This window comes from Bacillus gaemokensis (assembly GCF_001590835.1).
GTDB lineage: Bacteria > Bacillota > Bacilli > Bacillales > Bacillaceae_G > Bacillus_A > Bacillus_A gaemokensis.
In genome coordinates this window covers 1-57671 of the sequence record NZ_LTAQ01000056.1, presented here as the reverse complement: position 1 = coordinate 57671, position 57671 = coordinate 1, and the positions used below count along the sequence as shown (strand labels likewise).

The 57671-nt window shown below is 35.2% G+C and carries 50 protein-coding genes and 1 pseudogene (1 of these 51 running past the window's edge); 12 read left to right on the top strand and 39 right to left on the bottom strand.

What is annotated here, in order from left to right; genetic code table 11:
- The 4 genes from AZF08_RS23395 to AZF08_RS23380 all read right to left on the bottom strand — a co-directional run.
- Positions 1 to 469: the 5' portion of a GNAT family N-acetyltransferase gene (locus AZF08_RS23395; protein WP_033677831.1), read on the bottom strand. The gene continues 368 nt to the left of window position 1, outside the view; only the first 469 of its 837 coding nucleotides appear in the window; it begins with the start codon at positions 467 to 469; the stop codon falls past the left edge of the window.
- Positions 470 to 535: 66 nt separating this feature from the next.
- On the bottom strand, positions 536 to 2044 hold the full coding sequence (gene argH / locus AZF08_RS23390) for an argininosuccinate lyase (protein ID WP_033677832.1): 1509 nt from the start codon (positions 2042 to 2044) through the stop codon (positions 536 to 538).
- A 99-nt stretch (positions 2045 to 2143) separates the two neighbouring features.
- Positions 2144 to 3253, bottom strand: a complete 1110-nt coding sequence (locus AZF08_RS23385; protein WP_033677833.1) for a serine hydrolase — start codon at positions 3251 to 3253, stop codon at positions 2144 to 2146.
- Between the two features lie 120 nt (positions 3254 to 3373).
- Positions 3374 to 4354: a nucleoside hydrolase gene (locus AZF08_RS23380; RefSeq protein ID WP_153019591.1), complete on the bottom strand. Its 981-nt coding sequence runs from the start codon at positions 4352 to 4354 to the stop codon at positions 3374 to 3376.
- A 294-nt stretch (positions 4355 to 4648) separates the two neighbouring features.
- On the opposite strand from AZF08_RS23380, the gene AZF08_RS23375 reads away from it, so the two are divergent.
- A complete protein-coding gene (locus tag AZF08_RS23375; protein ID WP_033677835.1) occupies positions 4649 to 5167 on the top strand; it encodes a DoxX family membrane protein in 519 nt (172 codons plus the stop codon).
- A gap of 80 nt (positions 5168 to 5247) precedes the next feature.
- On the opposite strand, the gene panF is transcribed toward AZF08_RS23375, so the two are convergent.
- Positions 5248 to 6681 carry a sodium/pantothenate symporter gene (panF, locus tag AZF08_RS23370; protein WP_033677836.1) on the bottom strand — a complete coding sequence of 478 codons (1434 nt, stop codon included), beginning with the start codon at positions 6679 to 6681 and terminating at the stop codon, positions 5248 to 5250.
- A gap of 3 nt (positions 6682 to 6684) precedes the next feature.
- Positions 6685 to 6963, bottom strand: a complete 279-nt coding sequence (locus AZF08_RS23365) for a YhdT family protein (RefSeq protein WP_033677837.1) — start codon at positions 6961 to 6963, stop codon at positions 6685 to 6687.
- Positions 6964 to 7237: 274 nt separating this feature from the next.
- On the opposite strand from AZF08_RS23365, the gene AZF08_RS23360 reads away from it, so the two are divergent.
- Positions 7238 to 8722: an aldehyde dehydrogenase family protein gene (locus AZF08_RS23360; protein ID WP_033677838.1), complete on the top strand. Its 1485-nt coding sequence runs from the start codon at positions 7238 to 7240 to the stop codon at positions 8720 to 8722.
- Positions 8723 to 8792: 70 nt separating this feature from the next.
- Here AZF08_RS23360 and fabG read toward each other — a convergent pair whose 3' ends face one another.
- A complete protein-coding gene (gene fabG / locus AZF08_RS23355) occupies positions 8793 to 9533 on the bottom strand; it encodes a 3-oxoacyl-ACP reductase FabG (RefSeq protein WP_033677839.1) in 741 nt (246 codons plus the stop codon).
- 132 nt (positions 9534 to 9665) lie between these two features.
- Here fabG and AZF08_RS23350 point away from each other — a divergent pair, with 132 nt between their 5' ends.
- Positions 9666 to 9818 (top strand): YfhD family protein, encoded by a 153-nt coding sequence (locus AZF08_RS23350; protein WP_033677840.1) that lies wholly within the window; start codon positions 9666 to 9668, stop codon positions 9816 to 9818.
- Positions 9819 to 9898: 80 nt separating this feature from the next.
- Here AZF08_RS23350 and AZF08_RS23345 read toward each other — a convergent pair whose 3' ends face one another.
- The 5 genes from AZF08_RS23345 to AZF08_RS23325 all read right to left on the bottom strand — a co-directional run bounded on the left by AZF08_RS23345 (position 9899) and on the right by AZF08_RS23325 (position 15288).
- A complete protein-coding gene (locus tag AZF08_RS23345) occupies positions 9899 to 11758 on the bottom strand; it encodes a terpene cyclase/mutase family protein (RefSeq protein WP_033677841.1) in 1860 nt (619 codons plus the stop codon).
- Positions 11759 to 11860: 102 nt separating this feature from the next.
- Entirely contained in the window at positions 11861 to 12286 is a 426-nt protein-coding gene (locus AZF08_RS23340) for a divergent PAP2 family protein (RefSeq protein WP_033677842.1), read from the bottom strand.
- A 78-nt stretch (positions 12287 to 12364) separates the two neighbouring features.
- Positions 12365 to 13306, bottom strand: coding sequence for an EamA family transporter RarD (gene rarD, locus AZF08_RS23335; protein WP_033677843.1), 942 nt, complete (start codon positions 13304 to 13306; stop codon positions 12365 to 12367).
- Positions 13307 to 13501: 195 nt separating this feature from the next.
- Positions 13502 to 13756, bottom strand: coding sequence for a DUF1294 domain-containing protein (locus AZF08_RS23330; RefSeq protein ID WP_033677844.1), 255 nt, complete (start codon positions 13754 to 13756; stop codon positions 13502 to 13504).
- 149 nt (positions 13757 to 13905) lie between these two features.
- On the bottom strand, positions 13906 to 15288 hold the full coding sequence (locus AZF08_RS23325) for an APC family permease (RefSeq protein ID WP_033677845.1): 1383 nt from the start codon (positions 15286 to 15288) through the stop codon (positions 13906 to 13908).
- Positions 15289 to 15997: 709 nt separating this feature from the next.
- On the opposite strand from AZF08_RS23325, the gene brnQ reads away from it, so the two are divergent.
- A complete protein-coding gene (brnQ, locus tag AZF08_RS23320; protein ID WP_033677846.1) occupies positions 15998 to 17344 on the top strand; it encodes a branched-chain amino acid transport system II carrier protein in 1347 nt (448 codons plus the stop codon).
- A gap of 16 nt (positions 17345 to 17360) precedes the next feature.
- Here brnQ and AZF08_RS23315 read toward each other — a convergent pair whose 3' ends face one another.
- The 4 genes from AZF08_RS23315 to AZF08_RS23300 form a co-directional block, all read right to left on the bottom strand.
- Entirely contained in the window at positions 17361 to 17519 is a 159-nt protein-coding gene (locus AZF08_RS23315; protein WP_033677847.1) for a hypothetical protein, read from the bottom strand.
- A 58-nt stretch (positions 17520 to 17577) separates the two neighbouring features.
- Positions 17578 to 20940 carry a tubulin-like doman-containing protein gene (locus tag AZF08_RS23310; protein WP_033677849.1) on the bottom strand — a complete coding sequence of 1121 codons (3363 nt, stop codon included), beginning with the start codon at positions 20938 to 20940 and terminating at the stop codon, positions 17578 to 17580.
- 176 nt (positions 20941 to 21116) lie between these two features.
- Positions 21117 to 23216, bottom strand: coding sequence for a vWA domain-containing protein (locus AZF08_RS23305; protein WP_033677851.1), 2100 nt, complete (start codon positions 23214 to 23216; stop codon positions 21117 to 21119).
- Positions 23217 to 23759: 543 nt separating this feature from the next.
- Positions 23760 to 24095 (bottom strand): hypothetical protein, encoded by a 336-nt coding sequence (locus AZF08_RS23300; RefSeq protein ID WP_033677853.1) that lies wholly within the window; start codon positions 24093 to 24095, stop codon positions 23760 to 23762.
- Positions 24096 to 24231: 136 nt separating this feature from the next.
- Here AZF08_RS23300 and AZF08_RS23295 point away from each other — a divergent pair, with 136 nt between their 5' ends.
- Positions 24232 to 24615, top strand: a complete 384-nt coding sequence (locus AZF08_RS23295; RefSeq protein ID WP_033677854.1) for a hypothetical protein — start codon at positions 24232 to 24234, stop codon at positions 24613 to 24615.
- Positions 24616 to 24705: 90 nt separating this feature from the next.
- Here the strand turns inward: AZF08_RS23295 and AZF08_RS23290 are convergent, their stop codons facing one another.
- The 9 genes from AZF08_RS23290 to AZF08_RS23250 all read right to left on the bottom strand — a co-directional run bounded on the left by AZF08_RS23290 (position 24706) and on the right by AZF08_RS23250 (position 36341).
- Complete coding sequence (locus AZF08_RS23290; protein ID WP_033677856.1) at positions 24706 to 25425, bottom strand: class I SAM-dependent methyltransferase; 720 nt, start codon at positions 25423 to 25425, stop codon at positions 24706 to 24708.
- Between the two features lie 152 nt (positions 25426 to 25577).
- A complete protein-coding gene (locus AZF08_RS23285; protein WP_033677857.1) occupies positions 25578 to 27290 on the bottom strand; it encodes a peptide ABC transporter substrate-binding protein in 1713 nt (570 codons plus the stop codon).
- Positions 27291 to 27662: 372 nt separating this feature from the next.
- Positions 27663 to 29375, bottom strand: a complete 1713-nt coding sequence (locus tag AZF08_RS23280) for a peptide ABC transporter substrate-binding protein (RefSeq protein ID WP_033677859.1) — start codon at positions 29373 to 29375, stop codon at positions 27663 to 27665.
- Positions 29376 to 29757: 382 nt separating this feature from the next.
- Positions 29758 to 31452, bottom strand: a complete 1695-nt coding sequence (locus AZF08_RS23275) for a peptide ABC transporter substrate-binding protein (RefSeq protein ID WP_082793737.1) — start codon at positions 31450 to 31452, stop codon at positions 29758 to 29760.
- Positions 31453 to 31836: 384 nt separating this feature from the next.
- Positions 31837 to 32889 (bottom strand): LCP family protein, encoded by a 1053-nt coding sequence (locus tag AZF08_RS23270; protein ID WP_033678450.1) that lies wholly within the window; start codon positions 32887 to 32889, stop codon positions 31837 to 31839.
- A 61-nt stretch (positions 32890 to 32950) separates the two neighbouring features.
- Positions 32951 to 33949 carry a hypothetical protein gene (locus AZF08_RS23265; RefSeq protein ID WP_033678438.1) on the bottom strand — a complete coding sequence of 333 codons (999 nt, stop codon included), beginning with the start codon at positions 33947 to 33949 and terminating at the stop codon, positions 32951 to 32953.
- A gap of 12 nt (positions 33950 to 33961) precedes the next feature.
- Entirely contained in the window at positions 33962 to 34495 is a 534-nt protein-coding gene (locus AZF08_RS23260; RefSeq protein WP_033678435.1) for an RNA polymerase sigma factor, read from the bottom strand.
- Between the two features lie 153 nt (positions 34496 to 34648).
- The gene (locus AZF08_RS23255) at positions 34649 to 35455 is read right to left on the bottom strand and encodes an ABC transporter permease subunit (RefSeq protein WP_033678432.1); all 807 of its coding nucleotides are present in this window, start codon (positions 35453 to 35455) and stop codon (positions 34649 to 34651) included.
- Positions 35448 to 36341, bottom strand: coding sequence for an ABC transporter ATP-binding protein (locus tag AZF08_RS23250; RefSeq protein WP_033678429.1), 894 nt, complete (start codon positions 36339 to 36341; stop codon positions 35448 to 35450). Before AZF08_RS23250 ends, AZF08_RS23255 begins: the two co-directional genes overlap by 8 nt.
- Before the next feature lie 138 nt (positions 36342 to 36479).
- Between AZF08_RS23250 and AZF08_RS23245 the strand changes: the two genes are divergently transcribed.
- Together AZF08_RS23245 and AZF08_RS31575 are read left to right on the top strand one after the other, a co-directional pair.
- Complete coding sequence (locus tag AZF08_RS23245; RefSeq protein ID WP_082246202.1) at positions 36480 to 37115, top strand: TetR/AcrR family transcriptional regulator; 636 nt, start codon at positions 36480 to 36482, stop codon at positions 37113 to 37115.
- Positions 37116 to 37146: 31 nt separating this feature from the next.
- Positions 37147 to 37329, top strand: coding sequence for a hypothetical protein (locus tag AZF08_RS31575; RefSeq protein ID WP_033678422.1), 183 nt, complete (start codon positions 37147 to 37149; stop codon positions 37327 to 37329).
- An 89-nt stretch (positions 37330 to 37418) separates the two neighbouring features.
- Here AZF08_RS31575 and AZF08_RS23235 read toward each other — a convergent pair whose 3' ends face one another.
- Positions 37419 to 38447 (bottom strand): oxidoreductase, encoded by a 1029-nt coding sequence (locus tag AZF08_RS23235; RefSeq protein WP_033678419.1) that lies wholly within the window; start codon positions 38445 to 38447, stop codon positions 37419 to 37421.
- A 443-nt stretch (positions 38448 to 38890) separates the two neighbouring features.
- On the opposite strand from AZF08_RS23235, the pseudogene AZF08_RS29250 reads away from it, so the two are divergent.
- Positions 38891 to 39332, top strand: a pseudogene (locus AZF08_RS29250) (disulfide oxidoreductase).
- A complete protein-coding gene (locus tag AZF08_RS23230) occupies positions 39329 to 39691 on the top strand; it encodes a thioredoxin domain-containing protein (protein ID WP_235190127.1) in 363 nt (120 codons plus the stop codon). Before AZF08_RS29250 ends, AZF08_RS23230 begins: the two are co-directional and overlap by 4 nt.
- 182 nt (positions 39692 to 39873) lie before the next feature.
- Here the strand turns inward: AZF08_RS23230 and parC are convergent, their stop codons facing one another.
- The 7 genes from parC to AZF08_RS23195 all read right to left on the bottom strand — a co-directional run bounded on the left by parC (position 39874) and on the right by AZF08_RS23195 (position 49567).
- Entirely contained in the window at positions 39874 to 42297 is a 2424-nt protein-coding gene (parC, locus tag AZF08_RS23225; protein ID WP_033678416.1) for a DNA topoisomerase IV subunit A, read from the bottom strand.
- Position 42298: 1 nt separating this feature from the next.
- Positions 42299 to 44263 carry a DNA topoisomerase IV subunit B gene (parE, locus tag AZF08_RS23220; RefSeq protein ID WP_033678413.1) on the bottom strand — a complete coding sequence of 655 codons (1965 nt, stop codon included), beginning with the start codon at positions 44261 to 44263 and terminating at the stop codon, positions 42299 to 42301.
- A 376-nt stretch (positions 44264 to 44639) separates the two neighbouring features.
- Positions 44640 to 45053 carry a CoA-binding protein gene (locus tag AZF08_RS23215; RefSeq protein ID WP_033678410.1) on the bottom strand — a complete coding sequence of 138 codons (414 nt, stop codon included), beginning with the start codon at positions 45051 to 45053 and terminating at the stop codon, positions 44640 to 44642.
- A gap of 72 nt (positions 45054 to 45125) precedes the next feature.
- The gene (locus AZF08_RS23210) at positions 45126 to 46367 is read right to left on the bottom strand and encodes a S1C family serine protease (RefSeq protein WP_033678406.1); all 1242 of its coding nucleotides are present in this window, start codon (positions 46365 to 46367) and stop codon (positions 45126 to 45128) included.
- A 202-nt stretch (positions 46368 to 46569) separates the two neighbouring features.
- The gene (locus AZF08_RS23205; protein ID WP_033678403.1) at positions 46570 to 47247 is read right to left on the bottom strand and encodes a response regulator transcription factor; all 678 of its coding nucleotides are present in this window, start codon (positions 47245 to 47247) and stop codon (positions 46570 to 46572) included.
- A gap of 17 nt (positions 47248 to 47264) precedes the next feature.
- A complete protein-coding gene (gene nrdG, locus AZF08_RS23200) occupies positions 47265 to 47717 on the bottom strand; it encodes an anaerobic ribonucleoside-triphosphate reductase activating protein (RefSeq protein ID WP_033678400.1) in 453 nt (150 codons plus the stop codon).
- The gene (locus AZF08_RS23195) at positions 47714 to 49567 is read right to left on the bottom strand and encodes an anaerobic ribonucleoside triphosphate reductase (protein ID WP_407639504.1); all 1854 of its coding nucleotides are present in this window, start codon (positions 49565 to 49567) and stop codon (positions 47714 to 47716) included. The genes nrdG and AZF08_RS23195 overlap by 4 nt, the downstream gene beginning before the upstream one ends.
- A gap of 228 nt (positions 49568 to 49795) precedes the next feature.
- Between AZF08_RS23195 and plsY the strand changes: the two genes are divergently transcribed.
- Both plsY and AZF08_RS23185 read left to right on the top strand, forming a co-directional pair.
- Positions 49796 to 50392 carry a glycerol-3-phosphate 1-O-acyltransferase PlsY gene (gene plsY, locus AZF08_RS23190; RefSeq protein ID WP_033678393.1) on the top strand — a complete coding sequence of 199 codons (597 nt, stop codon included), beginning with the start codon at positions 49796 to 49798 and terminating at the stop codon, positions 50390 to 50392.
- 479 nt (positions 50393 to 50871) lie between these two features.
- Positions 50872 to 51162: a HesB/YadR/YfhF family protein gene (locus AZF08_RS23185; protein WP_033678390.1), complete on the top strand. Its 291-nt coding sequence runs from the start codon at positions 50872 to 50874 to the stop codon at positions 51160 to 51162.
- Between the two features lie 29 nt (positions 51163 to 51191).
- Here AZF08_RS23185 and AZF08_RS23180 read toward each other — a convergent pair whose 3' ends face one another.
- Complete coding sequence (locus tag AZF08_RS23180; protein WP_033678387.1) at positions 51192 to 51611, bottom strand: acyl-CoA thioesterase; 420 nt, start codon at positions 51609 to 51611, stop codon at positions 51192 to 51194.
- 109 nt (positions 51612 to 51720) lie between these two features.
- Here AZF08_RS23180 and AZF08_RS23175 point away from each other — a divergent pair, with 109 nt between their 5' ends.
- On the top strand, positions 51721 to 53013 hold the full coding sequence (locus tag AZF08_RS23175; RefSeq protein WP_033678384.1) for a LysM peptidoglycan-binding domain-containing protein: 1293 nt from the start codon (positions 51721 to 51723) through the stop codon (positions 53011 to 53013).
- A gap of 27 nt (positions 53014 to 53040) precedes the next feature.
- Here the strand turns inward: AZF08_RS23175 and tlp are convergent, their stop codons facing one another.
- From tlp to AZF08_RS23150, 5 genes are all read right to left on the bottom strand, one after another.
- Positions 53041 to 53253 (bottom strand): small acid-soluble spore protein Tlp, encoded by a 213-nt coding sequence (gene tlp, locus AZF08_RS23170; RefSeq protein ID WP_033678380.1) that lies wholly within the window; start codon positions 53251 to 53253, stop codon positions 53041 to 53043.
- Positions 53254 to 53356: 103 nt separating this feature from the next.
- Positions 53357 to 53491, bottom strand: coding sequence for an acid-soluble spore protein SspN (gene sspN, locus AZF08_RS23165; protein WP_000527988.1), 135 nt, complete (start codon positions 53489 to 53491; stop codon positions 53357 to 53359).
- 43 nt (positions 53492 to 53534) lie between these two features.
- Positions 53535 to 53678 carry an FbpB family small basic protein gene (locus tag AZF08_RS23160; protein ID WP_063177396.1) on the bottom strand — a complete coding sequence of 48 codons (144 nt, stop codon included), beginning with the start codon at positions 53676 to 53678 and terminating at the stop codon, positions 53535 to 53537.
- 159 nt (positions 53679 to 53837) lie between these two features.
- The gene (locus tag AZF08_RS23155) at positions 53838 to 54785 is read right to left on the bottom strand and encodes a 3'-5' exonuclease (protein ID WP_033678377.1); all 948 of its coding nucleotides are present in this window, start codon (positions 54783 to 54785) and stop codon (positions 53838 to 53840) included.
- 806 nt (positions 54786 to 55591) lie between these two features.
- Positions 55592 to 57671: SDR family oxidoreductase (locus AZF08_RS23150; protein WP_153019582.1), on the bottom strand; the 2080-nt coding region annotated here is incomplete at its 5' end.

The following is a 57671-nucleotide window of genomic DNA, read 5'->3' as shown; positions in this document are numbered from 1 at the left end:
GATATACCCACTTTTCAATTAATGGTTGTTCCACACTCTTTACCTGACGAAAAACACCATAATCTTCCCATTTCCTCTTTACTTTTTTTAGTTCATAAACACCTTGATTCATGCGAATAAAAATCTTCTTTTTTTCGATTTTTGCTATTTCTTCTGATAATTGTTTAACTACTCGCTTTTCACCAATAAATCCAGATATATCTGGATACACGTTTGCTAATTGTTTTGCTATCTCTTTTATCGTTTCTTGTGAAGCATGAGATTTTGCTACAATTACTTGCTCCTGCTTTGTTTGCAGTAAAATGAGTTCAATTTTCCCATTTTGTTTTGCCGTAGCCATAAATATGAGCGTTTGCGTGGACTGTAATATCCCTAATAATAAATTATTTTCTTGTTCATATATTTCTAAAATAGGAACAACATCCCGCTTAAAAGTAGAAACATTCTCATATAGCTGTAATTCAATCATCGCCAATCTCTTCTTTCTATTTATATTTAAATAAGGTATTGGCGATTCATTCATTAAATCCTTCTTTTACAATTCAATGATATTTAAAACTATTGTTATTATTTCTTTTTCAACTTGAAAAATCCGTTGTTTTTCCTTTTTAAATTCCGTCTCTTCTGTTACAAGCCATTCTTTCCTTTTTTGAATCATTCGTTCTATTTCTTGTTTACTTGTTCCACCATAAACTGTTCTTTTTTGTACAAATGCTTCTGGCGATATAATATTCTTCCATTCTTTTTCTGTGAGCGCTATATTAAACTTTTCATGTAAATATTCGTTTAATTCTATGAGATCTAGTTCATACAACTCTTTTTTCTGTTCATGAGACATAGTTGCTATTTCACTTGCCGCATGATGAGCATGCCGAAATGGAATATTATATTCTTTTGTTAAGACATCTGCAAAATCTGTTATTGTAATCGCGTGTTTGAACGAACGATTTTTTAATATTGTTTTTTCTACTTTCATTGTCCGAATCACTGCATTCATAATACTAAAGACACGAATTGCCTTTTCTATTCCTTCATACAAGTATGGTTGCAAGTCATCTTCTGTATCCACGATGTCTCCAAACGGTGTATTATGAATCATTTGAAATACAGTGAAAGCTTCTCCAAGCGCTCCACTAGTAAGTGCACGAGCATGCTCAATAGAAACTGGATTCCGCTTTTGCGGCATAATACTACTGATTTGTACATATGGTTTTGCAACAGTAATCCCATTATATTCTTTTGTTGCTAATAGTAAGAAATTTTGAATCCACCTACTGGTATTTGCCATTGTCACCATCAGTGATGAACTCATTTCTAATAAATAATCTGCACCCGCAATTGCATCGTAAGAGTTTTCAATAACAGTTGAAAAACCAAGCAAATCTGCAACTCTCTGTCTGTTAATAGGAAAACTTGTCGTAGAAAGCGCTGCTGCTCCCATTGGCGAACAATTCACAAGATGATACGTCTTCCAAACTCGCTCTAAATCTCTTTGCATCGTATCATAAACTGCTAATATATAATGGCCAAACGTCGTTGGCTGAGCAGGCTGAGTATGTGTATAAGCAGGCATAATCGTTTCCATATGTTCATCAGCAAACTCTAATATACTGTCTTGCAAAAGAATGAACTGCTCCATAAAACGCAATAAGTAGCGTCGTAAACTCATACGATACATCGTCACTCCCATATCATTGCGACTCCTGCCAATATGCATATTACTTACAAAATCATAATTTGCTTCTTGGGCAATTAAATGTTCTATTAAAAAAAAGAGATCCTCATGCTTTTTTTCGTACAGCAGTTGATTCTTTGGAATTTGTGCAACTTTCTCAAGCGCTGTTAAAATCACTTCCGCCTCTTCTTTTTTCATTAAATTTTGCTCCGTAAGCATAATAACATGAGCTCGATGGACCATGAACATATCCTGTAACAAATAGTCTCGTTGAAATTCAAATACATGCTGTAAAATACAATTCACATAGGTTCTCCCAGGGAAATCAGCGCCTTCACCTTTTATAAATTCTTCTTTACTCCTTTTCATCACCCTGTCCCCTTTCGCCTAGTTATTACTAACCATCATACCCATCAGTTCTGAAAAGGTGCTTGTATGAAAATAAACCCGATGCTTTAGGCATCGGGTTTATTTAATAACAGTTGCATCATATTTATCACTTTGTAACACCTGAAAATGTAAATTCAACAAATGCTTACGTAGTTCAGCACTATCATCCTCATCTAAATGATTTGCTAAAAATACAATTTCTGTACAGTTTCCAAGCTTATCTGTAGCATACACTGCTTTCGCTAATGTCCATGGTGTATAACCATTTTTCTGGCCTGCATGTCGAAACGTCTTACGATATTTCTTTGCACTCATATCCGTTTCAACGAGATTTGCCCACTCTTTCTTTTCAAGCTTTGTAAAGCCATTTTTATGATTTGCCTTTTGAAGTAAAGCCATGTAATCATTTGCTGATGCAGCTGGCAACCTATCAGACCATATTTTTTCATATTTCCCATCAAAATATAGCGGAATTTCTTTCTGTAATAACGGGCCTTTTTCTTTTAATCGATCATGAATGATCATGGCATAACGACGATATTGTTCTGGCGACATTTCTTTTAACTTTTTCTCTAATTTATCTTTCGGGACATGTAATTCTTTATGCAAGTACCCTGGAATATACAAAGATGAAACGATCGGGAATAAGGGTTGGTGCAAAGGAAGTGATAAACTTTGTAAATTTTGATTAATATTGTCTAGTCCAAGGCGTTCCATTAAATATTCCGTATTCGTATTTGAACTAAACTTCATCATTCCTTTTGCAACTTCTTCTAAGGTAACTGCATTTTCATCTATTTTTCCCTTTCGTTGTAAATATCTTTGCCATCGATCTTGCACACCACCGTCTGCATTCGGGACATAATAACGATTCACATCATCAATGGAGACAAAACTAGCTGGATCAATTTTCCCTTCGGTAACTTGTTTCGCAAATTCAAATGCAACAATTAATTTCATCGTACTCGCAACCGGCAATACAATATCTGGATTCACAGAATAAACAACTTTATCATTTCGTTTTATTAATAGGGCACTATTTTTTTCGTCTTTATGTTCTTCAACATATGAAGCGATATACTGTGCATCATCATTATTCGAACTCCAAACTTTTCCCACTAAAAAGTTACCCGATATTAGCAATACAAAAATACCTAAAATCCCTGCACATACTATACCTTTTCTCAAGTGAATTTCCTCTCCTATTGTGTAACTTTTTATCTATTTTATCTCATTATAAACAAAATAATAGAGGTGATTATCTAAATAATCACCTCTATTATTTTAACTTGTAATCTCCTATTATGTCTATGTCATAATTCGCACGAAATCCTCAAGAAACTTCTTATAATGTAACGACCAACCAATTCGCACCCAATTTTTTAACGCTTTTGCATCCGGTTGCGGGCGAAAATCAGCAATACTTTCGCCTTTAGCAACCCCATCTGTGTCCACTTCAACGCGGCGATAAACATATTCTAAAAGAGATGGATTTGCAACTGCCATCATCGTCACAACATCATGCACAGGACTCCCAGAAATTTTAGGATTTAGTTTTTTATACGCCTTATAATAGTAACTAAAAATCGGTTCAATTAACTTTTTAAAACTTGTTTTTGAATGCTTTGTAATATACTTCACTGTCTCTGGTGTTATAATTGCTTCAGCAGTTACATTAAGAGGAATTAATGTAATATTCTTTGCATTTTGCATGACTAATTGAGATGCTAATGGATCACCATGAAAGTTTGCTTCTGCCACAGGCGTAACATTGCCTGGCATCAAAAAAGCTCCTCCCATTATATAATACTCTTTCACATATTTCATAAGTGGTTTTTCTAAAATAAATGCTGTCGCTAAAGTAGTTGACCTACCAGCATCCACAATAATAAGCCCTCCTTTATACCTTTCAAGAATACGAAAAAACTCACAGAAAGGTTTGACATTTGGCGAAATTGTTTTAGGTGGTCGAATTGGCCCTAGTCCTTCTGTCCCATGAATTTCTGGATAATACGTTGTGAATTCTCCAGATAAAGGGATTTTCGCTCCATTAATAACTGGTATATCTTCTCTTCCTGCTAATTTTAATAAATAAGCTGCATTACTTGTCGCTTTTTCTTGTGTTACATTCCCATATCCAGTCACAACTCCGACAATCTCAATTTCAGGATGTAACAAGCCATACATAATAGCTAATGAATCATCAATACCCGGATCCCCTAAAAACAGAACTTTCTTCATGATTCTCAACTCCATCCCATCAATTGTTATTACTCTATGAATGGACAAAAAATGTAGCATAAAAAACACAAAATTCATCCCACATTAACGGACAGTAGGAAGATAGATGGGGAAAATCGCCCGTCAAAACTCGATTCGTGAGGGCTAACCGTCAATGAGAGCTGTAGCCCTCATTAATAAAAATTCCATTTTATTACATCAACCTTTGTGAACAAAAGATGAATTATTAATAAGAATTTTCTATTTAATTTATTTGTTCAAATTTCGTCCATTGTGATTCGATTCACAAAAATACATAATAAACTTGTAAATACATTTTATTATGTAACGGAGGGATTTATTATGTTTATTGATTTTTTACGTAATGATAAAAAAGCATTATTTATTCTATTACCTCTACGCTTATATTTAGGATATACATGGTTATCTGCCGGCCTTGGGAAACTTTTCGGTCAATCATTTGAAGCAAGTGGATTTTTAAAAGGCGCAATTGTAAAAGCAAGCGGTGATCACCCTGCCGTTCAAGGCTGGTGGGCTGATTTCTTACAAAGGTTTGCTTTGCCATATGCCGATTTATTTAGCTTTCTCGTACAATGGGGAGAAATTTTAGTTGGACTCGGACTCCTTCTAGGAGGTCTTACAAAAACCGCTACATTTTTCGGTGTTATCATGAATACTGCTTTTTTATTAAGTGGGACAGTGAGTACAAACCCAAATATGATGCTATTATCCATTCTTATTTTAGTAGCTGGATCTAATGCCGGACGCATTGGTCTAGACGGAATTGTTTTCAAAAAATTCCCCCGCAGAAATCACGACAATCATTATCCAACTTATTCTGCCAAGAAATTTGTCTCATGAAATAACATAAACCTTATTCTAACAATAAAAAACGTAGCTCTTCTCACCTGTCGAAGAGCTACGTTTTTTTATACTTCCTTTTATAATTCTTTTTTCTCAGTCAATACACTACCAATTATATAAGCAATAAACGCGAAGCAAATCGGAAAGACGACCGTATGTATACCAAATGGATTTGGGAAACATAGATGGAACGTCATGTAGGAACCTACTCCTACAAGAATAGATGCAAGTGCACCAACTGCATTCCCTCTTTTCCAATATAACCCTAAAACAATTGGCCAAATAAAAGCAGCTTCTAAGCCACCAAAAGAAAATAAATTCAACCAAATTAAGAAATCCGGTGGGTTAATAGCTGCTACGTATACAACTAAACCAACGATACCAGTAATCCATAAGCTTCCTTTTTTCACAACTGTATCTGTAGCATTTTCATTCACGTAGTTCACATATATGTCTTTAATAATTGAAGAACTTACAAGTAGTAATAGTGAGTTTACCGTTGACATAATTGCTGCCATTGGTGCAGCCAAAAAGATTCCTGCAAGCCAAGGTGGTAATACTTCCATCGCCAGAAGCGGCATGACTTTATCAGGTACAGTTATACCCGGAAGTACTACGCGAGCAAATACACCTGTTAAATGCATACCAATCATAATTGTACCAACAACAATCGTTCCAATGATTAGAGCTTGATGCATTGCCTTTGAATTTTTATAAGACATCGCACGCACACTAATTTGTGGTAACCCAACAACCCCTACACCAATTAGAATCCAAAATGACGTGACATACGTTTTCGTTAAACTACCATCCGCTCCAAACGGCGTAATTAAATTTGGATTGATTTGGATAAGTTCATGCATGATCTTTTCAATTCCGCCACCTGCTATTACCGTAGCAATTAGAATAATTGTTGTACCCACTAGCATAATCATACCAAGTAATGTGTCAGATAAAGCAACCGCACGGAATCCACCAATTAAAACGTATACGAGTACAGAAAATGTAAAAAGAAATAAAGACGTTGTATACGAAAGCCCTGTTAACGATTCAATTAACCTTCCGCCACCAACCCACTGTGCAACTGTTGCGGAAAATAAAAATATAATAATGCATAATGCTGAAAGAATGACTACCGCTTTATGATTATATCTTCCTTTTAAATAATCAATAAGTGTAATAGCCTCCATCTTTCTTGCAATAATTGCAAACTTTTTACCAAGGACTGTCAAAACGATATAACCCGTTACAACTTGAATCGCTGACAGCAGTACCCAACCAAGCCCCATATTATATGCAATACCAGGACCTCCGATAAAGCTACTTGCACTACCGTACGTAGCAATCATCGTCATAGCTAAAAGTAACCCACCTAGCTCGCGTCCCCCAAGAAAATACTCTTGTAAAAACTTATTATGAGCCGTTTTTTGTACACGCCTTGATGCATATACACCGATTAAAAATACAATGATAAAAGAAATTACCATTGGAATTAGTACATACCAGTTCATCTATCATTCCTCACTTTTTTCTTCCTCATCGAGTGAAATATCTTGAAATACAAAACGTACAACTAAAATAAGAAGCATGACCATTACAATAAACCCGACTATACAACTATAAAAAAACCACGCAGGAAAACCTAATACATATGTATATTCATTCGGATTCTTACTACCTAGCCCATAAGCAAATCCATACCAGATTATAAAATTAATAATAGCGAGTCCCAGACCTATTAACGCTTCTCTATGGGCAATTCGAAAACGCGAATCATTATGATGATCCTTCATTTTATCCCTCCTCTCACGATGTATAATTGTACCATTGTTTTTCTAGTTTTTCCTACTATAAAAGATAAGTGTGCAGGAATTTTTGCAAGCATGAGGAATCCATTCTTTATTACATATTTTTTACAATTGTAACATAAATGAAATTTGAATTTTCAGTCTATGTTATTTATGATTTAAATTAGAGGCCTTTCACCTAGTTTCTTTTACAACCCTATTACAGGAATAAACGCCGTCTCGTACTGCGTTTACATTATATTTTCAAGGGGGTTATACAATGAGTCAACTAGCTGTAAATCTTCATGAAAAGGTAGAGAAATTTCTACAAGGAACAAAAAAATTATATGTGAATGGAGCTTTCGTCGAAAGCGCTTCCGGTAAGACATTTAAAACTCCTAACCCAGCAACTGGTGAAACACTTGCTATCGTTTCCGAAGCTGGTCGCGAAGATATTCATAAAGCAGTAGTCGCAGCAAGACAAGCTTTCGACGAAGGTCCTTGGTCACGTATGAGTGGCGCAGAACGAAGCCGCCTCATGTACAAGCTTGCAGATTTAATGGAAGAACATAAAGAAGAATTAGCACAGCTTGAAACATTAGACAACGGAAAGCCAATCCGTGAAACGCAGACAGCAGATATTCCGCTTGCCATTGAGCATATGCGTTATTACGCTGGCTGGGCTACAAAAATTGTCGGTCAAACAATCCCAGTCTCCGGTGAATATTTTAACTATACGCGCCATGAAGCAGTTGGTGTTGTTGGACAAATTATTCCATGGAATTTCCCGCTTCTTATGGCTATGTGGAAGATGGGAGCTGCACTTGCAACTGGCTGTACAATTGTACTGAAACCAGCAGAGCAAACACCTCTTTCCGCTCTATACTTAGCTGAATTATTTGAAGAAGCTGGATTCCCAAAAGGCGTTGTCAACATCGTACCAGGATTCGGTGAAACAGCTGGACAAGCTCTTGTTAATCATCCTCTCGTTGATAAAATCGCATTCACAGGTTCCACTCCTGTCGGTAAACAAATTATGCGACAAGCATCTGAAACATTGAAACGAGTTACATTAGAACTTGGTGGAAAATCACCGAACATTATCTTACCAGATGCTGATTTATCTCGAGCGATTCCAGCAGCCCTTTCTGGTGTTATGTTTAACCAGGGGCAAGTATGCTGCGCAGGATCACGCTTATTTATTCCTAAGAAAATGTATGATAATGTTATGGCCGACCTTGTCCTATATTCCAAAAAATTAACACAAGGTGCAGGACTTGATCCTCAAACTACCATTGGGCCTCTTGTTTCCGAAGAACAACAAAAACGAGTTATGGGATACATCGAAAAAGGAATTGAAGAAGGTGCAGAAGTACTTGTTGGTGGAAACAAACCATACGAACAAGGATATTTCGTTTCTCCAACTGTATTCGCAGACGTAAATGATGAAATGACAATCGCGAAAGAAGAAATTTTTGGTCCTGTCATCTCTGCACTACCGTTTAATGATATTGATGAGGTAATTGAACGCGCAAATAAATCTTCATTTGGCTTAGCTGCGGGTGTATGGACAGAAAATGTCAAAAACGCACACTACATTGCAAGCAAAGTTCGTGCAGGTACAGTTTGGGTAAACTGTTATAACGTATTTGATGCAGCATCTCCATTCGGGGGCTTTAAGCAATCTGGCCTTGGCCGTGAAATGGGATCCTATGCATTAAACAACTATACTGAAGTGAAGAGTGTTTGGGTAAACCTGAACTAGCTGAAAGAGCCTGACTAATGAAGTCAGGCTCTTTTCTCATTTTAAAAATGGCACTCGCACTTTCCCTGCATCAAACTTGTAATCCACCACTCACATTTAATACCTCGCCTGTAATATATGAAGCATACTCTGAAGCTAAAAAGGCTGCTGTATTTGCGATATCTTGTGGCGTTCCAATTCGGCCAGCTGGAATTGCACCAATCATCTTCTCTTTCACTTTATCTGGTATTGACTTCGTCATATTTGTATCCATAAAACCTGGACAAATGGCATTACAAGTAATACCAAACCCTCCTACTTCTTTTGCTGCCGTTTTTGTTAATCCAATGACACCAGCTTTCGTTGCAGCATAATTCGCTTGCCCAATATTCCCTTCCCTACTAATTGAAGAAATATTAATGATACGTCCAAATTGTTGTTGCCTCATATAAAGAAGGGCTGGTTGCATACAATAAAATACACCCGTTAAATTCACCTGCAATACTTGTTCCCAGGCTGCTTTCTCCATTTTGTGTAACATTGCATCCCTTGTAATCCCAGCATTATTAACTAAAATATGTAATTCCCCAAATGTTTGAACAGCATATTCAATTAATGATTTCGCTTCGTTTTGGTTACTTACATCACAAGCATATAAACTCACTTCATATCCTTGTTCTAAAAATTCATTTGTTGTTTCTCGTAACCTCTCTTCATTCACATCACTAATTAGCACCTTTGCCCCGAGCTTTGCAAACGTACAAGCAATTTCTTTTCCTATCCCTTGTGCAGCTCCTGTTACAACAGCTGTTTTCCCATGTAAAAAGTCCATTTCTCTCCCCCATTTCTATCGCTTATACTGTATATTTCGGCTTTTCCCTTTCCAAATCCTTTTTGTATGAAAAAGTCTATTTGTGTCAAACTAAGGTTGCAACACATCATAAGCACAAGGAGATTGTGTCGAATGAACAAAAAGCAATTAGGAAAAAAACAAGCTTCTGATGGCATCGATGTAGAGTTCTCTCGTGAACTCGCTGACCATAATGACTTAGAAGCAAACGCACGTGCAGATGCCGCCGATGCACGTCAAAAACGTCAGTCAACAGAAAAGGAATAAGATACTCCCTAGCCTCTTATTCCTTTTGCAATTGGGCCCTACCTACTACCCATACAAATAAACCGAGAAATTTTCTCGGTTTATTTTCTATATTTCTTTATATAATGCGCAAAAGTAAGTAGCGGGTATAAGTGATGATAACTATGATAACGAATATAAAACCCATCTGGTAACCCTGTACCTGTAGGATATTCTTGATGCTCAGTAGAATGCGCAAGTAAATAAGAAATTCCTTTTCGAATGGCTGGTGTTTCTGAATCATAAAAAGCAATTAACGCATCAAGCGCCCACGCTGTTTGCGATGGTGTACTAAAAGGTAACGAAACAAACCTTTTTTCTATACTACTTCGGCAAGACTCACCCCAACCTCCATCACGGTGCTGCGTACTCTCTAACCATGCAACTGCCTTTTGTAAAGCAATGTCAGTAGAAGGGACTCCTAATGCACGTAAACCTGTGAGTGCCGCCCAAGTACCATATATGTAACACACCCCCCACTTTCCATACCACGCCCCATTCTTCTCCTGTGCATGTACTAACCATCTAATTGCTCGATTTTTTTGATCATTTGTTAATTCATCTGGAGCATACGTTCCAAAAAACTCTAAAACTCTACCCGTAATGTCTGATGTAGACGGATCAGTAGTCATGTCCCCTGAGTTATCAAGAGGTAAATGAGTTAAAAATTTGCTTGTTACGCCTCTTTCAAAAGCCGCCCAACCTCCATCAATATTTTGTAATCCTTTCACCCATTCAATACCTTTTTTCCAAGCTTCTTCTACTTTCTGATTTCCTTTCGTACTTCGTGCTAGTGCTCTAAGTACAGCTGTTGTATCATCAATATCAGGAATTGTCGTATTAATCTCTGAAAACCCCCAGCCTCCAGCATCAAGTAACGGGGCATGTGCACTCCAATCTTTTTTCTCATGTTGTTGCTTTTGTAGCAAATATTCTGTTGCTTTTTGAATTATATGATTATCTTGAGATACATTCGCTTCTTGTAGTGAATAGCTCAGCAAAGCTGTATCCCATACGGTAGATGGTGAATTTTGCAAATGGCTTCCAAGTTCCATATTCCATATATAAGATTTCAATCCTGCCACTGCTCTATTGATAACTGGAGACTGAACCGTATGCCCTAAGGCGAGTAATGCATAAATCATATAAAATGTAGCACTAGCATAACTGTATAATGTGCCGTTTTTATCAATTCGCTCGACCATAAAACGCTCTGCTTCTTTATATCCTTTATGATGCAAGGACAACGGATAAGCTAAAAATTTTTTCACATCCCCAATCAATGTTTGAAATATTGGAGAACGTTCTTCACGAAACCACTGCGTCTTACTTCCTCCTGTAATATGATCTAAATTAGGAAGTATTTTTTTTGATACAGTAAATCGTTTATTCATACAAATCATCATCGGAATCAAGTGAATACGTGCAGAACTACTTAGCTCAAATATACTGAGGGGAGAGTCTTCAGGTAAAAATAGAATTGGAGTTGGAAAGTGAAACAACGAGGGATATTCATATTCTCCATGAAGCGCTAATAAAAACTTCGTCATAAAGTGAGCCCGTACAATCCCTCCCCGCTCACGAATAAACGCTGCAGTTCTCTTCATATTTATATCTTCTTTTGTATACTTTCTAGAAGCAAGTAAAGCGGCGTATGCATGAATTGTCGTTGACAAGTTACCAACAGGTTCATCTTCGTATAACTTCCAGGTTCCTTCGTTTGTTTGAAGAGATGCTAGTCTTACCACAAACGGTTCTATCTCTTTATCTTGGCCTAATAACCTGAGTAAAAAAATCATATGGCAATCTGTTAATGGTGAACCTTCAAAACAAAATCGCCATGTTCCGTCTTGCTGTTGCATCGTTCGAAGTGCTGTAATTTTCCGTTCGACTTCCTCACGCACTTTTTCATATAATAACACCTTCTTCACCCACCCTTTCTAAATCCGTATACGATATTCCGTTTGGCAACCAATTATGTATGAAACAAATAAAAGCAGAACATGTAAAAATAAACATTCTGCTTACAAACAATAACCTATTCCAATGACAATACCTAAAATAGCTCCGACAACAACTTGATACGGTGTATGTCCGACAAGTTCATTTAATTTCTTATATTCCGTTTGCCTACCATGAAAAAAATCATTTAAAATTTTTGCTTGTTTACTTACTGCAAGTCTTACCCCTGAAGCATCATACATGACAATAATGGCAAAGATAGCTGCTACTGCAAATACTGCACTCGTTACCCCTTCCACCATACCAACTCCTGTGGCCAATGCAGTAACCGTTGAAGAATGAGAACTTGGCATTCCACCGGAAGCAAAGAACTGCGCAAAATCAAATTCTCTTGTCTTTATTAATTTAAAAATAACTTTTGTTAATTGTGCTAAAAACCAAGCGAGCACAGCCGCCATAAGTGGATCATTATGTAAAATTGTTTCCATATTTCCAGCTCCCTACTTGACTGTAATGGAAATTCCATACTATAAGTATAAAGAAAAATGCGTAGAAAATACTACGCATTATGATACTTTTGCTGATTTATTTTTAAGAAATTTCGGTTGCTTCTTTAGTAAAAACTTTGTTTTCGCCATTGAAAATACAAATAGCGCAATCCAAATAAAGACAAATGCTGTCATATGAGCCGATGTAAAATGTTCATGGAAAACAAATATACCTAAAATAAGGTTAATAGTCGGTGCAATATATTGTAAGAAACCAATCATATACAGAGGAATAAGCTGTGCCCCTTTCGCAAAGTAGAAAAGCGGCAATGCAGTAATAATACCTGCGCCCATTAAAAGTAACGTTGAAGTAACAGGAATAGAACCGAATGATCCAAAACCATGTTCTCCAATCATAAACAAGTAAATAACTGCAAGAGGAGTAACAATCATTGTTTCCATCGTAAGTCCTATCATTGCATCATAATTTAATAATTTTTTTGTTAAGCCATATATTCCAAATGTAAATGCGAGCGAAAGTGCAATCCAAGGAATCGAACCATAACGAAATGTTAAAATGATAACTCCTATCCCAGCTAGACCAACCGCAACATATTGCCAAAAGTTAAGTTTTTCCTTCAAAACCACTGTACCAAGTAAAATACTTACAAGAGGATTAATATAATAACCAAGACTCGCTTCAATGATATGGTTATGGTTCACAGCCCATATGTATACAAACCAATTGCCACTAATTAAAACAGACGCGATTGTTAATGAGATGAATAATTTAGGACGTTTAAAAAGGCTCACAAGCTCACCAAAAAATTGTCCCAATCTCTTTGATATTCCTAAAATCAGTAGCATAAAAACAAAAGCCCAAACAATGCGGTGTGCTAATATTTCTTCTGCAGACACTTCTTCGACCCATTTCCAATAAATCGGAAGAACTCCCCACATCATATAAGCACCAGTTGCATATAAAATCCCTTTCTTTTGCAGTGCTTTTTGACTCTCCATCTTCCCTTTTCTCCTCTTCTCTTTTTTCTTCATTATAAGATGTACCTTTAAAAATTTACAAATGTTACCTCCCTATCTTTTTCGACAATATAATTCCATTTTCAATAATACCTGCTTTAAACCATTGCAGAAAACAGCTAAATTTCTTTTAATATTCCTCGTAGAAAGCTTATTTGTAAAACTAATTATATTAAACTAAATCAGCCATAAAACATATGAAGTTACAGCAACAAGGAGCGGTATACCAATTGTAAATTTATTTTTATGTGTTTTATGGTGAAAAACATACATTCCAATCCAGGCCCCTACCGCTCCTCCAGCCGCTGATACTAAAAACAATGTACGTTCTGGAGTACGCCATTGTTTTTTAACCGCTTTACGTTTATCAAGTCCCATCATTGAAAAAGCAATAACACTCATACACAATATATACATACATTTTACCAACATTATTAATTCTCACATTCCTTTCTGTTTCATTCTTATCCTTTCTACAATAATCGTACTTTCATTCATGTACAAATAAAAATAGTTGTAAGCTGGAAAAAATCGCTTGTAAACAAACTCTCTTTTTCAGCCTACAACTGTATTTTAATTATCTATGCGCCATTTCCTTTTCTTACATTACTATGTTTTTTAGAATATACAAAATACACGAAAATCCCTACTATAACCCAAATCATAAAACTGATTAAAGTTACTTGAGAAAGATTACAAGCTAGATATATACAACTTATTATTGACACTATAGGTAAAAAGGGGACGAGTGGTGCACGAAACGGTCTTGCAATTTTCGGTTTTGTTTTCCGCAATACAATGACCGCAATAGATACAAATATAAAAGCTGTTATCGTTCCCATATTTACTAAATTCGCTAATAAATTTAAGTCTATAAGCCCTGCTAGTAATGCTGCGAGAATTCCTGTAATCCATGTATTAAAGAACGGCGTTTGAAAACGTTTATGCACACTTGAAAGCTTTTTTGGAAGTAATCCATCACGACTCATTGAATAAGATACCCGTATAAAAGCAAACATTGCTACTAAAAGAACTGTAGTTAAACCAGCAATAGCTCCTACTGATAACAAACCAGCAATTTTATCCTCCCCTACAACACGCAATGCATATGCAACTGGATCAGCTACATTCAATTCAGTAAATGGTACCATTCCTGTTAAAACAAATGAAACACCAATATAAAGAACTGTACAAATACATAAAGATACAAGGAGACCAATAGGAACATTTCGTTGCGGGCGCTTAACTTCTTCAGCTGCCGTAGCAACTGCATCAAAACCTAAAAAGGCAAAAAACACTGTAGCCGCTCCTCCAATAACACCATGAAATCCAAATGGAAGAAACGGTTGCCAATTCTCTGGTTTTACATACTGTCCACCTACAATAATAAACCCTATAATAACAGCAAGTTTAATAATTACCATTACATTGTTGATACGAGCACTTTCTTTTGCACCACGACTTAATAAGAATGTCACAACTAAAATAATAAAAACGGCAGGTAAATCAATGATTCCACCTTTCCCCATACCTGGTGCCGAGGCAAAAAGAGTAGGAACTTTAATATGAAATCCTAAAAGTAATGATTGAAAATAAGCGGACCATCCAGCTGCTACTGCAGAGGTTGCTAATAAATACTCTAGCATTACACACCAACCAACTATGAAAGCAAAAATTTCTCCCAATGTAATATAAGTATAAGAATATACACTACCGGATACCGGAACAGTAGAAGCAAATTCAGCATAACAAAATGCTACACATGCACAAACAATTGCAGCCAATATAAAAGATAAAACAATTGCAGGTCCAGCATGTTTTGCTGCTACAATACCTGTTAATACAAAAATACCAGTCCCAATAATTGCTCCAATTCCTAAAAGAGTTAAATCGAACGCCCCTAACGTTTGATTTAATACTCGTTTCTTTTCTTGATTTATTGCTTTTTTAATTAGTAGACTCATTAGCAGAAACCTCATTTTCAATTTAATCCCTCACTAAATACAACCTCTATTACTTTCGAGAGATTGTTTCTTATAGCAAAGACACTATAATTCCACATGATAAAAACATCAATATTTATTATTTTACAATAACTATAAATTTCACTTTATCACTCGGATTTTTTGAGAATATACAGAAAAATCAAAACACTAAAATTATAATAAAACTTACATATGGAATACTATTCCAAATGATGCATCAATGAGAATCTCGATTGAATTTATCATATAATTAATTCTATTGTCAATAATAAAATCTCTTATCTACCAATGGATAATCATGTAACAAAAAGGATTATTTCACAAACAAAAAATTATCAAACACCAGTTGTTATCAGTATTATTGTCCGATTTACTTTTTTAATATTAATTTTTATGCATATATTTCTATAAAATACATACCTGCTCAGCCATTCAATAAATTAAATCTTTTTGTAGAATACATACCAAAACCGTTTGATTTTATATTAAATATATTATTCGTATTGATACAAGTTCCCAATCATAAAACATAATTTTCTTATTTATTCAAAAAAAATATTTTTTTGTTGCTATATAAAATCCCTATTAGTATAATAAAAAACGTTGCGCGTATAACAATTTTAAAATTCAGAATTTTCCGTTCGGCATTATGGTATTTTTAAGAATTATTTCTACTGGAGGTTTAAACTTGGCAAATAAAGTACCCTTTTCTCGTGTTCTTGTTATTGGACTTATGTTGTTTGCACTTTTCTTTGGAGCTGGAAACTTAATTTTCCCAGCTATGTTAGGACAAGCAGCTGGATATAATGTATGGAGTGCTACTGTTGGTTTTTTAATTACAGGAGTCGGCCTTCCGTTGTTAGGTGTTCTAGCATTTGGCATTTCTGACAGCGATGATTTACAATCACTAGCAAACCGTGTTCACCCCTGGTTTAGTGCTGTCTATACATTTGTTCTTTATTTAGCAATTGGACCACTTTTCGCACTCCCTAGAGCTGGAAGTATTTCATTTGAGATAGGTGTAAAACCATTTTTATCAGAGGGAACAGAAACAATTGCTTTACTTATCTTTACAATCATTTTTTTCGGCATTACATGTTTGTTTTCGTTTAATCCAACAAAAATTGTAGATGTTGTTGGCAAACTTTTAACACCCATCAAACTTACATTCGTCGGAATTTTAGTAGTTGCAGCTTTTATCCAACCAATCGGTCCTATTCAAGCACCTACAAAAGAATTTATAAGTAATTCTTTTGTCAAAGGTTTTCAAGAAGGATATTTAACAATGGATACACTAGCATCTTTTGTATTCGGCATTATTATTATCAATGCTATAAAAGAGAAAGGTACTTATAATAAAAAAGAAATAGTGAGTGTTTGTGCGAAGGCTGCTGGTATTGCAGCAATTGTATTAACGATTGTCTATTCCTCACTTTCTTATATGGGAGCCGCTAGCGTATCTAAATTAGGGCATTTAACAAATGGAGGAGAAGTCTTAGCGAAAGTAGCCAATTATTATTTTAGTTCTTTAGGAAATTTATTGTTAGGATTAATGATTACTGTTGCATGTTTAACAACAAGCGTTGGACTTGTAACATCATGCTCTTCCTATTTCCACAAGATATTTCCTATAATTCCTTACAAAACATTCGCTATTGTTCTATCTATTTTTAGCGCGTTTATCGCAAATCTTGGCCTAACAGAATTAATTGCGATTTCTGTACCAGTGCTTACAGCGATATATCCACTAGCAATTATGCTAATTGTTCTAACATTTTTGCATCCTCTCTTTAAAGGTAGAACAGAGGTATATCAATGGAGCTTACTCCTAACTTTTGTCGTTAGTTTGTTTGATGGACTAAATGCCGCAAATATGCCGATTCAAGTAATCAATGCTACTTTTTCAAAACTCCTTCCTTTATATGATGCAGGTTTAGGTTGGGTCTGTCCTGCAATTGTTGGAGGGTGTATCGGTTATCTCATTTATGTATTTCGAATGAAATTCATTACTAGTACCCCGAAAACGAATCATTAAAAAACCATGCAGATTTTCATCTGCATGGTTTTTTATCTTCCAGTTCCATTTCTTTATTACCCTTTTCCAAATAATCATTATGCAATTCTTCTTCCTTTAATTCCATTGAAATCATTGCATGGTAAATCTCTGGATACAATCCAAATATTTGATACACGCTTCCTAAAAATGGCACCTGAAACCCCTCTTTTCAAAAATAGTATTTCTATACTTAAGGGTTCCCTACCTTTAAGCTACACATTCGTTTTTGTTTCATGTTCCTCATCTTGAACATGTAATACATGTTGCCATTTTTTATAAGGTGCACTATTTGGATCAACATAACCTTTCGCATATGAGCGGTCCCATAATTGTTTTACAAACATCTCTGCTTCTTTCTTCGCAACCATTTCAGCACCGGTTCCATAATAGTCTTGGAAATAAACTAAAATTTCATCAAGAAATAGTCGTAATAATTCATCCGATGTTTCTTCTAGCGTCGGATCATACTTTGCCTCACGATCGTACATTAAAATGATATCTAAAATATTATGGACGTGTTCTTTTCTAAGCCACCTTACATCTTGAGCCCCTAACACAAAGGCCTGTGTATACAAATGTCCCCCTTGGAGCAGAGCTTTTTCTTGTTCTTCTTCAAAACGAGAAAGAATATTTTCATAAATAAATGGATTATGAAGCAAGGCACGGTGTAGTTTATAGCTTTCACTTGAAATATTTTTCCCCATTGACTGAATTAAAAAGCTGCGACCTACACCGTTATATTGATACACAAACTGGCCATCAACCGCCACAAGACTTATCCAGCGGAACATATATGCATATAAAAGGGCCCGATTACACTTATCATAATCTAACTTCGTTTGCGTTGCATTTAAGTCCGGCATAAAGGCTGGTAAGTGCCAATATTTATCTAAATGCGGTGTCAAATTAGATTTTTTGATATTTAATTTATTCACGCGGCGATAATAAGATTGAAAATAATCACCTTTATCATTCATAAATCCATTTGCAATATGTCCTGATGAAAGCTTAGGAAAGTCTTGTAGTGATAACCCATAATGAGCCCGGTAACATATCACTTCAAATGGTGAAAATGCTTGATTCACTGTATCCTTTTCTTGGAACATTTCTTGCAAGAGTTCTTCTTGTAATTCTTGTTTCAATGAGGGATGTACACCCCAGTATTGCAACTCACGATGATGAGCCACTTTTGGAATAAATGGGCTTGCTAAATGAAACAAATCTTCAATTTTTTCTCTTACATATTCATTACGATCACGCTTTTTAAAATCAGCTTCTTTTCGCAACGCCTCAATAATATTGAGTTCTAATTTATCACGGTACCGGACTTGAAGTTCGTCGTAGCAATACGTCAAAATATGTTCTCTATAAAAATCTTCTACTTTTTTCGATTGACTTTCTTCCGCTTGTGTGTCCCGGCAATATTCTCCATACAAACTCATATAAATTTCTGCTGATATGTCTTTTGGCAGTATGCCTAGATTTAAATGCTGCTGCATATCTTGCCATATTTTTTCTTGTAACTGTTCATCTGCTAACACATATACATTTGTCGGATTTGTTTTTCCTTCAAATTCTTTGCTTCGCTTTTGAATTTCAAACAGTAAATTTTCACGTGTCTCTTGTAAATTATCAAAGAACCTTTCCCAGTGTTGGATCATTTTATTTACTGCTTGATATAATGATTGGTAAACGAGTTCAAGTAACATTTCCTTACGATATTCATTCAACTTATGTGCATATTGCGTAACGATATCTTCAAATTCTTTTCGGAACATACGCTGCTGATTGTAAAACATTTTGCCAAACCAACCTTGTTGCTGCACAAGCTCAACGCGTCGCACCGCTGTTACTGTACCATCAATATTGCTTACATTAAATTTCTTATCATAGTTTTGAATTAAATTACGCTTTTGCTCATTATTCTCATGTAATCGATTCATTTTCTCTACCAATTGCTTCCGAATTTCATACAACATAAAACGAGCAGCAACTGGATGAACCGGATCTGTTTTCTTTAAAAACCATGTATTTAATTGGTATGACTGTCCCTCTGACCCACTAGGTGTATGTCGGTCTGATTCTATCATGTCATACAAAAGTGTCGTTACGTGCTCATGCACACGGCTCGGTATCGCATATGCATACAACCTGACAGCATGGTCTACTCTCGCCACTTCACCCTTCATTTGCTCCATGATTTTGAGCTTTGCAGCAGATATTTTACATTCATGCTGCAACCTGTTTAATTCTTCGTCTTTTTGTACCGTACGCTGCACGTAACTTTCAACTGCTTCTAAAAACAGTTTTGATTTCGCAACGCCAACCTTCCCGCTCTCTGCACCTTCTCTTGTTTCATTATACATTTGTCTATAAAAAATATGGGCCTGCTCTGGACGAGTAGCAAGATGCTCTAAATCTTCTAAATAACTTTTTCCACGCTCTGGTTTCTCACGCTGCATCCCACGGCGAACATCTTGCTCATAGCGATGCTTTTTCTCTTGAAATAATTGATCTAAATGAAGCCATGATTCGTCTAAACCTTGCACGGCCCATTTTAAAGCACAATATTTTAAAACATGCTCATATGGATAGATGAGCTTTGCCGTCCCAGCACCGCAGTAACGTGCTTTCCCGCTCGATTCGGCTAGTTGTTGAATTTGATTATCTTCTTGTGCAAAATGACTCGTGGACATCGGACTAAATAGTTGTAAATAAATCGTGTTTGTCATTTGTTCCATGTAATCTGATAGATTGTGCAAATGATGACCATGTAAATTTTCATAATCATATAAGAAGCAATAATTATACGGTAAATGATGCTGCTTAATTGTATGATTCGTTCGTCCATCTTCATCAACTTGATCGGGACGGTACTCTAGTTCAATCGTTACACCGCCTCGCTTTGATAACTCCCCTGTAGAACCAAGTGTAATGGCATGAAGTTCTTTTAAAGAAGCATAACCATTCGCTTGCACAGTTTCAAACTCTTTAGCGCTCACTGTACGTGTCTTTACAAGTACATCGGGCATTAAAAATGCTCCACGTATTAAAATGTTATGATGTTGTAATTTTTTTCGAAGCATCTCACGTAAGTACAATGCAATTTGTAAGAACATACCCGAACCAGTACCACCAGCTAGCGATGTAACGATAATAACACGAACACCATACTCGGTTTGATCACTTGTGACAGGAAAAATCTTTTCAATTTCTTGCCAAAAAGCAGTTAATTTATCTTCTTTCATCGCCGCTCGTAAAGCAAGACGTGAAATTACACGTAATTGCCCAGCACCTTCTGTTAACGGTTTATCAAGAATAGTAGGATCCATCGGAAACCATTCTGGAATCGTTGGATCCCCCGCAATATATTCTCGCGGCGTTTTACTAGAGCTAGTTTGTGTCTTGAACTTACGAATATGCTCAAATTTACTTAACGTATTCACATCTGTATCAAAGACATGCATTGCCACCTTTTTACGCCGTTCCTCCGGCAATTTCTCATATATTTGATGGGTAACAGTACTCCCAATTCCACCTAAACCAATTAAAATCGTTGGAACTTGTAATGTCATGTGAACCACCTTCCTATTAGTGAGTGTTCAAAAAGAAGGATACAGAGAGCCGAGCAGTTCAAGGCACGGAAGCCAGGAGGATACGGAGTGTAGCTTACACTACATGAGTACCGGACTGGCAACGCAGGCGTAGAAATGCGACAGCTATCTTTACCGGACTTTTTGAACCTCCTCTATTATTCACATTCATATCGATAGATTTCTTTTCCATACCCACGATCAATCAGTAAAATTTCATTCGGATATAACGTCTTATGCTCATTTCCAACCTCTTCCTCTGTAATAAACATACCATCAATAATCATACCAATCACTTGCGATTCCTTTGCTACAAATACAGATTTCGATCCTTTTTTCGCTATAAATGTGACAGATTGTACTGTCTTTCGTTCTGCTCGAAATGGAATACCAAAATAATGTTTCCACCATTTGTTTCTTAAGAGTTCTGGTTCAGATTGATACAGCCAATCTTTCGCTACTTCTTGATCCCATTCGTAATATAAAAGTGCTTTACGATGAAATCTCGGACGAACAATCCATCCTAAAACAAGAATCGCAACTAATAGAAGTAGTAAAGTAACTGGGATTACGAACTGAAAAATTATCGCATACCGTTCCCAAAATGGCGCATTTTGAATATGAAATGAAATTTTTCTGTTCACTTCTTGCAACTTTGAATCCTTTATAGTGATGGTAGCTTCTATGGTGCCAGTATCTGTAAAATTGAATGTATCGGAGTAGTAAGGACGAGGATACACATAGATTTGATTGTCATGTTGCTCTAATTCATAGTTGATTGATTGATGAGATGTGACACCAGTAGATTGTAATAATTTTTTCACTTCCGCTTCTTTCATCGGTTCACCATTAAGTAATGGCTGTAAAATAAAAGGCTTACTCTTTTCTAAATTGGTCACCTTTTCTTCATATTCTTTCGTAATGGCCTGTAGGGTTAATTTCGGTTTTGGCAATGTCCCAATCCGGAATTCCCTCGTCTGCCTGTAAAACCCTTTTATGTTCATATGGACTTTTCCACGTACTATTTGTTTTCCAACCTGTAATTCATAGTAAAATACATGCTTTTTTTCATCCCATTTCATTGGATATAATCTACCATCTAATTCTATTTCTGCTTGAAAATAAGAAGGTTGGATTGGTAAATCTGTCGGTTTCGCTTCAATAACCGCTTTTGTTCCCTCATACATTTTCTCAACATTCTTTTTCGTTCTATCCGCTTTATCATAAATAGAAACGCTATAATCAAGTGCTGGTTCAACAAGTACTTTCAAGCCTTCCTTTTCAATATCTCTATCAATTTCTATTTTGTATGTCCCCGGTTGAATGACCTCATTGTTCGTAGCACTGATATGTGCTATACCGCCATATAATTTCGATTCTCCTGGCGCATGGATTGAGAAAGAAGATTGTAATATTAATGGCTTAGATAATTGTTCAAACTTATATTGAAACGAATCAGAAGATTGTTGTACTAGCGTCATTCGTTTTAATGGAAATGGTGTTGTAACCTCTAATTTGTTACCAGTTATATTCGTTTTCACTACAGGTTCAACAGCAGAAAATGGATCCCGATTCGCAACTAATGCTGCCGCTTGATTGACACTTTGAATGACTCCATCTTCCCCACTCGACGGCATGATTACTCCATTTATTTCCTGCTTCCAAATTTCTTTAAACATATTCATTTGTAATTTTTCTTGCGGTCCTAAATTTTCTTCCATTGTTATCAATACAGGATGTAATGAAATTTTTTTTACTTCCATTTCTTTTTTAAATTGCTCTAACGTTCGAGTGATTTGTTCTTTGCCACCATTCGCTTCTTTTTCTAATTCATTAAATGCCCCGTCCGTTAATACAATAAGCCAAAATTCACGTTTTCCATTTATGTCTGCTTCCTTTTTAATAGATTGCATTGCCGTTTCTACAGCACTAAACGGAGTGTTCAAATAATTTTTCCACGCCCCAATTTGATTAATTTCTGTTTGTCTTTTTTCATTTGTTAACGCGACGTTGTTTGCTTCAGTGGGACGACTCATTGGAACATATGAAAATCTATCTTTTTCATCTAATAATGCAACTAAACTTTGCAAAGCATAATTGGCATACTTCCAGCGATCGTTATTCCTCATGCTACCAGAATCATCATATACAAGTGAAACGACCCTTTCCTTTGCCTCCTCTCCTTTTGCAAAAGTTAAAAAAGGATTTAAACATAATAATAGAAAAAAAATGAATGTGGCACAGATTCGAATCTTCATGATGAGACTTCGCCACCTTTGTAGACAAATTCCTATGTTTAAATTTATGAAAAGAAACAAGATATATGACTTGTATTTTGGGACATATAGATTATCATAATATGATTATGTAAATAAGATGCTGAAATAATACCTCGTTTTCCAGTTATACCTCCTTGTAAATTGTAATTGAAAGTACGTTTTATCGTGTTTATTTTTCAAATAAACGAGCCTGCTTTGAAAAGAAATTACAAAACAGACTCTCCCTACATTTCGTGCGGAAAATTCCCATGAAAAAGTTTGATTTTCTCTTCTAACTGAACAGTTCAACTTTTGCATTTTAAATGAAAGGAAATGTCTGTATATACAGTGAAGACTTTTACGGACAGTTCATCTCTCATCTATCTTCTTTGCTTTCGCTGAATGTTGAGGTGTGAGTGTTACTGTCCGCAAATGGCGGGATAAAAATATTACTACTCAATAATCAAGATTGATATTTCCTAATTAGCAAAGTACTTCAATTTATATCATACAAATAAAAAACACGCCTATAACAGCGTGTTCTTATCTTTTCACATACACTTCAACAATAGGATTGTCCTTATTATTTGCATGCAAGCGAATATTCTCTTCACTTGTATGATAAATACTTGCTAATAAAATGACTGTTAACAAATTCGGAATTTCTCCATCACTCCCAAATTTTCGTTCAAACGCCTCTTTATATTCAAAATCCAAATCCCCTTGTACATATGTATACACCTCGAATCCATCCTTCAAATCACAAACAATCCGATCAATAATATCCGTACCCACTTGCCTCTCCATTTCACTACGAATTGCACCTGCAAAGTCATCCCAAGAAACTTCATACGTTTGAAATTGATCTGTAGGTTCCATATTGTTCACTCCTTGCTATTCATCTTCCACATATATTTCCCCTTTCTCCTAACAATTATGAAACTAAGGTCAATCGTACAAGCCGCACTTGTCCTGTTAACATATCGTATTACTGTAACACGGAAGGAGGAGAAACATGCATCGACAAAAATGTTATAATACTTGCCGACGTTATTTTGGTAAAGTTGTACGAATTGAAGATCGTAATGGTTATATTCATTTAGGCAAAATAACTGATGTTACAAAAGATTCGGTTTGGATTGAGCCAATTCACCGTCCATCTTTTGATACAGGTTTTGGATACTATGATGCATATGCAAATGGCGGCTGTGACTTTTGCGGTGGTCTACGTCAATGTAACCGTTGTGGATTTGGATTTGGTGGAGGTCGCGGCGGATGCGGTGGATGCGGAAACTGTAGTGGATGCGGTTTTGGAGGTTATGGATATGGTGGCGGAGGCTATGGATTAGCCTTTGGTTTTATCTTTGGAATTACTTTAGCTGCATTATTCTTCATCTAATATATGAAGGAGCTGACTATGTTTTTAGTCAACTCCTTTTCACCAACACACCCACATATCACCAATCAAACGAATCATAAATTTGCCCTTTTACTTTTCACAAATAAATATACGGTGCCCTAATACATGTTGGTACATATGCAACACTTGTTCATGTTGGACCCATGCATCATACAATTCGGGCGGAATATACTGTGACAAATTCCATTCTGGCTGCTCCATTTGTCCTGTAATTGTCTCGGCAATTGTACCACCACCGCCAATTGTTATTCGTTCGAAGCTTTCCTTTTGAAATAAGCGAACCCATTCATCCTCTGTTAATAACTGCTGCATTCCATATAATTGTAATATTTTCTCTTCTTCTTCCTTCGTTATATGTTTCTCAATTATCATTTCAACTACAACAAGCTTTCCATTCTTTTGTAACACACGATAACATTCTGGAATCGACTGTTCTTTATTTGTAAAAGCAAGTATAGATTCTCCAAGTACAAATTCAAATTCTTCATCTAAAAATGGTAATTGTTCTGCATTTCCTTGAATCAATTCGATGTTTAATTTTTCAAATAGCCACCTATCCTTTGCCTTTTGAATCATAATCTCATTATTTTCAACTGCCGTTACTTTGCAACCAAATTCCTTTTTCATATAAGCTGCTGTCCGCCCTGTTCCGCATCCTATCTCCAGTACATTTGCTCCATTTCTTAATGGCAGCTGAGCTAATAGCTGTTTTGTTAACGTAAATCCACCAGGGTGAGCACTCCCAATTCCATAATAAGCTAAAAAATCAAGGTATACGTTCCGTTTCATAGGATTCTCCTTCATTTTTTCTATATTACCTATATTCATACACTAAAAAAACGGTGCAAAAGAAACGGTAGTTTCTATAAAAACTTCTCCTTATCAAAATAAAAAGCATTTCTAAAGGAATAGGATTCACTTTAGAAATGCTTTCACTTTCATTACTTACTATCTTTCTCCGTTACATACGCCCACTTAAAGCTATATTCTGGACTGATATTATGTTTTACAATTCCTTTCACATTTGGCTGTAATACATAAGATCTACCTGATTGGTGTAACGGTATAAGCGCTACATCTTTTTCAAGTAACTGTTTTTCTGCCTTTCCTAACTCTTCCCAACGTTTCTTCGAATCCGCCATTAACTCTGTCTTACCTTGTTTAATCATTTCATCATATTTTGGATCTGAGTAACTCATTTGGTTTTGAGAATTTGTTGATTCAAACATATCTAAGTATGTCATTGGATCCGCATAGTCTGGGTTCCAGCCACCATATGAAAAATCATAATCTTGATCAGATTCTAATTTTAACTTTTGTTTAAATGGTTGAAGTTTAATATTTACGGTTACACCCTTTAAATTTTTCTCAATCTGGTCTTTTACATACTCTCCCACTTTTTTCGCATTACCAGTATCATAGTTCAATAATTCAATTGTCACTTGATCTTTACCAAGTTCTTTCTTCGCTTCTTCCCAAGCTGCTGCTGCTTTTTTCGTATCTTGTTTTAAGCCATTTTTAAATGTCTCTGCGAAATCTTTACCATCCGGCCCAGTTGCTAATCCTTTTGGTACTAAGAAATCTACAGGTTTTGATCCATCATTTAAGATTACATTTGCTAAAGCCTTTTTATCAATTGATAATGCAATTGCTTCACGTAATTTTTTGCTCTTTAATGGTGTATCTTGGCCAGCACGTTTTTGATTCAAACGTAAGTAGAATGTACTTGTTTCTAAATATGTTCCAAATTCATCTTTCTTCGATTTATATTTGTCAACAAACTCTCCTGATAATAATGCAAAATCAATTTGACCACTATCATATAGATTCACACGAGTAGCTACTTCTTTTACAACGCTATAGTTGATTTCGTCTAACTTCACACTCTTTTTATCCCAATAGCTATCATTTTTCTTCAACTTCCAACCTTGCTCATGCTTCCAATCCGTTAAAACAAACGGTCCATTATACACTACCGTATCTGACTCTAAACCGTATTTAGCTCCTTTTTCTTTTACAAACTTCTCATTTAGTGGATAATATGATACAAATGCCGTTAAGTTTAAGAAATATGGAGTTGCCCTTTCCAGTTCAACTTCAAGTGTGTGATCATCTACCGCTTTTACACCTAAAGTAGACACTTCTGCTTTTCCACTGTTAATTGCTTCTGCATTTTTAACATAATAAGCAATAAATGCGTATTCAGCAGCTGTCTTTGGATCTACTAACCGTTGCCATGCAAACACAAAATCTTTCGCTGTTACAGGATCACCGTTTGACCACTTTGCATCTTTGCGAAGTTTAAATGTATATTTCTTGCCATCCTCACTTTTCGTGCTAGATTCTGCCACAGCGGGAATCGGCTTATTATCTTTATCAAGGCGATATAAGCCTTCCATTGTATTTCCTAAAATTTGTGATCCCAGAGTATCTGTGTTTTTGGAAGTATCCATCGTTGGTATCTCATTTGTTTCTGTACGATTCAGTACTTGTTTTGCTGCATACTTAATATCAGCTTTACTGTCCTCACCGCTACTATTTTTAGGCGATGTATTTGCCTTCTTATCCTCACCTGATCCCGAGCATGCTGATAATGCCATACTCACTGCTAATACTGGTGCTACAACCGCTGTTAGTTTCTTCATTTTTTTCATTTGTGTACCCTCCCTAATTTATATGTACGATGCCACTTCGAGAGATTTTCTGATAACTCGCATTATTATCAGAAGATTCTTATTAGTTAATATTCTATCAATTTTCATACTTTTGTAAAGTTATTTTTCAAAAAAATTCTGAAATTTCTTTCAATATATCAATAATTAGATTTTTTAATAGCCCCCGATTTACTATATGAACACAACATACGTCGTATTCTTCTCTAATTTTTTAATGCTTCATTTTCATTCATAGTCATTAAAAAATTCATTACTATTATAGCTATAGAAACTTATTCAATGTATTTTCATAGAAAAAAGCATTCTCTATAAGTAAATATCCTACTTATAGAAATGCCCTTTAGCTTTATATTATTTTCCGTCTTTCTCCTCTACATACGCCCATTTGAAGCTATATTCTGGGCTGATATTATGTTTTACAATTCCTTTTATATTTGGTTTCATTACATATGCTCTACCAGTTTGATATAAAGGAACCATTGCTGCGTCTTCTTCAAGTAACAATTTCTCTGCCTTTCCTAACTCTTCCCAACGTTTTTTCGCATCAGACATTAATTCATTTCCTGCTTTTTTAACCATCCCATCATATTTTGAGTTGGAATAGCTCATTTGGTTATATGGACTCTTTGTTTCAAACATATCGATAAATGTCATTGGATCTGCATAGTCTGGACTCCAACCTGCAAAAGAAATTTCATAATCTTGTGCTGTCTCTAGTTTTAACTTTTGTTTAAATGGCTGGATTTTCGTATTAATCGTTACCCCTTTTAAATTTTTCTCAATTTGATCTTTTATATAATCAGCAACTTTTTTCGCTGTTCCATCATCATAACTCAGCAATTCAATTGTCACTTGATCTTTACCAAGCTCTTTTTTCGCTTCTTCCCAAGCTTTTGCTGCTTTTTTCTTATCTTGTTTCAAACCATTTTTAAATGATTCTGTGAAATCTTTACCATCTGGGCCTTTTGCTAATCCTTTTGGCACTAATTGATCTGTTGGTTTCGATCCGTTGTTTAAAATAACATTCGCTAATCCTTTTTTATCAATTGATAATGCTATCGCTTCACGTAATTTTTTACTTTTCAGTGGTGTATCTTGACCTCCACGTTTCTCGTTTAAACGTAAGAAGAATGTACTTGACTCTGCATACTCACCGTATTCATCTTTCTTAGGCTTATATTTATCAACAAATTCTCCTGATAATAGTGTAAAGTCAATTTCTCCAGTATCATATAGATTTACTTTTGTAGCTACTTCTTTTACAACGCTATAGTTAATTTCTTCTAGTTTCACAGTCTTTTTATCCCAATAATTATCGTTTTTCTTTAATTTCCAGCCTTGTTCGTGTTTCCACTCTGACATTACGAACGGCCCATTATATAAAACGGTATCTGCCTCTAAACCAAATTTATCTCCTTTCTCTTTAACAAATTTTTCATTTAATGGATAGTATGATGCAAATGCCATTAAATTCAAGAAATATGGCACTGGTTTTTCTAATTCTACTTCCAGTGTATAATCATCCACTGCTTTCGCCCCTAATGTAGATGCATCTGCTTCACCTTTGTTAATTGCTTCCGCATTTTTAATATAGTAAGCAATAAATGCATATTCAGCAGCCGTATTTTTATCTAGTAAGCGTTTCCACGCGAAGACGAAATCTTTCGCTGTTACTGGATCACCATTTGACCATTTTGCATCTTTACGCAACTTAAATGTATATTTTTTACCATCCTCACTTTTCGTGCTTGATTCAGCTGCAGCCGGGATTGGTTTATTCTCTTTATCAAGACGATATAACCCTTCCATTGTATTTCCTAAAATTTGTGCTCCAAGTGTATCGGTAGATTTCGACGTATCCATTGTTGGAATTTCTTGATTCTCTGTACGATTCAAGACTTGTTTTGCTGCATACTTAATATCAGAAGATTTACTATCACCGCTACTTGAAGTCGTACTTGTCTTTTTGTCCCCACCTGACCCTGAGCATGCTGATAATGCCATACTCATTGCTAATACTGGCGCTACAACCGCTGTTAGTTTCTTTAGCTTTTTCTTATTCATTTGTGTACCCTCCCTAATTTATATGTACGATGCTAATTTTGAGAGATTTTCTGATAATTTATATAATTATTAGAAAATTCTTATTGATTAATATTCTACTTATTTTCACGTTTTTGTAAAGTTATTTTTATAATATTCTGTTTTTAGTTTCATAATTAGATTCTTTACTATCTCCCCCATCTACTATAAGAATACTGCATGCCCCGTATTCTTCTTTCACTTTTTAATTACTACTTTCATTCCTCTCAACTTAAAAGATTCTTTACCACTATATTTTCAAAATATTATTTCTTAATGACACAATCTAAAAAAGATTGACTTCATAGAAAAAAGCATCCCTAAAAGTAGATATCCTACTTATAGAAATGCTCTTTATCTTTTATTACTTACCGTCTTTCTCTGTTACATATGCCCACTTGAAGCTATATTCTGGGCTGATATTATGTTTTACAACATCTTTTACATTTGATTGCATTACATAAGCTCTACCAGATTGATATAACGGTACAAGTGCTGCATCTTCTTCAATTAGTATTTTTTCCGCTTTACCTAACTCTTCCCAACGTTTCTTCGCATCTGACATCCACTCAGTTGAACCTTTTTTGATAATCTCATCATACTTTGGATTTGAGTAACTCATTTGGTTGTGCGAATGCTTAGATTCAAACATATCTAAGAATGTCATTGGATCCGCATAGTCTGGGTTCCAGCCACCAAAAGAGATGTCATAATCTTGATCTTGTTCAACTTTTAATTTTTGCTTAAATGGCTGAAGTTTAATATTTACTGTTACACCTTTTAAATTTTTCTCAATTTGATCTTTTACATATTCTCCAACTTTCTTCGAGTTACCAGTGTCGTAATTTAACAATTCAATTGTTACTTGATCTTTCCCAAGCTCTTTCTTCGCTTCTTCCCATGCTTTTGCAGCTTTTTTCGCATCTGATTTTAAGCCATTTTTAAACTCTTCTTGGAAATCTTTACCGCTAGGACCTGTTGCTAATCCCTTTGGAACTAGGAAGTCTGCAGGTTTTGAACCATCATTTAAAATTACATTTGCTAAAGCCTTTTTATCGATTGACATTGCAATTGCTTCACGCAATTTTTTGTTCTTTAACGGTGTATCTTGACCACCACGTTTTTGGTTTAAACGCAGGAAGAATGTTCCTGTTTCTAAATATGTTCCAAACTCATCTTTCTTAGCTCTATATTTATCAACAAATTCTCCAGTTAATAGTGTAAAGTCAATTTCACCACTATCATATAAGTTTACATTTGTTCCTGGCTCTTTTACCACGCTAAAGTTAATTTCCTCGAGTTTTACATTTTTCTTATCCCAATACGTATCATTTTTCTTTAACTTCCAACCTTGTTCATGCTTCCATTCTGACATAACAAACGGCCCATTATACACTAATGTATCAGCTTCTAAACCGTACTTGTCACCTTTTTCCTTCACAACTTTTTCATTTAATGGATAATAGTTTACAAATGCTGTTAAATTCAAGAAGTATGGAACTGGCGTTTCCAATTCAACTTCTAATGTATAATCATCCACAGCTTTTACACCTAACGTAGATACTTCTGCTGTTCCTTTATTAACTGCTTCTGCATTTTTCAAAGGAAATGCAATAAACGCATACTCAGCAGCTGTTTTCGGATCTAACAAACGTTGCCATGCGAAAACAAAGTCTTTCGCCGTTACCGGATCACCATTTGACCATTTTGCATCTTTACGAAGTTTAAATGTATATTTTTTGCCATCCTCACTTTTCGTGCTTGATTCAGCTACAGCTGGGATTGGCTTATTATTTTTATCAAGACGATATAATCCTTCCATTGTGTTCCCTATAATTTGTGATGATAATGTATCTGTAGATTTCGAAGAATCCATTGATGGAATCTCGTTTCTTTCTGTACGATTCAATACTTGCTTTGCTGCATACTTAACATCGGATTTACTATCACCACTACTTGAATTCGTACTTGTTTTTTTATCCCCACCTGATCCTGAACATGCTGTTAATGCCATACTCATTGCTAATACCGGTGCTACGACTGCTGTTAGTTTTTTCATCTTTTTCTTTTTCACTTTTTGTACCCTCCCTAATTCCTGTACGTTCCTAGTTTAGTAAATTTTCTGATAATTCTAATTTTCTTTATATATTCATCAGAAGATTTCTATTAATTATTATTTTACTAATTTTTCGCATTTTGTAAAGTATTATTATTGAAAATTTTTAAAAAATTATTTTATTGCAGTAATATTTATAAACATTCTGTTACGTTAATATAAAGTTTTTTATTATTACTACGAACGTACTGTCTTTCTTCTATTTATTCCAATTTTAAATAAAACCCTTGTAAATTATTGTTAATAAATAATGTATAAATCTAAAAAATCTTTTCTTAACAAAATAAAAAAGCAGATCACGATATGTGTCTACTTTAAAAGATATTACTAATTTTCTTCATTGTCCTCTTTTTCTACTTGTTGTTCACTTAAGCCAAGATGTTTTCGCAGTGTACTACTAAGTTCTCTTAAACTCTTTATATCTGGATTATAATAATATACGCGTTCTCCCTTCGGACCATTTGGTAAATATAAGTCATCGCCAGCTAATTGTATTTTATCAATTGAAGCATTTAATCCATACTTATAAAATGACAGGATATCATCTAAGTTTAAATTTGTCTTAAAATCACCATCAACGGCGTCAATCATCTTTCCTACTTTTGTAATAGATCCAACGCTTTTTAATTTATTCAAAATCGCCTCAATAACAAGCTGTTGGCGTTGCCCACGCATAGCATCATTATCAATATGACGTGTTCTAGCAAGAGCAAGCGCTTGTTCCCCAGTTAAGGATTGCACCCCTTTTTTTAGATGAATAGCATCAGGCTCATCTTTACTGTTTTGTTCAGTAAATTCAACCGGAACATCTATTTCAATCCCCCCTAAACCATCCACAACTTTTATAAATGAATTGAAATTAAATTTCACAAAATAATCCACTGGTACATGCAATAATTTTTCTACTGCCTCAACAGAAGCTTGTGGTCCACCATCCTTTCCGTTCTTTACAAATCCCCTTCCATACGCATGTGTTATTTTATCTTTTTTCTTTTCAATTGGAACATATGTATACGTATCACGAGGGATACTTGTTAACTTAACCGTCTTATCATCTTTATTAAAAGTAGCTAGTAATAAGGCATCTGTATGAAAAGCGCCATTATATTCCTTTTGACGCTCTTGATTTTCATCAATTCCCATGATTAAAAGAGAGACATTATTTGTTATTGGCTTTACAGCTTCCTCGCGTAAATCCGATTTCTCACCACGAGCTAGACTGAGAGAAGCTTTTTTCGCCGCATTAGAAGCCTTATTATATAGATACGTACCATATCCAATCCCGCATACTAGCATAATTCCTAAACATACTCCTATCACCTTTCTTTTTTTAAATTTTCTCTTATTCTTTTTTTCACGTGAACTCAAATGATTCTCCATATTGTTTCCCCCGAAATTTATTGTTGTCTGTAAATTAAAAATTAGCACCATCACAAATCTTTTATTTATCCAATATATTTTTCAGCTTTTCGTATGACGAAACATCTTTTTGAAATACTCTTTCATCGATTCCCTTATTTATTTGTATCTTTTCTGTAGTAATAGAATATTGAATTCTCCCATTATGAAAACTAAGAAAATTCAGCATAATCCCTGTATTTTTATCTACAACCATTTCGAAGTTCCCCCGTAAATCTTCCGATGTACTTACAGGCATCTCTATGTTTATCACACCCTCTATTCTGTAACAGTCTAATCCAAGATACTTTGTTTCTTTAAAGCTCCAATCTTTATATCTAATTAACAAATCAGCAAACTCTGATTGAATACTGTATTTAGCAAATCCTATATACTCACCGTCATACCGCTTTTTCTCTCCTACTTTATTAAAAGCTCTTTCGGTAGGAGTTAACTTTATTAATTCTTTATTTTTCGGTTCGGGCTTCCAATTTATTTCTTTATAAGTAGCATCTTTATCATTAAATTCTTGTTTTTTCCCTTCTGTATATAAAGCTGTTATTTTCTTTGACTGACGATCCTCTTTAGAAGAAATTCCCCTCTTACTCTCCGTATCTATTGCATACTTATACGTAGTAATAAGGCGCGATGAACTAGAATATTCTTCAAATTGACCTGTTACACTTTTAAAATGATCGATCGAATCGAGCATTTTTTGATGAATCTTTTCTTTTTCAGGATAACTCACATTAGACTTTGTCTCTTCTTCATTCTCATAATCTGAAAATGCTTTTTTCGTTATATATTCAAGAACTCCCCCTTTTTGCGCAAAACTCTGCACGGAAAATTCAAACATAGAAATAATCGATAATATCATTATTGCCGCACTAACCATTATGGCTTGCACTTTATAAGACTTCTTTTTAACCGGAATATTATGTAATGTATTATTAATTTTCTGATTCAACTGCTCTGGTAACAATACGTTTTCCTTTTCTATTCGCTTTTTTAACTTCTCATCAAACAACTTTTCCTTATCCATCGTATACACCCCCTATTCCATTTTTAATAGTTTCTGTAGTTGTTCCCTCGCACGTGATAGTCTTGATTTAACCGTTCCTTTTTGAATTTCTAACAGCGTTGCGATATTCTCTTGATTCATATCCTCATAATAATACAGCACTGTTACAGCTCTTAATTCTTCATTTAAAGACTGAATCGCATTATGAAGGTCTATGTCTTCATAATGATCAAATGCTACCATATGATAGTTACTCTCTTCTATTCTGGTTACTTTTTTATGCGATCGTATCATTTCATTACAGTAATTAATTAAAATTCGGATTAACCATGTTTGAAAAAACTCTTCATTTTTAAGCTTTTTTATATTTTCATAAGCTTTCAAAATTGTTGTTTGTATGGCATCTTCTATATCAGCTTCATCATATAACATTGCTTTTGCAATTCGGTAAAGCTTAACTTTATGTGTATGTATGAGTGAGACAAATGCTTCATGATTACCTTTTTTAGCTAAAGAAACATCGCTCTCTTCTTTTACTATCGTTTTATATAAAGGTATTACTTTCACTGTCGGCCCTCCCGCTTTATATCCATCTAATAAAACTTTACACTTATTAGATGGATTAGTGGGATAAAAGGTTCATTTTTTTATAAAATTTGTAAAAAAAACAAAAAGATAGTTAATTCTTTACGAACTAACTATCTTCTCGAATCTATTCATCTATAACGGCAAATCTCTCTTCTTAAACAATATAATCGCTACTAAAAAGATACAAATTGCTCCGCATACTAACCCAATACTTACCGGCCATATGTTATATGTCCCTGCAACAATTTCTTCTGGACGGAACAACGTAAATAGTGATATATGTCTCATCCATTCTAACTTATCACTTAATTTCCCTACTATATCTAATAAGTAAAAGAGGATTGTTACACTAGCTGAATAACTAAGCGCCTTTCGTTCATCATTAAACAAGCAAGAAAATAAAAATGAATAGGCACTGACTACTAAAAATATGAGGCCTCCGACTAGATTCATCTTAAAGAATAATTCTTGATTTAAATTATTGTCTTTCAAGAACCACTCTGCTCCAAGTACACCGGACCCATACGTAACAAGTACAATAATTAGCAATCCAAGAACAAGAACGGCCCCTTGTGTAATGGCAATTCTCACTCTTGATACAGGAGTTGCTAACAAATAAGCCATTGCTCCTTTATCTACATACCGAGCCATTAAATGCGTCGCAACCGTTACACTAAAAATCGTTAAAATAATAATAAACAACATACCGTAATATTTACCAGCTAAAAAATCATTTACATTTTGGATTGGATTCTCCATACCAGCAATCTTTTTTAAACTATCAGGCATGGCAGCCATCATTTCGTTTAATCCTTTTGCAGATACGAGTGACGGAAATACCCAAATTAATAACCACAAATAAAGAGCCGAGCCAATTGAGTAACTCCATATATTTTTTTGATTCTCCTTCATGCTAGCCAAGAATAACTGTTTATTCATGCTTGGCACCTTCTTTCGCATCATAATAATGCATAAATAAGTACTCTAAATCCATTGCCCTCGTTTGAAGTGCTTTTACATTGTATTGTGCAAGTGTTTGTAATACTTCCTGATAATTCCCCTGCACAATAATTGATGCCGTATTTCCCTTCGTAGTTTCAAATTGTAAATTTGTCTTTTGTAACGAGCGTATCTCTTCTGAAGAAGACAATGTTACATCCATTACCTGTCTTCTCATCCCTTGTAAATCATGGATATTTTCCACTGTTACAAGACGACCATCTTTAATAATAGCCACCCGGTCACATGTCCGCTCAATTTCTGTAAAAATATGTGAAGACATCAAGATTGTCTTTCCTTTTTGTTTCTCTTCTAGTATTAAATCAATAAAAATTTGCTGCATAAGTGGATCTAACCCTGATGTCGGCTCATCTAAAATTAAGACTTCTGGATCATGCATAAATGCAGCTACAATCCCCACTTTTTGTTTCATCCCTTTAGACATTTTTCGAATCGGTGTTTTCACATCGAATTGTAATCTTTCAATGAGCTCATCGCGACGTTTTATCTGCTTTAATCCACGCATACCTTGCATAAGTTTTAAAAATTCTAATCCGTTCATTCCTTCTATAAAAGAAATTTCTCCTGGTAAATACCCAACTTCTCGTTGAATTTTCGCAGCTTCATTCCAACAATCTAATCCGAAGATTGCAGCATGACCAGCTGTCGGCTTTATAAATCCCATCAAATTACGGATTGTTGTTGATTTTCCAGCCCCGTTTGGTCCTAGGTAACCGAAGACTTCACCTTCTTTTACTTGGAAGGTAATATCAAATAAACCTTTCCCATTCGAAAACTGTTTTGTGACATTTTGGACTAAAATCATTATTCCACCTCATTTTTTGAAATATTTTATAGTTTATATTTCAAAATTATTGTACTCCTCTTCATGTATATCCGCAACAATATTTTTGAAATATTTATATGTCCATATTTCAAAAATATTGTTTTCATCTTCATTTCCTTGTATATTTTAAGTGAGGTGATTGTATTGAACGGTTTTGAAAAAGTAAAAGAAAAGAAAAAACGTGCCATTAAAGATGCCGCATTATTATTATTTTCCGAACGTGGATTTAACGAAGTAAAAATAGAGGATATTGCAAAAGAAGCAAAAGTATCGCAAGTTACCATTTATAATCATTTTGGGAGTAAAGATGCTCTTTTTAGAGAGCTTATTCAAGAATTTGCGACAACTGAGTTTCAATTCTATCAAGAGCTAGCATCCGAAAACATGCCTTTTCATGAAATGATGCATAAAATGATTGTTAGGAAGATGGAAAGAGGCGGTATATTTCACCCCGACATGCTGTTGCAAGTAATCCAAAAAGATCCGGAGCTTCGTGCGTTTATATATGGTTATCAAAACGAAACGGTTCTGCCTTGGTTTTTAGAGATATTAGAAAATGCGCAGCGTAAAAATGAAATTAACCCCAACCTTTCAAAAGAAATGATGTTACTATACATTCAAATGTTTAGTAAACTTGGTGATGACTACGGGCTTCAATTGTTGGAAGGAGATCGCGAAAAACATATTCAAGATATTGTTACGATGTTTTTCTATGGGCTTTCTAACCCTGAAAATATGAATCACAAAAATTAAATAACTTATTAATATCAAAGGAGAATATTACATGCCACATAATAAGCTTTTTTATGAGGTAATTTGTATGAGTTGTAGACAAATATTTAAGGTATACGAAGGAACTCAAATATACAAACGCTTTAAAGAAAATAGAAATGGAAAATACAATTGTGAGCAATGTAGCCATAATATACGGTTAGAAGCAATTAAAAATTTTTTTAATAAATACTAAAAGAATTTTATTGTATATCTAATCGAATTAAACGTATATTTCAATCCCGAAAATCATAAAAAAGACACGAAATCGTGTCTTTTTATGGTCTATAATGAAATGACTCTACCTGTTTCATTACTTTCAATAGCTGCTTGAATAACACGGATAACTTGTAAACCTTCTTCCGCTGTTACAGGAACTGGCACCCCATTTACAATACTATCTCGAATTCCTTTATAATACATGTCATAGCATCCAACTTCTGTCGGAATACGATGCATCTCTTCTTCTGCTTCTAAAACAGCAAAATTACTTTCACTATCTTCTCCATATCCAGTATCGCCTGGCTTCATACCAGCTTTCAATTGTTCTTCTTGTGAATCCATACCATATTTCACAATCGAACCTTTATCTCCGTGGACATTAAAATGCGGTCCTGCATGCTTTACATAACTACTGCTATGTAAAATAACACGTTTTACCCCATAATGAAGTACAATGTGGAAATAATCATCAGTCTCTGCTCCTGGTCGTTGCTTTACTACATCTGCACTGACAACATCCGGCTTTCCAAACAAATAAAGAGCTTGATCAATTAAATGAGATCCTAGATCATATAAGATACCAGACCCTGGTAAATTCTTTTCTCGCCAACGATCACGCACATGAGGACGGAACCGATCAAAATGCGCTTCATATGTATACACATTTCCAATTTGTTTTTCTTCAATTGCCTTCTTTATTGTTAAAAAATCATTATCAAAACGACGATTATGATACACACTAACGACTACATCATGTTTTTTCGCCAATGCAATGAGCTCTTCTCCTTCTTCAACTGAAACGACAAATGGTTTTTCTACCACAACATGTTTCCCATGTACAATAGCCTCTTTCACAAATGGAAAATGTGTTGTATTTGGTGAAGTAATGACAACAAGATCTATATCATTTCTTTTTACTAATTCTTCAATTGTGCTAATAACTTGTACAGTTGGTAATGCTTGTTTCACTATCTCTTCTTTTGAAGATACGATAGCACGAATATCATATTCACTAATCGTTTGTAATAAAGGGATGTGAAATGTTGTACTAGAAAATCCAAATCCTACAATCCCTACGCCTATTTTTTTCATATATTCCCTCCATTTATGAGAACGATTTCATTTTTATTATAACAAGTTTTGTTTTATTTACATAACCATTTGCTCACACTTAGATCGTAAAGAAAAAACAAGGAACTTTGATACATTTTTTCGTTTTTATGTTGATTACAATACTATCCACGCAAATTATGATAGATTCTACAAAAACATTCTTTTATACAGATTAAGAGAATTATAGATATATATTAGCATTTTTCCTCTAAAGAATACCTCCTACTTTAAACTTATCTGCGCTTATTTATTTTATTCTTCTATAAGATTTTATAAAGCTAGAATTTTCTCAATATAAAAAATAAAAACACATTTTATAATAACTCTCGAGCTAATCATTTTGTAAACTGTATTTTTTATATTCTATTTCTAAGAGTATTTATAACATTATGTCTATCTCTTAAACAAGGAAGGTTAACGTCATGAACAATACAGAAAAAAATTAGAATACATATTGTTTAGTAGCTGGTGTGTTTCTCTTATCGCAACCCTTGGGAGTTTGTATCTTTCTGAAATAATGAAATATGAACCCTGTACATTATGCTGGTATCAACGCATTCTCATGTATCCACTAGTTCTTTTGTTAGGAACGGCTATTATTCGAAAAGATTATAGAATTGGGATTTACAGCTTAGTTCTCGCTATCGTTAGTGCATGTATAGCTACTTATCATTATTCACTTCAAAAAAATCCATTTTTATCTGAAAACGGAACAGTGTGTGGACGAATACCTTGCACAGGAGATTATTTAAATTGGCTTTTAATTTATTACAATTCCATTTCTTGCTCTAATAGCCTTTCTTCTTAATTATTATTTGCGGCGTTATTCTAATTAAAATAAGCAAGGAGAGAAACAGTATATGAAAAAAATGCTTTTTTTCATCATTACTATTTTATCAATATTTACACTTATTATTATTCTAACCAATAAAGAGAAAAAAAGTGAAAAAACCATAAGTACAGAGCAGGTAAATTATTATAAGAATCAAATTACACCCGAACAATTGCAACAAGATCTATCAAATCACAGAGAAAAAATAGTTTATTTCTATAAAACAACCTGTCCCCACTGCTTAAAGATTTCACCAATTGTAGTCCCTATAGCAAAAAATATGAATATTGACATGCAAGTTCTGAATCTAGAAGAGTATAAACAAGGTTGGGGTATGTTTCAAATAAAAGGACACCTACCATTATTTCTTACAAAGATGGGAAGGAAATAAATCGAATTTTAGGAGAGCAATCTTTACAAACGTTTCAAGCATGGTTTGAAAACAACAAATAAGAAATTAGAGTAGTCTTAAACTTAAAGCTTCCACTAATTCAAAAAAACCATGCTCTATATAGAACATGGCTTTCACTAATAAGATGAATATATTTAATCAGAATTCTTACTATTGTTTATTCAGTCTATCCGTTTCTTCGTCCACGTCTCAACCACTTCACCAGTATCACTCACATCTAAAACTAAGCTACCGTTACTATAGCGGTCTTTATTACGAAACGTTTTCGGATCAATTTCTTCTACAATTTGTTTCTCTGTTTTCATATAAACAAGTTCATCATCTCGAACAATTTCAATACCGACAATCCGATATGGATTACGTTTTAACTCTTTAAAAATAACAAGACCTCGCTTTGCCCTTGTTGACCTCTCAATTTCGGAAGCTTTTAATCGTTTAACTGCACCGCGCTGCGTTACGAGAATAAGCTGATCCTTTTCACCATTTAACGGCCTACCAGAAGCAACATAGTCTTCCTCTTTTAAATTGATACCCTTTACACCAGCTGCTCTTACGCCAACTGGACTTACTTCTTCTTCATTAAAAATAAGCGCATATGCACCGTGCGTTGCAAGAACAATATCACTCGTTCCATCTGTTGCAAATATATCCACAACTTCATCATCTTTTTTCAAGTTTACCGCAACAAATGCCCTTGAATAACGCTGCACTTTATACTGATTTAACTCTGTCTTCTTAATCATACCATTTCGGGTTACAAACACAACAAATCGCTTTTCTTCCTCAAAATTCGGTACAACAGTCGCCCAAATTAACGTCTCATCTCGTTCAAGTGAAACAATATTCGCAACGTGCTGACCTAAATCTTTCCAACGAATATCTGGCATTTCATAAACAGGAAGATAAATATAATTTCCTTTACTTGTGAATAACAGGATTGTTTCTGTTGTATTTGTATCGAAACGTTCGAGTAAGATGTCGCCCTCTTTCATACCGAAGTCTTTTCCACTTGATGCATTATGCGAGCGCCAGCCTGTTCGCTTCACATAACCTTCTTTCGTTACAGTAACGATGACATCTTCTTGCGGAATCATTACTTCCACATCAATTTTAATTTCTTCAATTTCTTCCTCAATAACAGCGCGACGATTATCACTATACGTTTTCTTTACTCTTTTCAAATCTGTTTTTATTACTTGAAGAAGTCTTTTCTCACTTTGTAAAATCGCTTGTAATTCTGTAATTTTCTTTTGTAGCTCTTCTTCTTCTTTTTCTAGCGCTGTAATATCTGTATTTGTTAAACGGTACAATTGCAAGGATACAATTGCTTCCGCTTGCGCTTCTGTAAATCCAAACTTTGCACTTAAATTATCTTTTGCATTACGTTTATCTTTAGATGCCCGAATTGTTTCAATCACTTTATCTAAAATCGACAATGCTTTCATTAAACCGGCTACAATATGTTGACGATTTTCAGCTTTTCTCAGTTCATATTCTGAACGACGAGTAACAACTTCCTTTTGATGTCCAATGTACGCATCTAAAATTTTCGGCAGCGTCATAAGTGTTGGGCGGCGATTATTTATCGCTACCATATTGAAGTTATAAGGAATTTGCAAATCCGTATTTTTGTATAAATAATTCAAAATACCTTCTGCATTCGCTTCTTTTTTTAGTTCTACAACAATCCGAAGCCCCGTACGATCCGTCTCATCACGCACTTCTGCAATCCCATCTAGCTTTTTATCTAGACGTAGTTCATCCATTTTCTTGACAAGGTTTGCTTTATTTACTTCGTATGGAATTTCCGTTATGACGATTTGCTGTTTACCTCCGCGAATCGTTTCAACTTCTGCTTTTCCACGAATGATAATTTTTCCTTTTCCTGTCTCATACGCTTTTTTAATTCCATCAAGGCCTTGAATAATACCACCTGTTGGGAAGTCAGGACCTTTTATAACTGTTAATAAATCATCTACAGAACTATTTGGCTTATCAATGCGCATCATTGTAGCATCGATTACTTCACCAAGATGATGCGGTGGGATTTCCGTTGCATAACCAGCTGAAATCCCTGTTGAACCGTTTACTAAGAGATTCGGAAACATAGCTGGTAAAACAACTGGTTCTTCACTTGTATCATCAAAGTTTGATACAAATTCCACCGTTTCCTTATCAATATCACGCAATAACTCAGATGCAATTGGTGATAAACGAGCCTCTGTATAACGCATTGCTGCGGCTGGATCACCGTCAACGCTACCATTATTCCCGTGCATTTCAACCAATACGTTACGTACTTTCCAATCTTGACTTAAACGCACCATCGCTTCATATACGGAAGAATCACCGTGTGGATGGTAGTTACCAATTACGTTCCCAACTGTTTTAGCTGATTTACGAAATGTTTTGTCATGTACATTTCCCTCGACATACATCGAGTATAAGATACGACGTTGTACTGGCTTTAAACCATCACGCGCATCTGGTAGCGCGCGATCTTGAATAATGTATTTACTATAACGTGCAAAGCGGTCACCTAACACGTCTTCAAGCGGGAGGTCATGAAACTTCTCTGCTTGCATGTTATTCCACCTCCGTCTCCATAATCATTTCATTCTCTAAAATATTACCTTCTTCTTGCATACCGAACTGTACATTACGCTCGATCCATTTACGACGGGGTTCTACTTTATCTCCCATCAACGTTGTTACGCGGCGTTCTGCTCTTGCGGCATCATCGATTTTCACGCGAATTAACGTACGCGTTTCGGGATTCATCGTCGTTTCCCATAATTGGTCAGCATTCATTTCACCAAGACCTTTATAGCGCTGCAACATATATCCTTTACCGACCTTTTTCGTCACACCGTCTAATTCTTCATCTGACCATGCGTATTCAATCACTTCACTTTTCCCTTTTCCTTTACTTACTTTATATAAAGGTGGAAGCGCAATAAATACTTTACCTGCTTCAATTAATGGCTTCATATAACGGTAGAAGAACGTAAGTAATAACACCTGAATATGCGCTCCATCTGTATCAGCATCTGTCATAATTACAACTTTATCATAATTAATGTCCTCAACAGTAAACTCTGTTCCAACACCGCCACCAATTGCATAAATAATCGTATTGATCTCTTCATTTTTGAAAATATCAGCAAGCTTTGCTTTTTCCGTATTAATTACTTTACCACGAAGTGGCAAGACTGCTTGAAAACGACGATCACGTCCTTGTTTTGCAGAACCACCGGCAGAGTCACCCTCTACTAAATACAATTCGTTCTTCTGTGGATTACGTGATTGCGCAGGTGTTAATTTCCCGCTCAATGTTCCTTCTGAACGTTTTTTCTTCTTACCAGTACGAGCTTCTTCTCTAGCTTTACGTGCTGCTTCGCGTGCTTGCGCTGCCTTAATCGCTTTCCTCACAAGAAGTGTTGCTACGTCTGGATTTTCTTCTAAAAAGTATGCTAAATGCTCCGAGACAATTGCATCTACGGAAGAGCGTCCTTCACTTGTCCCTAGCTTCCCTTTCGTTTGTCCTTCGAATTGTAATAAATCCTCCGGTACGCGTACAGAAACAATCGATGCTAATCCTTCACGAATATCTGTACCTTCTAAATTTTTATCTTTCTCTTTTAATAAAGAAACTTTACGAGCATATTCATTGAAAACGCGCGTCATGGCTGTTTTAAATCCAGCCTCATGTGTTCCACCATCTTTTGTACGCACATTATTTACAAACGAAAGAATGTTTTCTGAATAGCCATCATTAAACTGAAATGCAAGTTCTGCCTCAATTCCATTTTGCTCCCCTGAGAAGTATACAACTGGATGAATAGAGTCTTTTTCCTCATTTAAGTAAGTAACAAATGCTTCAATTCCTGTTTCATAATGGAACACATCTTCTAAATCATTTCGTTCATCTTTTAAAGTGATTTTCATTCCTTTTAACAGAAATGCAGATTCACGTAATCTTTCACATAACGTTTCATAGTTATAATTTGTTGTACTGAAAATAGACGGATCTGGTTTAAAATGCATCTTCGTACCAGATTCCTTTGTTTTCCCAACTCTCTCTAATGTCGTTGCAGGATTACCACCATTTTCAAAACGTTGTTCATATATGTTTCCATCACGCTTAATTGTTACAACAAGCCATTCTGATAATGCATTTACAACAGATGCACCCACACCGTGTAAACCACCACTTGTCTTATAACCACCTTGACCAAATTTCCCTCCAGCATGAAGTACAGTTAAAATAACTTCAGGTGTTGGTTTTCCAAGCTTATGCATTCCCGTAGGCATTCCGCGCCCTTTATCAGTAACACTAATACTATTATCTTTATGTATTACGACAGTAATTTCGTCGCCAAATCCCGCTAATGCTTCATCAACGGAGTTATCTACTATTTCGTATACTAAATGATGCAATCCACGGCTGTCCGTGCTCCCGATATACATACCCGGGCGTTTTCGAACGGCTTCAAGACCTTCAAGCACTTGAATTGCATCTTCGTTATATTGAAATTGATGCTTTGCCAAACTCCTTGCCCCTTTCCTAATCAAATCAGAACATATGTTTCTATTATAGAATAACTCCTTCACCATGCTTTTGGCAAGTTGGGTTATGTCTTTTATATACCATTTTCAAAAGAAAAATCCTTGTTTTTGTACAAGGATTCCTCTAGGCTACTATTTCAGAAAAATAATCGTTTGTCAACGAGAAATGGATATGTATTCCATAATTACATTCCCCACCATTTTACAATTAACCAAATGACAATCATCCAAAATGGGATAACGAGTAGCAATCCCCACAAACAGCCTTTAAAAAATCTCATGATGAACACCTCGTTCATCTGCTCGAGTTACTCATACTAACTAGAGCTAAATTGACCTTTCATTTCCAAAGTCTATACTACCTCGTCATCGCGTGCTCTACTTTAATACAACGATCCATTATAACAGTATAACCTTTTTCTTTTAATAATTTATATGTATCTTCATCTTGTACTCCTAATTGTGCCCAAAAAACGTCAGCATCAATCCCTGCAAAGTCTTTTGCTACGTCCATTAAAAATTCAGAACGACGAAATACGTTTACAATATCAACATGTTCCTTAATCTCTTTTAGTGAAGAGAATGCTTTTTCTCCAAGCACCTCGTCAACGGTCGGGTTAACTGGGATAATACGATACCCAGCGTCCTGCATCGCTTTCGAAACCATATATGATGTACGTTCTGGTTTGTCGGATAATCCAACAACCGCGATTGTTTTACTATTCTTCAATACTTCACCAATTTCCGTACGAGTTGGGTTTTCAATTACCATATTAAATCCCTCCTATTCTTTTAGTATAGCCGATAAAGAAAGTCTCTTTCAATACGAAAGAGACTTTCTTTATTAATTCGTAGCGGCAGAGTTATCTGCTAGTGTAGCTGTTTTCGTCATTTTTTCACCATTCCGATAGAATGTAAGCTCAATTTTGTCGCCTACTTTTTTCTTTTCATATAAATATTTACGGAATTGAAGCGCATTTTCAACCTTTTGTCCGTCTAGCGCAACAACAACATCATATTGCTCAAGTCCCGCTTTTTCAGCTGGTGAGACTGAGTAAATCTTACTTAAGATAACACCACTCGTTACATCTTTTGGCAACTTTAATTGGCCTAATGCATAGCTTTGTACCTCTTCAAGAGATGCGACTCCTACACCCATTGCTGGACGTTTTACCGTTCCATCTTTTTCAAGAGATTCAATTACCGGTTTTGCTACATTAATTGGAATAGCAAATCCAATTCCTTCTACCGATTGTTGTGCAATCTTACTAGAATTTATACCAATCACTTCGCCGTTTTGGTTAAATAGAGCTCCACCACTGTTTCCAGGGTTAATTGCTGCATCTGTTTGAATAACTTGCGCTTGCCAATCAGGACGTTGATCACCATTAATATCCACTGGGATTTCACGTTCTTTACTACTAATGATTCCTTCAGTTACACTACCATCAAAACCTAGTGGATTCCCAATTGCAATTGCTGATTCACCAGCACGAATTTTACTTGAATCACCTAGCGTTGCGACCTTATTAATATTAGATCCATCAATCTCTACAACTGCTAAATCTAACCAAGGGTCTTTCCCAACTAATTTTGCATCAACTGTTTTATCGTTACTCAATTTCACTGTTAATTTATTAGCACCATCTACTACGTGGTTATTTGTTACAATATACGCTTTATTCCCAGCTTTTTTATAAATTACACCCGATCCTGATCCAGCTTGTTGTTCTTTCCCTACTTGCTCTAGCGCAAATGGATCTACACTCTTTTGCATATTGAACACACCTACAACAACATCTTTTGCCCCTTCAATCATGCCAGGTAAATCTGTTTCATTTTTTGCTTTATTCACAACAGGAACTACAGTTCCCTCTACCTTAGAATTAGAAGATAACGGTGATGAAACAGCAACTCCATTATCCTGTACCCATGGCATATAAGGTGCTGCAAAACTGATGGAAACTGCTCCGACCACAGCTCCAACTAAACCAGTAAAGAAATAACCTTTCTTACTACCAGTTTTTCTAATTTCTCTTGTTTCACTATGCTCTTCATTCGTATTTGGTCCGTCATAATATCCCATATTTTATTTCCCCTCTCTGCTGAACTCGTATTTTCAGTATAGTCACATTTTGTGTCCTTCTTGTGAACTCATCGTGAAATCTAATTAAAAAAATACTCTTATTCACTATTGTAGACAAAAAAATTATAATTTGTACATTCTATCTGCAAAAGAGAGTGTAAATTTGCTATATTTCCAAGCAAAATCACATGATATTTAAAGATTATTCTTCAAACTTATAACCAACTCGAATAACAGTTCCAATATGTTTCGCTTTGTCACCTAATTTATTACGCAATTTTTTTATATGTGTATCTACCGTACGATCATCACCATAATAATCATATCCCCATAGCTGATCCAATAAATGTTGACGAGATAGCACGATTCCTTTGTTCTCCATTAAATAAACAAGAAGTTCAAATTCTTTATGTGTTAATATAATTTCTTCTCCATTTACCGATACTGTACGTGAAAGTCGATTCACATCGATTCCAGCCATAGAAAGTACATTTTCTTCCGCAACTCCAACTACACCATCAGCACGCTTTAATAAAGTTTTTGCACGAGCTACTAATACTTTTGGACTGAAAGGCTTTGTTACATATTCATCAGCGCCTAGTTCAAAACCTAGTAACGTATCATCTTCATCAGAACGCGCTGTTAGCATAATAATTGGTACTGCCGATTCTTTACGAATGCGACGACAAACAGACCAACCATCTATTTCCGGCAACATAATGTCTAACATAATTAAATCAATTGTATGTTCAGCAAATAATTCTAACGCTTGTTTTCCATCTTCTGCTTCTATAACTTCAAAGCCTTCATTCCGAAAATAATCGCTAACAATTTCGCGTAATCTTCTTTCGTCTTCAACAAGTAATACTGTTTTATTCATTGACCTATCCCGCCTTTTTACTCTTTCAATCGAATAATACATTGATTGGAGCTTCCGCGAAATGGAAGTGTCAAATCTCTTTTTTCGATTTCAAACCTTCCATCGACCAAAACATCCCCATACTGTAACAACTCTATCATATCATTATTTTGAGAACTCTGTATCTCTTCTAACGTATAACCAGTGTAAATCCATAAGTTTTTTTTCAAATCCTTCACTGCTTTTGCTAATTCTTTCACTTCAGAAGCTTGAAAAAATGGATCTCCACCTGAAAATGTTACATCAGTAAGCGGATTTTTGGCAATCTCTTTCTCAAGTTCTTCTACGGTCATTTCAGTTCCATTACAAATATTCCATGACTTAGGATTATGACATCCTAAACAACGATGCGGACAGCCCGCAAAAAACACGACTGTCCGCAATCCTTCTCCATCTACCACACTATCATGAATAATATTCATTACCCTCATTTATGTTTCACCCGATCCGCTTCTTCACTACGCTTCGCACTATTCCATTTGGACATATCACCGACAAGATATCCAGTAATACGGCGAATTCTTTCTATTTCATGTTCATCCTCATTTTTGCAGCTTGGACATTCATTTCCAATGACACCATGATAACCACAGCATTTACAACGGTCCACAGGATGGTTTATTGATCCGTACCCCATTCCGGATTGTGCCATGGCCTGTACAATTTGCTTTAACGCCTTTCGATTATGAACTGCAGCCCCATCTAACTCAATATACGTAATGTGTCCACCATTACAAAGTGCATGAAACGGTCCTTCTAAACGTATTTTATCAATCGCTTGAATGGCATAGTAAACTGGAATATGAAATGAATTTGTATAGTAATTATGGTTTGTTACACCGCGAATCATTCCAAATTCATCTCGATCTTTTTTTACAAATTTCCCCGATAACCCTTCCGCGGGTGTTGCAATTAATGAGAAATTCAACTGATGTTCTTCCGTCGCCACATCCATTTTCCCTCTCATAAAGGTAACGATTCCCTCCCCAAGCCTCCACGACTCTTTATCCTCTCCATGATGTTTCCCTGTTAAAGCAACTAAACATTCTGCGAGACCAATAAAGCCAATACTTAATGTTCCTTGTTTCAAAATTTCAGCAACAGAATCTTCAGGCTGCAGTTTCTCTCCACCTCGCCATACTCCTTGTGAATATAAAAACTGAAAATCTCTTGCCTTTTTCGTACATTGGTACGCAAATCTTTCTAGTAATTGATGAATACCAAGATCCATATAATAATTCAATGCTTCAAAAAACGCTTCTTTTGAACCGCTAATTAATGCTAATTTCACTAGATTAATAGAAGTAAACGATAAATTCCCTCTTCCAATTGCAGTTTCTTCACCATGAATATTAGACATAACACGAGTTCTGCATCCCATATAACATACTTCACTTTCTGGACGACCATCATAGTGCATAGCATTAAACGGTGCATCTAAAAATGAAAAATTCGGGAACAATCGCTCTGCTGTCGTTTCTAATGCTAATTCAAATAAATCATAGTTCGAATCATTCTCTTCAAAATTCACACCCTTTTTTATTTTGAAAATTTGAATAGGAAAAATGGGTGTTTCTCCTTTTCCTAAGCCGGCTTGCGTTGCTCGTAATAATTGTCTAATTAACAATCTACCTTCTTTAGAGGTATCTGTTCCATAGTTAATAGAAATAAACGGAACTTGCCCACCACCTCGGCTATGCATGCTATTGGAATTATGAATAAAAGCTTCACATGCTTGATACGTGTCATTTTCTGTTTCTTTCCATGCAAACTCTTCTACTTGCTCTTTTGTTAACGGATACGACGCTAAACGTTTCTTATTTCTCTCAAATGTTTTTCTCACATACGGAGCTAAATCAATATCAAATAACGCAAATGATTGACCGCCATGTTGCATATTTTGATTCGCTTGAAAAATAATAGAAGAAAGTGCCAACGCACTTTTAATATCTTGCGGTTGTCTCATATGTCCGTGTCCTGTATGAAAACCTTTTTCTAACATTTGTGCTAAAGGAATTTGCGAACAAGTTGTTGTACCTGTCGCATAAAAATCTAAATCATGTGGATATAATATATTTTGATCTATTGCTTTTTTTACTTGTTCAGAAAGCAAATGTTCTACCGCATAATATTTGGCACTCTCCGATGCAAAAGTTCCCATCATTCCCATCGGAGACCTTCCATCCACATTTGCATTTTCTTGTATTAAGTCTTGTTCATTTCCATGGACAATTGTTTCAAAAATATTCATTAACTCTTCTTCGCGTGCACTTCGTTTCATAATCTCTACCCCTCCAACAACATATTGTTACTCATCTAACGAAATGATACAACATATAGTTCGAATGGTTATGTGAAAATTGTAACATTCTTGTGAAAGTTTTTTTAAGAAATATTGAATTTTTCATTTACAAAAAAGAAATGTTCTCTTTACAAATCTATGGTACAATAAAGAGGAAAAACTCTTTTTACCCTTTATCAACACATTTGAATAAAGGAGACTGAACTTATGCTTATTACATATCTTTTATTTATCGTTGCCTATCTACTTGGATCGATTCCATTCGCACTTGTTGTCGGGAAAATTGGTTATGGAATTGACATTCGCGAGCATGGTAGCGGTAATTTAGGAGGAACGAATACATTTCGTACACTAGGGAAAAAAGCTGGTTTTATCGTTACAATTGCTGACATTTTAAAGGGAACATTAGCAACGGGGCTGCCATTTATTTTCGATTTAAATATCCACCCTCTTTGGTTCGGATTAGCTGCAGTTCTTGGTCATGTATACCCAATCTTTGCAAAATTCCGCGGTGGAAAAGCGGTTGCAACTTCTGCTGGCGTACTCTTATGCTATGCACCGATTATTTTCGCAATATTAGCCGTTATCTTTTTCACCCTTCTATTTACAACGAGATACGTATCACTTTCTTCTATGGTAACAGCTGTCGTTGCTGTTATCGCATCCATTGTTACTGGAGATAAAATCTTCATTGTTGCGATGTGTTTACTAGCTGGTATGGTTATTTATAGACATCGTGCAAATATTGGACGAATTATAAATAAGACTGAACCGAAAGCAAATTTAACAAAGAAACAAAAGTAAGATTATGACCCACATAACGCAAAAAGAAAACGCAAAGCATATGAACAGCGTCTTTTTGCGTTATTTTTTATCAAAAAAAGGCAGGCCCTCATCCAAAAAACAAGAATGACGTCATCTAGTAAGTAGGATGGGAACAAATCAGATTTTTTGCACAGCAAGACATAATGTCGTATAGTAAAATTAAGCTGGACGTGTCTACTGGCAATAGTAGTTGCGTAAATAATATTTATTGAATTGCTATCGTTCGCACCTATCAATAAAAAACTTAAAACCCTATGACTCGAAAACCAAGTGTTAAAAACAGACTGTACATAGAAACGAATCTTTTTGTATCTAAACTGTAGGGACTACGAGGTTAGCCTGCTAATTCTTCCTTCAATAGGAGTGACGTAGGAATCCCTTACTTCAATGAGCGTTAGCAAGTAAGTAGTGAGTCGTTCAAACTTAAGAAAAAGCAATATACTTTGGAGGAACTATACATGAATCTTTCCGTAACAAAAGAAGCTGTAAATTGGTATAAAGATGAATTAAACTTACAATCTGGCGATACCCTTCGCTTTTTCGTACAATATGGTGGTTGCAGCACTGTACAAAAAGGACTTTCTTTAGGAATCCGTAAAGATGACCCAGCACATCCTGCTGTCCAAATTCAAGAAGAAGGGATTAACTTCTTTGTTGAAGGCGATGACGAGTGGTTTTTCGATGGACATGACTTATCCGTTACATTTAACGATGGTGATGACTTCCCGCAATTTAATTATGAGAAATAAAAAAAGTGTGGCTCCTTGCCACACTTTTTTTATTTCTTCTTAATTTCCTCATATTTCGCATACCACTCTGGATATAATTTTTTTAATGATACAGGACGAAACCCTTCCCTTTTTGCACAAATATTTGTTGTCTTAGCTGTAATACAAAGCTCACCATCACCATTATAAATTTCATATCCATATATAACACGAAGTGGACTAACAGAGTCCACCCATGTTTTTACGATTGCTTTTTCCCCATAGCGCATCGCTTTACGATATGAGATTTGCAAATCTAAAACCGGAGAAACAATTCCATCTTTCTCCATTTCAATATACGAAAACCCTAATTCTTGAATAAATTTAGTACGCCCTAATTCAAGCCATACTAAATAGTTCGCGTGATAAACAACGCCCATTTGATCTGTTTCCGCATAGCGGATCTCAATCTCTTGTTCTGCTACAAACATATCATAATCTCCTTCTTACTTCTGTTTCCTCGCACATATTTAATCATAATACAGAGAAATCAAAAATAAAATAGAAACGGTGGATCTTTTTATTGAAAGGAGCAAGTATATGATTCAAATCGTAACCGTTCGTAGCGGCGATAGCGTATACAGTTTAGCATCAAAATATGGCACGACACCTGAAACAATTGTAAAAGATAACGGGCTAAATCCAGCTGAGACACTCGTCGTTGGTCAAGCGTTAATTGTAAATACAAGAGGAAATAATTATTACGTACAACCAGGTGACAGTCTCTATCGAATTTCTCTAACATACAATGTCCCTCTCGCCAGCTTAGCAAAAGTAAATAACCTATCATTAAAATCCATCCTTCACGTCGGTCAACAATTATATATACCAAAAGGCTCGAAACAAACTATAGAATCTATCGCTTATTTACAACCTTCAACAATTCCCATTAAAGAAAGCTTAGTAAACGCTACACGAGCTATTAATCCATATTTAACATATTTGGCTTACTTTAGCTTTGAACCTCAGAGAGATGGTACCTTAAAAGAACCAACTGAAACCGCTAAAATTTCATCACTTGCTACGCAGGGGCAAACAATCCCAATGCTCGTTATTACCAATATCGAAAATGGTAACTTCAGTGCTGAATTAGCCTCTATTTTTTTAAGAAGTGCTACCATTCAAAATAAATTTATTACTAATATTCTACAAACAGCTGAGAAATATAACATGCGTGATATCCATTTTGATTTTGAAAATGTTGCTCCTGAAGATCGCGAAGCATACAATCGATTTTTACGAAATGTTAAAACAAGATTACCAGAAGGGTATACATTAAGTACAACACTTGTTCCAAAAACAAGTTCGAAGCAAACAGGAAAATTTTTTGAAGCCCATGATTACAAAGTGCAAGGGCAAATCGTGGATTTTGTCGTTATAATGACTTATGACTGGGGATGGCAAGGCGGACCACCGATGGCAATCTCCCCTATCGGCCCTGTAAAACAGGTGCTCCAGTATGCCAAATCGCAAATGCCGCCACATAAAATTATGATGGGCCAAAATTTATATGGTTTCGACTGGACACTTCCATTTAAAGAAGGCAATCCTCCTGCAAAAGCAATTAGTTCAGTTGCTGCTGTTGCACTTGCTCGTAAATATAACGTTCCCATTCGTTATGATTTCACAGCGCAAGCACCACACTTTAATTACTTTGATGAAAATGGTGTGCAGCATGAAGTATGGTTTGAAGATGCGAGGTCTATTCAAAGTAAATTTAATTTAATTAAAGAACAAGGCGTGCGGGGGATTAGCTATTGGAAAATCGGCCTACCATTCCCACAAAATTGGCGCTTGCTCGTTGAGAATTTTACAATTACAAAAAAAGGCTGACAATAGTCAGCCTTTTTTAAAATTCTATTAAGATTCATCTTTTATTTCACTTTTCAACGAATCAATGCTTTCTAAACGCCGTTGATTTTTCGCTTCAATTGCAGCACGATCTTTCTCATTAGAAAGTTCCGCCGTTTCTTTTGCCTCATTAAAATTATCAATTGTATTTTGCACCATTTCCTGCAGTTTTTCTGCATTATCGCTTCGATCATCTGGATTTGCTTTATATTCTTCTGGCATATTATTCCCTCCTACAAAAATATACATACTATATTAGTTTCTCAAAATTCCACTGAATTATGTATGCATATAAAAAAAGGAGAATGAACCATTCTCCTTTTCTTTAACCGTTATCAACAATCGGTTGTTTTCCAGTCTGATCTTGCATTTGTTTCCCTTTGTTTCCACCAGCTTTTTTTGACTGCGTTCCAATTTGATTTGGTGCAAAATCTTTTGAATTCTTTTTCGGATTACCCATTACTATCGCCTCCTTATCACTAGTATCATACTAGCGATAAGAATTATTCAGCCTGCTTAAAAAGTTGCATTTCATAACGCTTTTCAATTCGTTCTTCAATCCGTTCAATTGCATCACGATCACTTAATAGTTGCCTTTTATTTTCATTCACAAGTTCTTCAAATGATTTCCTACGACTTCTTCTCATGCTGTCCATCCTTTCTCCTTCGCTTTCTTACTCATTAGTATGAACAAATGAAAAACTCTTTAATCAGATTTGCAAGAAAATTTTATGTTTTGCTAAAGAAAAATCTATTATTAATAAAAAATGCCATTCGCAAGTCCTTCGATTACGAATAGCATTAGACTATTTCATTATACTTAAGTACTTCTCAATTTCTTCCTCCGCATTAACCTTAGTCTCTTTATATTCGTTCAGCGCTTGCATGACTGAATCATATTCTTCCAAGATGTAATTTTCTAGCTTTTTAACATCCTCGAGACTTTCAATCATAATTCTCGTGTTCCCTATTTCGCTTTTTAAAGCTGGCTCACATTTTAAATTAGAATATATATCCGTTATTTCTTTTTCAGTCTTTTCAGTTAACACGTATTTCTTTCGCCCTTTTACCTTCAGTCTGACGATTGGATAAAAAACTTTTATATCTAAATAACTTCCAACACTCACGCTACGAATCCAATCTATATCCCGATTATGCTTCCTTAACATTTCTTTTATCACTGTACATACTGCATCTTCTTCAATTGTTTCTTTTTTCGTTTTCTTTTGTCCCTCTTCTTGAATGACCGCACATTTTCGATACACAGCTGCGCATGTAATACAATCGTCAAGCGCGTTATGAGAACTCAAACGAATTCCGAGCATTCTTTTTAAAGTTTCTAGCTTATGATTTGGAGCATGCTTTATATATTTTTTTGCTAAAAACACAGTATCTATTACTTTATTTTTAGGTTCCGATAATCTAAGCATATTCGCATTGCTCTTTAAAAACCGCATATCAAAAGAAGCATTATGCGCAACGATTGTATCTTCACCTAAAAATGCTAAAAACAGTGGTAACACTTCTTGAATCATTGGTGCATCTGAAACACGATAATTTGTAATCCCTGTTAAACTTGTAATTCGACTAGGAATAGGCCTCTCTGGATTTACAAAAGAAACAAATTGATCTACTAACTCATGATTTCGATATCGAACCGCCGCTACTTGAATAATCCGATCATTATAAGGATTAAACCCTGTTGTCTCAAAATCAATAACAACATAGTCTCCTGTCAATTGTAAATGTTCCACATTTAACGCTCCTCAATCATTATTTTCTTTAAAATTTCTTTTATCATATCATGAACAAGCTGTTGGATGAAAAAATAAAACAGCAGTTGTAATAATATTATCTAGACTGTACAAAGCGCTTCAGATTTAACTAACTGGAGGTAAGAAGTCTCCTTCCTCAATTTGTGTGAAAGTTCCCAACACCAACAAATAGGTAGGAGATGAATTATCTTTTCGTGCAAACAATATACGTTCCCTTGTTACAATCTAGTTATGAAGTGTTCTTTGACAAGTGATTCTATAAGGTTGAGTGGACAAATAAAATGCGAAAACCAAGCGAATCCTTCCACTCGTAAAATAATCAAGGTACCCGAAGGAATCACCATTCGCCCGACATCTAGGGCAGGGACTGTTCAAAATAACGCTCAGAGAGACGAAAGAGTACTTTCGTCGTGGAACTGAGAAGCTCCCACTTCTAAGCGGTAGCGTAGGTGTTGAGTAGGTCACAGAAGGTGTTCACCAAATAATTATAGGAACAGAAAACATTCAATCGATATTAAGAGGCAGATATTATATATATCCGTAACAGGTATTAGTACGCTCAAAAATCTTCTTTTTCTTTAAAACCGGAGCTGTCAGCTTAAAAAGAGTACTAAAGAAAGCATCTAAAAAAGTAAAATACTAATCACAACTAAAAAGCTATTTATGACCTCCCAATCATGATTTTAAATAAAAAACGGTGCTAGCAATTTTTGCTAACACCGAATATTATAGCTCTTGTTCACTTACATTGATATGTCGTATCGATTAATCATTCAATATATTAATTATTCCCAGTATCCCATTGCAGCATAATGCATAGCCCATTTATTAAGATAATCTTGGTCTATTTTACTCCATGTAAATCCTATCTTTTTCAAGAAGTTTGCTGTAAAACTATTATCCAAAGCCACAGCTTTAGTTTCTCTTCCTGTTGCCCCCAGCGCCACCAAATTATTGATACTATCCTTTTTATTACTTTCGATGTTTTTAATTATATTTGCATAACCATTATCATCCACAACATTTAAACAAATTCCTATATGTTCAAATGCTTTGCAGATTTTATTGAATGAAACAAGATTATCATTGGACAGATGGAACATATTATATTGTTTAACACGTTTTTTTGACAATGCAATTACCCCTAATGCTGTTTCATTTATCGGTGATAATTCCAACTTTTCATTCAACATACTTTCCTTAATATATCCTATTTTAACTATATTTTTTATACTATAGTTGAATCTGTTTTGCTGATAATCAATCATTGTCTTTAAATCTCTAGATCTATTAGTCTGATTACCAATTCGAATAACAACTGCATCAAGCCCCGACTCAATAGCATCCAAAACTACCTTTTCCGCAAAAAATTTACTTCTTACATATGGTACGTCTATAATCTGATTCTTAAAGTAATCTCTTTCTGTGAAAATGTGGTTTTCAGCATCTACTGGTAATACAGAACATACACTTATGGTTGAAATGTGAATTAATGTAGCATTGACTTCTTTTGCATACTCCACAATATTCTTTGTGCCGTCAACGTTGATTTTATGGAAATCCATATACAGACCATAATGTTTCGTATTCGCAGCTGAATGTATGATTGTTTTTATGTCTAATGGTAATATGTTTTCTAAATTAGTCATTGAAACGTCACCAGAAACAATAATGATTCTCTCTCCTAAAATGCTATCATATTTTTTTCCAAAATAATGATTCAGTATATTCCTTAAACGATTATATCCATGATTTTCATTTTCACAGCGTATTAAACAATATACTTTTCCTTCTTCATTATCAATTAAATTAGCTACTATATGAGCCCCTAAGAAACCTGTAGCCCCTGTCACAAGTACATTTCCTAGGTTATTGGTTATAATCTTAGCCTCATTATCAAACTGGTTTGTAGTTAGTAATTTATTGTACTTTTCAAAATGCATTTCATCATATTTTTCAAAATATTCACTTTTGCCATTTAAATATTCGTATAGACTTTTCACTGTTTGATTTTCGTAAATATTTTGAATCGTTATATTAATCCCTGCTCTAATTACCCTTCCTACAATATTAATAATACTAATACTGTTGGCACCGAGTTCAAAAATATTATCTTCAATTCCAATCTGTTTTACATTTAAGCTTTCCCCAATTATCTCACATAGTTTTTCCTCTGTTTCATTTCTCGGTGGGATATATTCCTTTTCGCTCTTCATTTCAATCTCAGGCAGAGCTCTTTTATCCAGCTTTCCATTTCTTGTTACTGGTATCTTCTCAATCTGCATCATATAGGCGGGTATCATGTATTCTGGTAATTCCTTACGGATTCCCTCTTTGATATCACTGATACTTAATTCATTTTCCGCTGTAACATATGCACGGACTGCTTTTTCACCATTTTTGTCTTCTCTTACAATTACCGCCACATCAGTTACACCTGTAACATATGCACGGACTGCTTTTTCACCATTTTTGTCTTCTCTTACAATTACCGCCACATCAGTTACACCTTCTACTCTTCGAATTACACTCTCAATTTCGCCAAGCTCAATTCGGAAACCTCTGATTTTTACTTGTTCATCGATTCTTCCCAGATACTCAATATTCCCATCAGGAAGCCATCTTACCAAATCTCCACTTCGGTACAGTTTCCCTTCTCCAAATGGATTATCGATAAATTTCTCCGCTGTCAGTTCTGGTCTATTGAGATATCCTCTAGCTACACCATCTCCAGCTATACATAATTCCCCAGGCACACCAATCCCACATAATTTCTTATTATTCAGTATATATACTTTTGTATTTAGAATCGGTTTTCCGATTGGAATTCTTTCAGGAACAATATCATTTGAATCACATTCCCAG

Coding starts and splice junctions, on each gene's coding strand:
- AZF08_RS23210 (WP_033678406.1), bottom strand. CDS start 46,367: ATGGGATATTATGACGGACCAAATACGAATGAAGAGCATAGTGAAACA.
- AZF08_RS23375 (WP_033677835.1), top strand. CDS start 4,649: ATGTTTATTGATTTTTTACGTAATGATAAAAAAGCATTATTTATTCTA.
- AZF08_RS23310 (WP_033677849.1), bottom strand. CDS start 20,940: ATGACATTACAAGTTCCAACGATTTTAATTGGTTTAGGTGGAATTGGG.
- tlp (WP_033678380.1), bottom strand. CDS start 53,253: ATGCCAGAAGAATATAAAGCAAATCCAGATGATCGAAGCGATAATGCA.
- AZF08_RS23250 (WP_033678429.1), bottom strand. CDS start 36,341: ATGATTTTAGTCCAAAATGTCACAAAACAGTTTTCGAATGGGAAAGGT.
- AZF08_RS23175 (WP_033678384.1), top strand. CDS start 51,721: ATGATTCAAATCGTAACCGTTCGTAGCGGCGATAGCGTATACAGTTTA.
- AZF08_RS23290 (WP_033677856.1), bottom strand. CDS start 25,425: ATGAAACGGAACGTATACCTTGATTTTTTAGCTTATTATGGAATTGGG.
- nrdG (WP_033678400.1), bottom strand. CDS start 47,717: ATGAGGGTAATGAATATTATTCATGATAGTGTGGTAGATGGAGAAGGA.
- AZF08_RS23235 (WP_033678419.1), bottom strand. CDS start 38,447: ATGAAAAAAATAGGCGTAGGGATTGTAGGATTTGGATTTTCTAGTACA.
- AZF08_RS31575 (WP_033678422.1), top strand. CDS start 37,147: ATGCCACATAATAAGCTTTTTTATGAGGTAATTTGTATGAGTTGTAGA.
- AZF08_RS23360 (WP_033677838.1), top strand. CDS start 7,238: ATGAGTCAACTAGCTGTAAATCTTCATGAAAAGGTAGAGAAATTTCTA.
- AZF08_RS23330 (WP_033677844.1), bottom strand. CDS start 13,756: ATGTTGGTAAAATGTATGTATATATTGTGTATGAGTGTTATTGCTTTT.
- sspN (WP_000527988.1), bottom strand. CDS start 53,491: ATGGGTAATCCGAAAAAGAATTCAAAAGATTTTGCACCAAATCAAATT.
- AZF08_RS23275 (WP_082793737.1), bottom strand. CDS start 31,452: ATGAAAAAACTAACAGCAGTCGTAGCACCGGTATTAGCAATGAGTATG.
- AZF08_RS23285 (WP_033677857.1), bottom strand. CDS start 27,290: ATGAAAAAAATGAAGAAACTAACAGCGGTTGTAGCACCAGTATTAGCA.
- AZF08_RS23205 (WP_033678403.1), bottom strand. CDS start 47,247: ATGAATAAAACAGTATTACTTGTTGAAGACGAAAGAAGATTACGCGAA.
- AZF08_RS23185 (WP_033678390.1), top strand. CDS start 50,872: ATGAATCTTTCCGTAACAAAAGAAGCTGTAAATTGGTATAAAGATGAA.
- AZF08_RS23280 (WP_033677859.1), bottom strand. CDS start 29,375: ATGAATAAGAAAAAGCTAAAGAAACTAACAGCGGTTGTAGCGCCAGTA.
- AZF08_RS23300 (WP_033677853.1), bottom strand. CDS start 24,095: ATGGAACCTACAGATCAATTTCAAACGTATGAAGTTTCTTGGGATGAC.
- panF (WP_033677836.1), bottom strand. CDS start 6,681: ATGAACTGGTATGTACTAATTCCAATGGTAATTTCTTTTATCATTGTA.
- AZF08_RS23230 (WP_235190127.1), top strand. CDS start 39,329: ATGAAAAAAATGCTTTTTTTCATCATTACTATTTTATCAATATTTACA.
- AZF08_RS23180 (WP_033678387.1), bottom strand. CDS start 51,611: ATGTTTGTAGCAGAACAAGAGATTGAGATCCGCTATGCGGAAACAGAT.
- AZF08_RS23160 (WP_063177396.1), bottom strand. CDS start 53,678: ATGAGAAGAAGTCGTAGGAAATCATTTGAAGAACTTGTGAATGAAAAT.
- AZF08_RS23215 (WP_033678410.1), bottom strand. CDS start 45,053: ATGGTAATTGAAAACCCAACTCGTACGGAAATTGGTGAAGTATTGAAG.
- AZF08_RS23270 (WP_033678450.1), bottom strand. CDS start 32,889: ATGGAGAATCATTTGAGTTCACGTGAAAAAAAGAATAAGAGAAAATTT.
- AZF08_RS23265 (WP_033678438.1), bottom strand. CDS start 33,949: ATGGATAAGGAAAAGTTGTTTGATGAGAAGTTAAAAAAGCGAATAGAA.
- AZF08_RS23255 (WP_033678432.1), bottom strand. CDS start 35,455: ATGAATAAACAGTTATTCTTGGCTAGCATGAAGGAGAATCAAAAAAAT.
- parC (WP_033678416.1), bottom strand. CDS start 42,297: ATGCAAGCAGAGAAGTTTCATGACCTCCCGCTTGAAGACGTGTTAGGT.
- AZF08_RS23365 (WP_033677837.1), bottom strand. CDS start 6,963: ATGAAGGATCATCATAATGATTCGCGTTTTCGAATTGCCCATAGAGAA.
- plsY (WP_033678393.1), top strand. CDS start 49,796: ATGCTTATTACATATCTTTTATTTATCGTTGCCTATCTACTTGGATCG.
- AZF08_RS23340 (WP_033677842.1), bottom strand. CDS start 12,286: ATGGAAACAATTTTACATAATGATCCACTTATGGCGGCTGTGCTCGCT.
- AZF08_RS23325 (WP_033677845.1), bottom strand. CDS start 15,288: ATGAGTCTACTAATTAAAAAAGCAATAAATCAAGAAAAGAAACGAGTA.
- fabG (WP_033677839.1), bottom strand. CDS start 9,533: ATGGACTTTTTACATGGGAAAACAGCTGTTGTAACAGGAGCTGCACAA.
- AZF08_RS23195 (WP_407639504.1), bottom strand. CDS start 49,567: ATGAAACGAAGTGCACGCGAAGAAGAGTTAATGAATATTTTTGAAACA.
- argH (WP_033677832.1), bottom strand. CDS start 2,044: ATGAAAAGGAGTAAAGAAGAATTTATAAAAGGTGAAGGCGCTGATTTC.
- AZF08_RS23350 (WP_033677840.1), top strand. CDS start 9,666: ATGAACAAAAAGCAATTAGGAAAAAAACAAGCTTCTGATGGCATCGAT.
- AZF08_RS23305 (WP_033677851.1), bottom strand. CDS start 23,216: ATGAAGATTCGAATCTGTGCCACATTCATTTTTTTTCTATTATTATGT.
- rarD (WP_033677843.1), bottom strand. CDS start 13,306: ATGGAGAGTCAAAAAGCACTGCAAAAGAAAGGGATTTTATATGCAACT.
- AZF08_RS23295 (WP_033677854.1), top strand. CDS start 24,232: ATGCATCGACAAAAATGTTATAATACTTGCCGACGTTATTTTGGTAAA.